The sequence below is a fragment of the Vreelandella rituensis genome, assembly GCF_003336665.1.
Classification (GTDB): domain Bacteria; phylum Pseudomonadota; class Gammaproteobacteria; order Pseudomonadales; family Halomonadaceae; genus Vreelandella; species Vreelandella rituensis.
In genome coordinates, this window is sequence record NZ_QPIJ01000010.1 from 49,145 (window position 1) to 91,883 (window position 42,739).

The following is a 42,739-nucleotide window of genomic DNA, read 5'->3' on the forward strand; positions in this document are numbered from 1 at the left end:
TGAGGGGTCTGCTGATGCCACAAGGCCTGGGTCTGCTCGAAGACGCGCTTGATGGGCTCCACCCCAAGCCTTTGACGTGCTTGCACCACGGCACTGGGCGCGACGAAGGGGCGCTTGCCGGGCAGCATGATGTCGAGGTGATTGACGATCTGCCCCATCGGGATATGTCGAAAAAAGGCCATCCCGACCACGGCCCAGACGACCATGTCCAACGGCAGGCGACGCTTGCGCAGCGTGGCCACACCGGCTTCTTCAAGACAGGTGTCGATCAGTTCGGGAGAGAGTACCTCGGAGAGACTGGAGAAATCGTCGGGTACCGCCTTGGCGATGGCATCAATGGCGTCGCTGAAATGCATGAGACCTTTCCGTATCAGTTGCCTGACACGGAAAGGTCTCATGATCAGCTTGTTGAAAATAGGCTTAACTGACTGGCATTACGGCATTTCGCCGGGGCTTTTTGTTGCGTAAAGCCAAGACTGTAAGGCGTAAAGCTGGGGAGCCGTAACGGGAAGAGTGCCATTGGCTTCCTGTCGAAGGGATGCGACATGTTAGGATGGTCGATCTATTTTCGAAAAAGGGGTGAGTAATGTCCCTCGAAGAACTGCATCTCAATCTGCGCAACCTGACCCCGGAAGACTACGAGCCGCTTAAGGCTCTGATGGACGCCGTCTATCATGACATCGGTGGCGCCTGGCCCAAACGCACCATCGACAAGCTGATTCAGGAGTTTCCCGACGGCCAGATCGCCATCGAAGACGAAGGCATGCTGATCGGCGTGGCCTTGACCGTGCAGGTGGATTACGACGATTTTTCCAATCCGCACAAGTACGATGACTTGATCGGCCACCGCGAAATCATCCTCAACGATGAGGATGGCGACGCCATGTATGGGCTGGATGTGCTGATTCACCCCGATTATCGCGGCTATCGTCTCGGGCGCCGTTTATACGAAGCGCGCAAGGAGCTATGCCGTTCGCTGAACCTGCGTGCAATTCTTGCCGGAGGACGGATTCCCGGCTATCACGAGCATTCCGATTCACTTTCCCCCGCCGAGTACATAGAGAAAGTCTCGCGCAAAGAAATCTACGACCCGATTCTCTCCTTCCAACTGGCCAACGGCTTTCAGGTCAAGCGCTTGTTGCACAAGTATCTGCCGGAAGATGAACAGTCACGGGGCTATGCAACCCTGCTCGAGTGGAACAACATTCTGTTTGAACCCGCCGAAAGCGTGCTGGACACCCGCCCCACTCAGGTGCGCGTGGGTGCGGTGCAGTGGCAGATGCGTGAGTTCGCTTCGGTCGAAGCGGCACTGCAACAGATTGAATACTTCGTCGATGCCCTGTCCGATTACCAGAGCGACTTCGCCGTTTTCCCGGAGCTGTTCAACGCCCCGCTGATGGGCCTCCAAGATCGTGCCGCCCAGCAGGATCAACTGGGGGCCATCCGTTTTCTGGCCGGTTTCACCGAACGCTTCAAGACCGAGCTTTCACGCATGGCGGTCTCCTACAACATCAACATTATCGGCGGCTCGATGATCGAGGTGGGCAAAGATGACCGCCTCTACAATATCGCTTACCTGTTCCATCGCGACGGTAACGTTGAACGCCAAGCCAAGTTGCATATCACCCCGCAAGAACGCCGCGACTGGGTGATCGAAGGCGGCGATGAGCTGAGAGTCTTCGATACCGACGCCGGGCGCGTGGGAATTACCATCTGTTACGACGTGGAATTCCCCGAGCTCGGCCGCCTGCTCGCCGACCAGGACATGGACATCCTGTTCGTGCCGTTCTGGACCGACACCAAGAACGGCTATCTGCGCGTGCGCCACTGCGCCCAGGCGCGTGCCATTGAAAATGAATGTTACGTGGTGCTGTGCGGCAGCGTGGGCAACTTGCCGTCAATCGAAAATCTGGACATCCAGTACGCACAATCGGCGGTATTTTCGCCGTCGGATTTCGCTTTTCCCCACGATGCGGTACTCGCGGAAACCACACCCAACACCGAGATGATCTTCTTCTCGGATCTGGACCTCACCCGCCTGACCGTGGTGCGGGCCGAAGGCTCGGTGACCAACCTGAAGGACCGCCGCAAGGACCTGTTCGATCTGCGCTGGCGTGACTGGTCGTGGAAGTCCGGGGCCAATCTCGACGACCAGTAAGACGACCAATAGATAGCCGTCACTCAAGGCTAAGGCCAGAATAGATGCGTGGGGATGCGGCGCTGGGCATCGACCACAACGCCCTCCTCGCGCAGTTTTTCCATCTGACATTGCGCGCCGCCATGATCCGCCACGCGGCGTGTCGCCGACACCACTCGATGCCATGGCAGCGTATGGCCCTCGGGTAGTTGACGCATCGCCGTTCCCACCATCCGCGGTGTGGCGCCCTCGGTCATTGCCGCAATGCGTCCGTAGGTCGTCACCCGTCCCGCTGGAATCTGATCGACAATCGTATAAATCTGCTCAAGCAGGTCAGGGCGCGACATCATTGCTCTCCTCGCATTTCGTTTATTGCATTCCTCATGACAAATCATGACACAGCCACTGCCATAGCTTCTGCGCCTCGTCGCTCACGTGACGGCGGCTAGGGCGCACCAGCCAAAAGCCCTCGTCGCTGGGCAACGGCAGATCGAACGGCGCGACCAGGTCAGCGCGCTGCTGCAAAAGCCGTCGGTGCGTTAACGCGACACCGCCGCCCTGCGCCGCGAGAGCCAGGGTCATCACCTGATTGTCGCAGGTCAGCGCAAAACAATGCTGTTCCACCTCAGCCACTTCCGCTTGCGCGAGCCACGCAGCCCAGCCGCTGCCAAACCCCACCGCATGAATCAGCGTATGCCCCGCCAAGGCTTCCGGCGTGGGCAGCTTATCGGCAAGCGCAGGTGAGCAGACAGGCAATAGCGACTCCGCCCCCAGCGAGCGCATCTCCACCCCCGACCAGTCGCCACGACCGTAGCGAATCTCGATGTCCGTGCCTTCCGGGCCAAAGTCATCCGGCCAGATCGCGCTGACGGTGCGAATCGCCACCTGTGGCACCTGGCGATGAAAGGCCACCAGACGCGGCGCCAGCCACGCCTGTTGAATCACCGGTGTTGCGCGTAGCGTCACCGGCTGGCCGCTGGTATGTCCGAACACTTCCGAGGTGCCTTCCTGCAGGCGCGCAAAGGCATCGTGAATACTCGGTAGCCACGCCTGCCCGGCAGGGGTTAGCGACAGGCTACGAGGATGACGAACGAACAGCTTTTGTCCCAGGCGATCCTCCAGCAATCGAATACGCTGACTGATGGCCGCTTGTGTCACGCCAAGTTCGTGTCCGGCGGCGGTAAAGCTCAACGTTCGCGCCGCCGCTTCAAATGCCTGGAGCCATATCAAGGGCGGAAGACTGTTCATGGAAAACCTACCTATAAGCTGAGCTTGGCCTTAGCTGCCAGATTGATTGTTTGTCACCACCTCTGCCAATCCGCATCCTAGTCATCACACTGCGGCGGCGTGCCAACATAACCGACCTTTTTGGGATCACCTCTCCTGGGTCGATCTCACTCGGAGAGAAGCAATGAACAGCGTGGCGACATCTGGCGCTCCTGACATGCAGGAGCTATTCCCCTATGCCGACGGCCCCCGCTTGGCCTCAGCGGCACCCGACACAGGCAGCATCCAGCTAAGCTGGCAAAACGGCGATACCACCCAGCTCCCCTGGCTATGGCTGCGCGATCATTGCGCCTGCGCCGAGTGCCGTCATCCGCAAACCCGTGAGCGGCTGTATATCCCGCTGGCACCGATTGCGGACGCCCCTGAAATGAACGTGATCGACGGCCATTTGCGGTTAACCTGGGCCGACGGCCACCGCAGCGTCTTTCATGGCGGCTGGCTTCACCAACGCCGTCCGGAAGTCGCGCTGCCGAACGTGCTGCCGGAAGCTAGCGCCTGGCGCGACCACTTTACGCCTGAACGCATCGAGCATGCGGCTTTTCTGACCGAGAAAGGCGAGCAAGCCTGGCTCACTGCGATACTGCGTGACGGCTTGGCGCTGCTCACCGACGGGCCGCTTGTAGAGGAAGAAGTGAGCCGTCTGGCGGAAAAAATCGGCCCCCAACGTGCCACCAATTTCGGTGCCCGTTTTGATGTACGCTCCAAACCCAATCCCAACAACGCCGCCTATACGGCGGTGGGCTTGGCGCTGCACATTGATTTGCCCAATTGGCATCACCCGCCGGATATTCAGCTGCTCTACTGCCTGCAAAACGGCGCAAGCGGCGGCGAATCGCTGTTTGCCGATGGCGTTCGCGTGGTCGAAGCCTTGCGCGCCCAGGATCCGAGCGCGCTGCGAACCCTGAGCGAAACGCCGATCGACTTTCGTTTTCAGGACGAGACCCACGATATCGCCGTGCGAGCCCCGCTGATTGACCTCAACGCCGACGGCAGCCTACGCGAGCTGCGCTTCAACAACTGGATTCGCGATACCCTGCACCTGCCCGTCGAGCAAATGAATGCCTGGTACCACGCTTATCGCACGCTCTGGGCGCTATTTCACAGCGATGAGCACCAGCTGGAGTTCACCCTGGAGCCCGGGCAAATGGTCGCCTTCGACAACCGCCGCGTGCTCCACGGCAGGCGCGCCTTCGACCCCAACAGCGGCCCGCGTCACCTCCAGGGTACCTACCTCGATCGCGACATGCTTGAGTCACGGTTACGGGTACTCGCTCGCCAACTTCATTGATCACGCCCCATTATAACGACGACGCAAGGAGAGACACATGCAACATTCCCTGACGAAAACCACTTTAGCCGTAGCGCTGAGCGCCGCTGGCTTGAGCATGGCCAGCGCTTACGGCGACGATACCACCCTTGATTTCGGCGTACCGGCCTGGCCCGGCATTACCGTCAAGACCGCCATTGCCGAACAGCTGTTGACTCCTTTGGGCTACGACACACGCCTGCACGAGATTGGCCTGCAGGTGATCTATCAAGGCATGGAAAGCGGTGATATCGACGTTTTCCTGGGCGCCTGGCTGCCCGCCCAGCGCGAAATGTTCTATCCACGCCAGGAGTCCGGGGTCATCCGCGATGCGGGGAGTAATGTAGAGGGCGCGCAGATGACCCTCGCGGTACCGGCATATATCTACGAAGCGGGCATGCAAAGCTTCGCTGACCTGGATGCCAACCGTGACCTTTTTGACGCTCAGATTCACGGCTTTGGTGCAGGCTCCGCCGCCAGCGAAATTTTACACGGCGCTATCGACAACGACGTCTGGGGCCTGGGCGACTGGAGTCTCGTCGATACCAGCGAAGTCGGTATGCTGTCCGCCGCGCAAGATGCGATTTCGCGCGAAGAACCGATCGTCTGGGTCGGCTGGACACCACACTGGATGAACCTTGAGCTACCCATGCGCTATCTGGACGACCCGAAAAACCTGTTCGGCGAGAACAACGGCGAGAGCGACGTTTTGACGGTAATGCGCAGCGAGTTTGCCGATGAGCACCCTAACCTGGAAGCATTTTTTGAAGGCTTCGCGTTTACTGCCGAAGAACAGAGCTGGATGATCAAGCAGTTCGGCCAGGAGGAGCGAGATTCAGACACTGTGGCCAACGAATGGATTCGCGACAATCTCGACCAGGTCGAAGCGATGCTCGATGGCGTCACCAGCCGTGACGGTCGGCCCGCCTGGCCGGTGGTTCAGGCGGCGCTCACTGACTGAGTAGACTAAATAACCCTGCTGTCAAACCTGATCCATAACGCCAAGCGTCCAGACTATTGAGGAAAGCGCCAGCTCAGGATACGTTAGCGTATCCTGATGGCTTCGGCTGCGCGTATAGGCGTCATTCTCATGCAAGGCAGATTGATTAAGGTGATCGTTGGAGGGCTGACGCTTTTGCTGTTGGGGGCCATGTGGCAATGGCTGAATGCCAATGACTTTCTCACTGCTCAACATCTGGCGGAGCTTGCAAGTCGACTTGCCCGGTGGCGCCAAGCGCCTTGGATGTTTATGTTGGTCATGTTCATCTATGCCGGCGCCTTGTTGGTAATGCTGCCACTAAGCTTGCTGGTGGTGGGAACCGGTCTACTTTTTGGTCCAACCTGGGGGTTTGGCTACGCCCTGCTGGGTACGCTGGCGTCCTCGGCGGTTTCCTACTGGGTGGGCCGTTGGCTGGGGCGCGACGCCTTGCTGCATTATGGCGGCCGCCATTTACGGGGTATGTCACGCTATTTATCGCGGCGCGGCATTCGCACCATGATCGTGATCAACCTGTTGCCGTTGGCGCCTTTTACCCTGACCAACATGATGGCCGGCGCCTTTCATCTGAAATTTCGCGCTTACATGATCGGTTCCACCCTGGGCATTGTGCCGGGCCTGGCGGCTCTCATGCTACTGAGCAGCCAGCTTGAAGCGCTTCTTACCGCTGAAAACCGTTTCGAACTGGGGCTGGCCGTGGGCGGTCTGGCGCTGGCCGTGGTGGCGATGTGGGGCCTGAACCGTTACGCCGCTCGTCGTCGTCAACGGCGATTGCGTCATTGAGATGGTTGGGGAGGCCAGCCGACTACTTGCGAAAGGTTTCCGGCGTCTTGGAAGGCGCCAGCAGGTCGCTTTCGGGCTTGTCCTGAAACACCAGGCGCAGTACTCGCCCACGGTGGCAAAGCAGTTGCCACTCCGCTTCCAACCGGCCCCGCACCCGCCCCCAGGCATCAGTATCGACATGCTGATGGGTGGTGTTCTCCGTAGCGATCACCTCTCGGTAGACGTCCAGGCAGCGCGCCGCACAGCAGGCTTCATCAAAACCTTGTGCGGTGTTCAGCGCGCCCTGGCGCAACATTTCACGCGAGGCTTTTTCGCTCATGCCGGCGAGCACTTCACACAGCGCACCTGCGTCGTCGCTGGGTAGAAGCCAACCGTTTCGGCCTTGCTCCACCACTTCACGTACCCCGGGTGCATCGATGGCGGCGACCGGCAACCCGGCAGCCATCGCCTCGACCAACACCATTCCCTGGGTCTCGCTATGCGAGGCAAAGGCGAAAACATTCATGCCATGGTAGGCATCGATCAGGGTCTGGCCGTGCAATTTACCGGTGAAATGAAAGCGTTCGACCACTGAAGCCTCGGTGGCCGCACGTTGCATGGCTGGGCGTGCATCGCCTTCCCCCACCACCAGAAAGTGGGTCTCCGGCTGTTTGCGCAGCAATTGCACAATGGCCTCGGTCAGAAAAGGCAGGTTTTTTTCGTTCGCCAGCCTGCCCACATGCCCGACCACATAAGCCTTTGCTGGAATCTTGTATCGTCGGCGAAACCCGGCGCCATCTCCCTGCGAGAAGCGCTGCGTATCGACGCCACTGGGCACCACATGCACCGCTGGGTTTGCCCCACGCCTGCGCAATAAATCCCTGATACTCTCGCTGGGTGCGATAACCGCATCGCATAGGTGGGTGTATTCCGTAGATAACGCCACAGCGAATCGCTGCATGCGCGGTGAATCCCCAGGCACGTAATGGGTGTAGTGTTCGTAAAGCGTATGATGAGTGAATACCAGCGGCAAGCCGTAGGTCTCGGCTGTTCGCGCCGCGGTATCACCCAACAGGAAGGGATGATGGGAATGCACGATATCGGGGTCGAATGTTTCTATCGCCTCGTAAAGCTGGCCGGGAATCGGCACCGGCAGTGAAAAATCACTGCCGTTGAAATGCTGAACCGCTGCCACTCGAATCACGTCGGACTCATGCCTCGGCTGCCCGGTCATCTTGGGCGCCACCACCAATACTTGATGCCCCAGCGCCTGAAGGCGAGATTTAAGCCGCTTGACCGACTCACTGACGCCACCCACGATTGGACAATATGTATTGGTAAACATGAGTATGTTCAAACGATTGGCTCCCTGGTTGTCGCTTTTTCCCATCCTTATCGCCCAACACTTGCGTGCCCGACGATGAAGGGTGACTATCCTGATTACCATATTCAAGATAGGCGATAAAAGAATCAAAGACATTGACACCCACCACCATTACCTGACATCCGCCACTCAAAACACACAAGGAGGAGTGGGAAAGGCGGTAGCCAAGGCGTACTGACGTACATTGCGCTATCCCTGCCCGGCCAAGAGCCGGGAGTATCCCGCGTAAATCGATGAACCTTTATTTTTTGAACTCTCTCATTGATACGTTTCAGCCCTATGTATGGTCGCTTGCGATTGCGCTGATTGTTCTGCTGGGGCTGCACTTGGCCGCCTATATTCATGGCTACCAATTTCTGGTTTATCGCTGTTATGGCGCGATTATCGCCTCACTGCTGGTCGGTGCCTCCGCCTTCTGGTGGCTTCCTTTACTGGTCGACTCGCAATTGGCCTACGTGGATTCGTTTTTCGGCTGGGTGGTGCTCGCTACCTGCGCATTCTGGGTGGCAGTAATCGCCTATCTCTACCTGCACCCCTTGAGCTTTCTGTTACGCGAGACCCGCGACTGACCCTGCACCGTCATTCATCACCTTCGTTAATTCCTTGAGTCAGGAGACCAGCTAATGCGCAAATTGTTATACGCAAGTATCGCCGGGGTGACGCTTTCCGGATGTACCGGCATCCCCAAGGGCACCGAGGCGGTCACTGGCTTTGAACTCGAGCGCTATCTTGGCCAATGGTACGAGATCGCCCGTCTGGATCATTCCTTCGAGCGGGGGCTGGATTGCGTCACTGCAGATTACAGCCTGCGCGATGACGAGGGGGTGCGCGTCATCAATCGTGGCTACAATCTGGAGGAGGGTACTTGGAACGAAGCGGAAGGACGGGCCTATTTCATAGAAGACAAGACCGTTGGAAGGTTGAAAGTCAGTTTCTTCGGTCCCTTCTATGGTGGGTACAATATTCTTGAACTGGACGAGGACTACGCCTGGGCATTGGTGGCCGGACCAAATCGCGACTACCTGTGGATACTTTCGCGGACGCCGCAACTCGATCCCCAAGTCGAGCAGCGATTGCGCCAGCGCGCCGCCGAGCTGAACTTTCCGGTAGACGACTTGATCGAGGTGGAACAAGGCAACGCATGCCCAAATCCTCCAGCCTCCGCCACTTGAAGTGTTCTTTCGCTGAACAAGCTTCCTATGGAACAAGCCAAGCGGTAGCCAGACAGCCAAGACCCGAAACGACTCGACTAGCCCGGATATCTCAAGGATTATTTTTTTATGACTATCGATGAGTTTTTCCAGCACCTCTGGCACGACTACACCGCCATGACACCCCAGGCCAAGCGTATCCATGACGCCTTGATCGAAGACGGTGAAACCATCGTCAACGATCACGTGGCCTTTCGCACCTTCGACCGCGGCCCGATCACCTTGGCAGCTCTCGAACCTCAGCTGTTGGCGCTGGGGTATACGCCACTTGAGCCTTATGATTTCGAGGCCAAGTACTTGCGTGCCTGGGGCTACCTTCCACCCCAGCAGGACCAGCCGAGGGTGTTTCTTTCCGAATTGAAGTGCGATGAACTTTCTCTGGAGTCTCAAGCAGTCATTGACCGCCTGGTGGCGCAAATCGATCCGGATTCAGTCAACACGCCCGAGATCCTGTGGAGCGGTCGCCTATGGGAAGCGCCCACTTTCGATGAATACCGCCTCTTGATGGGAGAAAGCGAATACGCGGCCTGGCTTTCGATCATCGGGCTAAGGGCCAATCATTTCACCATCAGCGTCAATCATCTGACGCATTACGACACCGTGGAAAAGCTGCTCGAAAAGGTCGAGTCGCTGGGGTTGAAAATCAACGAATCCGGGGGCCGGGTCAAGGGGTCACCCGAGGCGCTACTGGAACAAGGGTCGACACTTGCAGACCGCCAGCCGTTCACCTTTGCCGACGGCCAGGTAGAAGAAATCGCCACCTGCTACTACGAATTCGCCAAGCGTTATCCAAAGGCGGATGGCACGCTATTTCAAGGTTTCGTCGCCGCTAGCGCCGACAAGATATTCGATTCCACCAAAATGTCATGACCGCTCGGTTCATGGTCTTCAGCGAACTTAAAGTAACGGCTGGCCTCTGTGTCAGTCTGAGGAGTGTTCTTATATGAGTCACCGTATTGCTGTGATCGCCGGTGACGGCATCGGTATCGAAGTCATCCCCGAAGGGCTGCGCGCATTGAAAGCAGTCACCGAACGCTTCGATATTGCGCTTGAGTTTCAGACATTCGACTTCGGCAGCTGCGACTATTATCTCGAACACGGCAAGATGCTGCCGGACGACTGGTTCGAGCAGCTCAAGGACTTCGATGCGCTGTTCTACGGGGCGGTGGGCTGGCCGGAAAAAGTACCCGATCACATCTCGCTATGGGGCTCGCTTTTACAGTTCCGTCGGCGCTTTGACCAGTACATCAATTTGCGCCCCTGCAAGCTCATGCCCGGCATCAAGAGTCCGCTGGCCGGACGTGAGCCGGGCGATATCGATTTTTACGTGGTACGCGAAAACACCGAAGGTGAATACTCGAGTGTGGGCGGCAAGATGTTCGAGGGTACCGACCGTGAGGTGGTGATTCAGGATACGGTGATGACGCGCACCGGTGTCGACCGGGTGCTCAAGTACGCCTTTGAACTCGCCCAGTCACGCCCTCGAAAGAAGCTCACCTCGGCGACCAAATCCAATGGCATCTCGATCACCATGCCCTACTGGGACGAACGCGTGGAAGCAATGGCCACCGGCTACCCCGAAGTCGCTGTGGACAAGTTTCACATCGACATTCTTACCGCCAACTTCGTGCTTCACCCGGACTGGTTCGATGTGGTGGTGGGCAGCAACCTGTTCGGCGACATACTTTCGGACCTCGGCCCCGCCTGTACCGGCACCATCGGCATCGCTCCCTCGGCCAATATCAATCCGGAAGGCAATTTCCCCAGCCTGTTCGAGCCGGTTCACGGCAGCGCCCCGGACATCGCCGGCAAGGGCATCGCCAACCCCATCGGTCAGATCTGGTCGGGGGCGATGATGCTTGAGCACCTGGGCTATCAGAAAGCCGCCGATGCCCTGGTAAAGGCTATCGAGGCGGTGCTGGAAAGCGGCGACGCCCAAGTATTGACGCCTGACATAGGCGGCAATGGCACCACCCAGAGCCTGGGGCGCGCCATCGCCGAGCGAATTGCCGCTGATATCAGCCCTTGAGCTTCGCGGTAATTCCTGCCACATACTCGCCCTGAAAACGGGCGATCTTGAGCTCACGCTCATCGGGTTGGCGCGAACCGTCGGCGCCGGCCATGGTGGAGGCTCCATAGGGTGTTCCGCCACTGGCCTTGGAAATATCGAACTGTTCCTCGATACCATAGCCGATCGGCACGATCACCATGCCGTGGTGCGCCAGCGTCGTCCAGGTGGAGGTAATGGTCATTTCCTCGCCACCGCCGGTACCGGTGGAAGTGAAGACGCTGGCCACCTTGCCGCGCAGGGCGCCCTTGAACCACAGCCCGCCGGTCTGATCGAAAAAGGTGCGCACCTGTCCGGTCATGTTGCCAAAGCGCGTGGGCGTTCCCACGATGATGGCATCAAAGTCGGCAAGTTCCGCGGGGGTGGCTTCCTCTGTATCGAAGTCCTGCTTGCCGCCGGCCTTTTGGTAAGCCTCAGGGTCCATGGTTTCCGGTACACGCTTGAGCGTCACTTCCACTCCCTCGACGGCCTTGGCGCCTTCCGCTACGGCCTTCGCCATGGTATCGATATGTCCGTACATGGAATAGTAAAGTACCAGAACCTTTGTCATGAACTGACTCCTTGCTGTGATTGATAGCTGTGATGGATCGCTGCGGTGAATACCAAGGGAATGCTCATGGACGATTGGCCAGAACACCAGCTTTCAAGATAGACGAGTTGACGGCTGAAAAAAGCGAAGGTTTTCGATGCCTTGATGCGATTTTCTCGATAGAACTCGCCCAGCCAGCGATATACACCCGGCTTGCGCTCCTTCCTCCTTGTCGCTATTAATAGAGAACGTTGATTGAACCCTCCGACGATTCATTCAAAGAATAGAATCGCAGAATGCGGCAGAATTTTGTTCAATGGAGGCACGGCATGACGATTTTCGAAGCGCTACGCCAAGACCACGAGATTCAGCGCGACTTGCTCAACCGGCTGGTTGCCACTCATGGGGCCAGCGAGGAGCGCGATACGCTTTATAAAAGAGTACGCACTGAGTTGCACTCCCACGCCGCAGCCGAAGAGCGAGCGCTTTACGTACCCATGCTGGAAGTTGATCTGACCCAGGAAAAGGCCCGTCACAGCATCGCCGAGCATCACGAAATCGATGAATTGCTCGAACGCCTGGATGAGACTGACTACAGCGCCACCAGCTGGCTGACCCACGCCAAGCAGCTTCAGCATCTGGTGACTCATCATCTCGATGAAGAAGAACAGGAAGTATTCCAGCTAGCCGGACGCGGCCTTGCCGACGACCAAAAAACAGCGCTGGCCGACGAATACCAGCAAGAAATGCAGCGACAACGAGACGCCTGAATGTTGAACGATTGGCTGGATGCCGCCTTGGGTGGCGATGAAACCAGCGTCTTGAGCGGCAACCTGCCCTTCGGGCGTTATTGCTCCCCCGCACCGGGCATTCTGGAACTTATCCCTATCCAACCACGCCCTGACGCACACGCCTGTGTCATCTCCGCCGCCATTCACGGCAATGAAACCGCCCCGGTGGAGCTTGTCGGTGAACTGCTGGCGGGGATTGAAGCCGGCACACTTTATCTAGGTGCGCCGGTACTGATCATTCTGGGTAACCTTGAGGCGCTGGCGAACAACGAACGCTTTATCACCACCAATCTCAACCGACTTTTCAAACGCGGCCTGGAAGAAGCCGGTGGTGAACCCACCCGTGCTCGGGAACTCATGGCGGCCGTGGACAGGTTCTATCAATCCCATGCCGATTTTTCCGCCCTGCACTACGATCTGCATACCGCCATTCGTGAGAGCCGTTATCCGCGTTTCGTGGTGGAACCGTTTGCCGAGACGCCTACCCAGCCTGAACAATGGCAGTGGCTGGCCGCGGCCGACATCCAGGCAGTCTTGCGTCAACATCAGCCCAGCTGGACGTTTTCCCACTATTCGCGGCACTACCACGGCGCCCAGGCGTTTACCCTTGAACTCGGCCGGGTTGCGCCCTTTGGTGGCAATGACCTTGAGTCACTAGCACCTTTTCTTGGGCTGTTGGAAGCCTTGGTAAAAGGGGAGCCGCCCGCCACGGCAGACCCCCAGCACATGGCGTTCTTCCAGGTGACCCATGAGATAAAACGCCATTCGATGGACTTTCAGCTGTGCTTTGCCGAGGATATTCCCAACTTCACGGCGTTTCCACCGGGTACCTGTCTGGCTCGGGACAGTACGGCAGGTGAGTTTCGTGTGGAGGAAACACCCCTTTACGTCGTATTTCCCAATGCTCGGGTGGCGCTGGGCGAACGTGCGGCACTGCTGGCAACACCCACTACCAAAGTCGAATAACCAAAATACTACCGTTGACGCCTCTCTGACGCCATGGCTGTTAGAATCGCCTCCTTTTCGCGCCACCCCCGTATTGGAGCCTATGTCATGGCCGCTACGCCTATTCCCCTTGAAGTGCGCAACATCAAGAAGCGCTTCGGCGAGACAGAGGTGCTCAAAGGTCTCTCACTGAAAGCCCACAAAGGTGATGTCATCACCTTGATTGGAGCCTCGGGGTCAGGCAAGAGCACCTTTCTGCGTTGCATGAACTTGTTGGAACAACCCGATGAAGGCGACCTGCTGCTTCACGGAGAGGAAATACGCTTCAAGCAGACGCGTTACGGTCGCGAACCAGCGGACTGGAAGCAGGTAGTACGCATGCGTGCCAAGCTTTCCATGGTCTTTCAAAGCTTCAACCTCTGGGCTCACATGACGCTTCTGGAAAACATCATAGAAGCCCCGATTCATGTGTTGGGCCAGCCGAAAAAAGCGGCTATCGAACAGGCTCACGCCTTGCTCGAACGCGTTGGCTTGACGGCGCGTGCCGATGCCTACCCTGCCCAGATGTCAGGCGGGCAGCAGCAACGCGGCGCCATCGCCCGCGCCTTGGCGATGAATCCGGAAGTGATGCTGTTCGACGAACCCACCTCGGCACTTGACCCCGAACTGGTCGGGGATGTGCTCAAGGTCATGCGCGACCTTGCCGATGAAGGCCGCACCATGGTGGTGGTCACTCATGAGATGGGCTTCGCGCGCGATGTATCCAGCCAGGTGATTTACCTGCACCAGGGGCTCGTCGAGGAAGCCGGCCACCCCAAGGAAGTGCTCGATAACCCGCAATCCCCGCGCCTGAAACAATTTCTGGCCCCTAAATACTGACGCCTGCGAGGCTTAGCATGCTCGACCTGCAAGGTTACGGCCCCCGCCTGCTCGAAGGTGCCGGGGTCACCATCCAGCTGGCGCTGCTGTCGCTGGCGCTGGCATTGGTACTGGGGCTTATCACAGCCAGTGCCAAGATGTCCCGCAACCGCTTGATCCATGCAATCGCCACCGTTTACACCACGCTGATTCGGGGTGTACCGGACCTGGTGCTGATGATGTTGTTGTTTTTCGGCGGCCAGATGGGGGTCAACGTCATCAGCGACATGCTCTACGACAGTTTCGAGATAGATTATTACATCAGTTTCAACGCCTTTGCCGCCGGGGTGCTCACCATCGGTTTCATCTTCGGCGCCTACATGGGCGAAACCTTTCGCGGCGCCTTCATGGCGGTGGATAACGGCCAGATAGAAGCCGGACGTGCCTATGGCATGAACAACTGGCTGGTGTTTCGCCGAATCCGCTTTCCACAGATGATGCGCCACGCCCTTCCCGGGCTTTCCAATAATTGGATGGTGCTGCTCAAGACCACCGCCCTGGTCTCGGTCATCGGTTTGAGCGATATGGTGAGGGTAGCTGCAGAAGCATCACGCGCCACTCACGAACCGTTTGTTTTTCTGCTGCCGGTGGCCGCGGCCTATCTAATGATCGCCAGCGTCTCCGAATGGATCTTCGCGCGGTTGCAAAAGCGCTACAACATCGGCTTCGGAGGGCACTGACATGCTGGATATTTCCGCCTGGTTCAACGATCTTCTGGCCGGCAATCTGATCTTTACCGCCCAGACCCTGGGCTATTATTGGGAAGGCCTGGTTACCACCACCCAGCTGGTTTTTCTCTCCTTGGTAATAGGTCTGGTAATGGCGGTGCCGCTGGCGGTGCTCCGCGGCTCGAAGCATCCATGGATTCGCCTGCCGATCTATTTTTACACCTACGTGTTTCGCGGCACACCGCTGCTGATTCAGCTGTATATCATTTACTACGGGGTGGTGTTCGTCGACGGCATTCAGGATTCTTTCCTTTGGCCGGTGTTGCGTGAAGCCTTCTATCCCGCGCTGATTGCCTTCACCCTGAACACCGCCGCCTACACCACCGAAATCTTCCACGGCGCCATCAAAGCCACCGCCCGTGGCGAGATTGAAGCCGCCCGCGCCTATGGCATGTCACAGAACCTGATGATGCGGCGCATAATTCTTCCCAGCGCCTTTCGGCGAGCGCTGCCTGCCTACGGCAACGAAGTGATCTTCATGCTGCACGCCAGCGCTATCGCCAGTGTGGTCACCCTGATGGACCTGACCGGGGCGGCCCGTTTCGTCTATGCGCGTTATTACGCGCCTTTCGAAGCCTTCCTGTTCGTGGCGGCGATTTACCTCTGCCTGACCTTCGCGATCTTGTATTTCTTTCGCTTTCTGGAGAAAAAGTTGCTGGCACACCTCAGGCCACTCAGCTGAGCCGAGAACGCCTGGATCAAACAAACGTTGGTTCCTCGTTGGACAAATACTTTGCCTCTTCCGCATCCTGGGTTAGGTTAATGGTGATCACCATCAGGTGAACCTCTCTCGAAAGGAGTCAATTGATGAAGAAGTTGTTGAGCGTTTCTCTACTCGGCCTGGCGGTTGCCGCCACTACCGCTCAGGCTCGCGATTATGATCATGTCCGTATCGGCGTCGATGTTCCCTACGAGCCGATGGAATACCGCACCCCCGAAGGCGAGCTGACCGGGTTCGACATCGACCTGGGCAACGAGCTTTGCGAGCGGGTCGGTGTGACCTGTGAATGGATCGAACAGGAGTGGGATGGCATCGTCCCCGGCTTATTGGCGCGTAATTACGACGCTATCATGTCCTCGATGACCATCAACGATGAACGCCGCCAGACGGTGCTGTTTTCCGAGCCTTACTTCACACCGCCCTCCGCCTGGTTCGCCCCGGCCACCAGCGAACTGGAAGAAACCTCCCAGGAAAGTCTCGAAGGCAAGACCATCGGCGTGCAACGCGGCACCCTGCAGGACAATTACGTCACTGACATGTACGGCAGCGTCGCCGATATCAACCGCTACTCCACCGCCGATGACATGGTGCTGGACATGGAAGCCGAGCGTCTGGATATCGTCTTTCTTGACTACCCCGTTGGCAAATCCACCCTGATCGATAGCGAAAACCGTGCCTACCAGGTAATCGGCGAGAAAATCACCGAACCCAAGGAGTACTTCGGTGACGGCTTTGGTATCGCCTTCCGTCAACGTGATGAAGCCTTGGCCGAGCGTTTCAACGAGGCCTTGGAAGAAGTGCAGCAAGACGGCACCTACGATGAAATTCATCAGAAATACTTCGGTGAAGAAGAATAAGCGCTTAGCCCCTTCACATTAGTCTTGCCAAACAGTCGTCTTGCCAAACAACAGGCCGCTTCAGCCAAGCTCTGAAGCGGCCTGTTCGAGAGACCCCAAAAGCGCTTACTCCTGCAACCCTTACTCCTGCAGCACATACCGCCCCGGCGCATCTTCCAAGGGTGAATAACCGGATTTTGGCGCTCCCATGGAGGGTGGCGAGGTGGTTTCACCACTGGAACGTTCTATCAACCAGGCTTTCCATTCAGGCCACCAGGAGCCTTGGCGTTCCGGAACATATTCCCGCCAGGTACTGGGGTCCACGTAAGGCGCATCGCCAGGGGTGTCGGCAATTTGATAGACACGATGGGGTTTTCCCGGCTCGCTGACCACACCGGCATTATGTCCGCCGCTGGTCAGGGTAAAGGTGATATCCGTGTTCGCCAGTAAATGGATGCTGTAGACCGAGCGCCAGGGGGCAATATGATCGGTGCGCGTGGCGACCGAAAAAAGCGGTACCCGAATATCGCTTAACAGCACCGGATGGTTGTCTACCCAGTAGTTGCCTTCTGCCAGGGCGTTTTCGAGATACAGCCGTTCCAGATATTCCGAGTGCATGCGGTAGGTCATGCGAGTGGCATCAGTACTCCAGGCCATCAGATCGAACATCGGCAGCTGCTCTCCCATCAAGTAGGACTTCACCCAAGCAGACCAGACAAGATCGTTCGAGCGCAGGAACACGAAAGTGCCACGCATCTGCCATTTGTCCAGGTAGCCCTGCTGCCACATCAAATCCTGCAAGAAACTTACCTGGCTTTCGTCGATGAACAGCTCCAGCTCGCCGGGTTCCTCGAAATCCGTTTCCGACGCAAGCAGGCTCAGCGAAGCCAGACGGTCATCCTGATGGCGCGCCATGGCGGCGGCGGCAATCGACAGCAAGGTCCCTCCCAGACAATAACCCACGGCATGAATCTTCTGATTCGGAACCACTGCATTGACCGCGTCGAGCGCCTCCATCACGCCGAGGCGGCGATAATCCTCCATACCCATATCGCGATCTTCGGCGACAGGGTTCTTCCACGACACCATGAACACCGTGTAGCCCTGCTCCACCAACCAGCGCACCAGGGAATTATTCGGGGAAAGATCCAGGATGTAGTACTTCATGATCCAGGCGGGGATGATCAACAAGGGCTCGGCCTGAACCTTGTCCGTGGTGGGGCTGTACTGAATCAACTCCATCAAGCGGTTGCGGTAGATGACCTTGCCCGGCGTCACCGCCACCGTTTCACCGGGACGATATTTCTCGGCACCAACCGGCCGCTCACCCGCCGAAAGACGGCGTGCATCCTCCAGGAAGTGCAGATAGCCATTGACGAAATTGGTGCCCCCGGTTTCCAAGGCTCGCTTTGCCACTTCGGGGTTGGTCAGCGGCGAGTTACTCGGTGAAAGGCCGTCAAGGATTTGCCGGAACACGAATTCCACCACATCCTCATGGTGCGGTGTGACGCCATCCACACCCACGGCGGCGTTGTACCACCATTGTTGATTCAACAGAAAGGATTGGTAAATGACGTTGTAGGGCCATTTCTGCCATTCCTTGCCCGCAAATCGTTTATCCTCAGACAGGGGTTCAATACAAGGCTTGCACTGTTCTCCCAGAACGGAGTTGGGTAAAAATCCCCATAGCCGGGTCATTTTGCGTGCCATTTTCACCCCAAGCTGGGCCTGTTTTCCCGGGGAGAGACTCAGGTGCCAGGCCCAATCGCTAAAAGCCTGCATGAGAGCTACCGGCGACACCCCACCCGTCATTCGGCCGAGGACAGCATGCGCCGTTCGGTCGGTGACGGTAAAGATGTCTCCTTCACCCTCGGCTTCCCAGCGGCCACCGCTGGCCGCGTGGCGGTGCTTGCGGCGTGGCAACTCCGAGGTCAAGGGCCGCGGCGCGAGGGGACGTTTAGACGTCTCGGTTTCTTGGTGATGTTCCGGCTCTTTCTGGGTGCCTTTACCTTCATTGGTTTGTTGCATCCTTTCCTCCCTTGAACAGGGTCTCATTCACACAACGACTGCAATGCATACTCCAGCATAGTTGAGCGCCTCATATTGGAAAGTACATATCGCACCAGGGCTATCGCAGTTAGAAATAATTGCTTTCTAAGGTCTTGGCTTCATACCAGACATCAAGTGCTTGGCAATAGTCTGAACAATAGATTCGAGCACCCATCTGCCAACTGCGATAGCCCTGATATCGCACGACTCCAACGCCTACGGCTGGCTGACGCTTTATTTTGTAAGGCCAACGGTTTTGACTAGACTTGAATCACCTCAATACATAGCACTGCGTGACACAAGCAGAGCTTTAAAACCAGGTGAGAACGGAGCCTTTCGCTTCGTTGCTGAATCAAGGAGATGACCATGAGCAACGCAAGTTCGAATAAACGTGTGGAAAATAAAGTGGTTTTGATAACCGGCGGGGTATTCGGCATTGGCCGTGCCATTTCCCTGCTATTGGCACGCGAGGGCGCCAAGGTGGCGGTCACGGATATTCAGGATGAAGAGGGCAAGAAAGTCGTTGAGGAAATCAAGAACGCCGGCGGGACCGCCGAGTATTGGCACCTCGATACGTCCAGCGAAGAGCAAGTGAAAAAAGTATTTTCCGAGGTGGTCGATACCTTCGGCAACCTCAATGTCCTGGTCAACAATGCGGGCGTCTCGGGACCCAACAAGCCAACGCACGAGGTGACGGCCGAAGAGTGGAATGACCTCATGGCGATCAACGTCAATGGGGTGTTTTTCTGCACCAAGCACGCGATTCCTTCCATGCAGAAAGCCGGACAAGGCAGCATCATCAACCTGTCTTCGATCTACGGCATCGTAGGGGCCGCCGACCTTCCGCCCTACCATGCCTCCAAGGGGGCGGTGCGGGTGATGAGCAAGAACGATGCGCTCTTCTATGCCAAGAATAATATTCGGGTCAATTCGATTCATCCGGGGTTCATCTGGACGCCATTGGTGGAAAATCTGGGCAAGCAATCGCCGGAAGGGGTCGAGGCATTTCGTAAACAGCTGGACGAGCTACACCCCATCGGCCATGTTGGTGAACCGGACGATATCGCCTATGGGACGCTGTATCTGGCGTCGGACGAGTCCAAGTTCGTCACTGGCAGTGAATTGCTGATTGATGGTGGTTACCTGTCTAGATAATCGCACAACGATCGCGGGGAAAGACATTCCCGGTGGCGCCCGGAACTTACCACGGCCATGCCTGTCTTCCCGGTGTATATAAACTCCGAGAGGAAAGGATGATCTCGAACACTTCTCCGTACACGCCCCCCATCGCCGATGCCACCCCGCGCCCCTCGTCCATCTGGACCGGCTGGGGCCAGTGGCTGGCGTTGGCCACCATGTCTCTCGACCACCTGACTCGCTACGTGTTGCCAGAGGAGTGGGCTCTCGGCTGGGCCGGGTCGTCGCTAGGTCGCATCGCCTTTCCGCTGTTCGCCGCCATGGTCGCCTGGCACGGGCTGTTCAACACCCGCAATCCGCTGCGCTATGCGCGGCGCATTCTGGTGATCGGGCTCGTCGCCCAGCTGCCCTTCATGCTGATGCCCCGCGCCTCCGACGCCCTGTTGCTCAACGTCTGCTTCTCTCTGGCCGCGGGGCTCGCCTGGGGCGCCGGGCTGCGCGAGTTGCTCGCCCGCTACCGGACGGGCGAGCTGGAGAGCCGCTGGCTGGCACTGGGCGTGATGGCCTCGCTGCCCATCTGGCACCTGCTCGGCAATTGGGTCGAGTATGGCCACCAAGGGCTGCTGCTGGTGCCGCTGCTGATGCTCGCCATGCATCACCTGAACCAAGCCGGCGAGCCTCTCGCCCAGCGCCTGGCCGCCGCCGCCCTGGCCGTGCCGGTACTGGTGCTGGCCGGTCAGATGAACGCCAGCGACATGGCCAAGTCCTTCACCGTGGTCACCTGCGTGGCGGCGCTGTGGCTCGCCGCCGGCGCCCATCGTCTGGCGCCGACCGTACCCTGGGCGATGCCGCGCCGGCTGTGGCTGGCCTGGTACCCCGGCCACTTCGCATTGATCGCGCTTTGGCTGTGGCTTTCCGGGGGGCTCGGCTGAAGATCGCGATCAACGGCCGACCCTACTCATCCACCAGACGACCGACCAGGTACTTCTCGAGCATTCCCTCGGCCCGCGGGCTATGGGGTACGCCGGGACGCTTGTTGCTCCAGGCCTCGGTGGCCTCCTTCCCGCACCACTCGAGGATCACCGCTGCGTCGGTGGGGTGGTTCGGCACATAGTCGGTGATGTCGTAGACCCGCCCATGGATGGCCTTCCAGCAGCTCTCGGCGCCATCGTGCTTGGCCAGTTCGCTGCGCGTGATGGCATCAAGTGCTTCTTGATCACGCGCCTCGCCTCCCGACTGGGATAGCGCACTGACCGAGACCAGAGTCAGGATGCTCGCCAGAAAGGCGATAAAGGCGGTATAGGCGATCTTGTTCATGTTCATAAGAAATCGAAGACCTCGCTGTGAATACGTGAATCAGGAACGCCATGGTCGGCCAGCAATCGCTGTAGGTGCGCGTTCATCCCAAGGGGGCCACAGATATATATTTCTCGTTGTGCATAGTCGGGACAGTGCTGGCGCAAAAAAACTTCTGTGAGTGGTCCCTGGTCCCGATAATAGTGAGAAGTATAGGTGAATCCCTCCACCCGCCCGGCAATCTCCACCAGCTCTGCTTGGTAGTAGGCCCGATCCGGGCCGTTGGCAAGGTAGAACAGATGGATATTCCCCTTGACACTCGCCCTGATGGCAACATCCCGGGCACCGCTGACGAAGGGGGTGATACCGATGCCGCCGCCCAGCCAGAGCATGTCGCGCTCGGGCAAGCGGCGCCCGAAGAACTCCCCGTAGGGACCCTCGACCAGCACGCGGGTGTCCGGCGTCACCGTCTGCAGGGCATGGCTGGCGTCGCCCAGGTCCTTGATGCCGATGCGCAGGCATGTATCCGACGGTGCCGAGGCGAGAGTGTAGGGGTGCTCCTCGCCGCGCCCGGCGGAAAGCGACTCGTCCAGCGGCGAGAGATAGACGAACTGCCCCGCTTCAAAGCGGATGCCGCCTCCCTCGGGGCGGAGCACCAGTTCCACCACCCCGCAAGCCAAGGGCACCACCTCCTCGATCCGATAGACATGCCGCCGATTCGGCGCCACCCCCTTGCGCCAAGCGACCGCGCCTAGCCCGGCAATGCCCAGCAGCCACCAAGGCCAGGTCTCCCCGGCCAGCAGCAGAGCGTGCCAGAACCCCAGCAGCAGCGCCGCCGCCGAGACCAGATGCAAGCGTTTCCAGCGCTGGTAGCGAGGCTGGCCGAAGAAGCCGAAGGTAGGTGCCAGGAACACCACCAGCGCCAGCCAGGCGAGCCAGCCCAGCCACACCGCCCCATGGGAGATCGGCGGGAAGAGGGTCGTCACCGCCGCTTCCAGAGAAGCGGGCACCGCCGCCATCCCCAGCGCCAGGGCGTGGAGCATCACCAGCATGAAGGCCCCAAAACCCAGCCAATGGTGGAGCTGCCAGAGCCGCGTCAGCCCACCAAAGGGCCGGTCGAAGCCGGGCACCCGACAGCTCACCGCCCCGGCTGCCAGCATCATGGCCAACCCCAGAATCCCGAAGACCCGACCGACCCAGGTCAGCCACAGCGCGGGGGAATCGCCGAAGCCGCCCAGGCGCGGCAGCGCCACTGCGAGCGGCAACAGCACCAGTACCATCAGGGCGATATCACCCGACCTCAGCCATCGTCGCATCGTCTTTTCCCCTTGCCGAATGCTACTGACAGTGTCGCCGATAAGCATCAGCCTTCAAGCAAGGCGGCGTGTTGTCGCACTCATGTTGACCTGTATCAAGTAACTCCCCTCAGACAGGCCCATACTGGACTCGACAACCACATCAATTTTCCTGAAGCAGGGGTTCACATGGCAAGTCACAACAAGGGCGCTGGCCCCTGGCTGGTTCTCGGGCTGCCGATTGCCCTCGGGCTGGCCTGGGTCACCCAAGGTAGCGGGGTGATCGAGAACGATCCCGAGCGCAACATTTCGATTCCAGACGAGCTGACCATGCCGCTGCAGGTGCAGTCCGCCTACAACGATTCCCATATCTTTTTCCGCTACCGCTGGCCGGCCGAGCGTCCACATATCCTCCACGACGTACTGGTCTACGAGGATGGCGACTGGGTACGCAAGGGCAACGCGGCGCCTGGCTCCAACCCGGATGGCCTCCACGAGGATCGCGTCGCGATGATGCTCGATGATGGCAGCGTGCCCAACTTCGCCCGCTACGGTGGCTACATGACCATCGGGGCCGGGGCCGCAGGCCTCACCGACGAGGCGCCGGAAGAGGTCAGCAAATCGATGCCTGGCACTCGCATGGACCTGACTGACTGGGCAAGCCGCCAGACGCCGGAGACCCTTGAGGCCCAGCGCGAAGCCGGCTACTTCCTCGACCTCTGGCACTGGCGAGGCCACCGCTCCAACCCGCTGAACCTTTCCGACGACCAGTGGGTCGGTGCGGAACGCTCCGGCGATGCGGGCCGCAGCCCCTACACCACCAACTGGGACGGCGATGCCGGTCAGCCGCTGTGGATGCTCGACCCGCAAGAAGCGGGCCAGGCCGCCCTGCGCTGGGAGGACATCGAGGCCGGCCGTGTAGACTTCGACAGCCCCTACTTTCTGGCGGAGGACACCGCCATCGACTTCGATCCCGACCACGACTGGCAGAACGGCGACGTCATCCCCCGCCGGCTCGTCCGCCAGACGGAAGGCTCCCGGGGCGACATCACTGTGCAGGGTGAGGGGCGCTGGAACGATGGCTACTGGGACGTGACCCTCTCCCGACGCCTGGATACCGGCAATCCACTGGACGACAAGATCTTGCGCGACCAAGGGCTCTATGCGGCGGCCTTCTCGGTACACCGCAATGCCACTGGGGGGCGCTGGCACAGTGTCTCGCTGCCCGTCTCGCTGGGTCTGGGGCGTGATGCCGACCTCACCGCCACTCCCTTCCAGGGTAGGACGCCGGACTGGGCGGATAACTGGAAAGAGGTGACCCTTTTCTACCCAGGACAAGTGAACTGGCCGCTGCTGGTCAGCCGCTCTCACGCCGGTGCCGAGGATATCGCCGAGGGTACCCCGGTGCACGCGCGCCACAGCGAGAAGCAGCTGGCCCTCTACGGCGTGGAGATGGAGTTCAACGAGGCCATCACCTTACGGTGGTGGATGACCCTGCTGGCCGGCCTGATCGCCATGCTCGGCGTGACCATTGCCCTACTCCCCGGCTTCCGCTCGACTCGTGAAGGAGATCGCTCATGACCGGCATGCACCATATGCTCGTCCACTTCCCGCTGGGATTCTGGGCACTGGCCATCCTGATGATCCTGGTCGGTGCCCTGCTGCCCGGCCGGATGGCCGAACTCAGTCGCGCCGCCCTGCTGCCGGTGCTGGTGCTTAGCCTGCTGGCCGCCCTGGCCGCCATCATCACCGGCTTTACTGTCTGGCCGCTGGAGGCTAGCACCGCAAGTCCCCTGTCGCGCAATCACATCCTGATGGCGCTCTGGTCGCTGGGCATTTTCACCATGCTGACCGTGCTGGTCTGGCGGGCGGGAAGCACAGCCTTCGACGGCGCCCGGCGCTGGGTATTGGTCCTTCTGGCGTTGATCGGCGGGCTGTTCTTCGCCGCCGCAGGCACCCTGGGCGGCCATCTGGTCGGCGCGCCGACGCTGTTCTCCGATGTGCTCGGCATGATGGGCTGGGAGGTCTACACCACCTTCTACAGCCCGCTCTGGGTCGTTGCCATCATGGTGATCATCGGTATCGCACTGGGGGCACTCGGCATCATGGGCCAGCGCAGGACCGGCTGACGCCAGCGCCATCTCCACTCCCAGAACGCAAGCGGCCCCGCCAGATGGCGGGGCCGCTTGCGTTGCCGAGTTGCAACGTCAGACAGTCAGCCTACTCGAAGCTGAAACGCGGCGCGGGTGCCTCCGGCAATAAAGCTGCGCAGGCGCGCACCTTTTCCAGAAGCTCGCCATGGGTGGGCGCCACCAGGTTAATATGGGCCAACTTTCGACCGGTGCGCTCACTCTTGTCGTAACGATGCAGATGCGCATTGGGTAACGCCAAGATGTCCGCGCTGTCCCCTTCACGACCGATTACATTGACCATGCAGGTCGGTGCCAATGCGGCAGTCTGGCCCAAGGGCAGACCTTGAATGGCGCGCAAATGGTTCTCGAACTGGCTGGTGACGGCACCATCTTGTGTCCAGTGGCCGGAGTTATGCACCCGAGGTGCCATCTCGTTGGCCAGAAGATCGCCATCACGGGTCTGGAACAACTCCAGCGCCAGCACGCCGACATAATCCAGCTCGTCGAGCAACGCCAGAATATAGCTGTCAGCGGTTTGCTGAACGCTTTCGTCCAGATCGGGCAGCGGCGCCAGGGAGTAGCGCAGAATACCGTCCACATGGACATTTTCCGCCATGGGATAAAACACCACGTCGCCATCGCGGCCACGTACGGCAATCATCGAGACCTCGCGCACAAAATCGACGAAGGCTTCGACGATCAATTTGGGATGCTTGATCTCGGCCCACGCCTGCTCGGCCTGCTCGGGGGTCTTGAGTACCGCCTGCCCCTTGCCGTCATAGCCTTCGGTAACCGACTTGGCCACTACCGGACAGCCCAATTCAAGGGCTGCAGCTTCCAGCTGCTCGGCGCTATCCACCACCCGATAAGCCGGGGTGGGAATGCCCAGACGCTCGAACAACGTCTTTTCTTCCACCCGGTTCTGGCAAACCGCAATCGCGCGGCTGCTTGGATACACCGGCTTGCGTGTTTCGATCTCGCGCACCAGCTCGACGGGTAAATGTTCGAATTCGTAGGTCACCAGGTCCACCTGGTCGAGAAATGTCTCGAGCTGGGTGTTTTCCGGATCGACGATCACCTCCCCAATGCCCACGCTGGGGTTGCCGGTGGTGTCCAGAAACGTGAACCGGTTACCCAAAGGATAACCGGCCAGTGCCAACATCCGGCCCAGCTGGCCAGCTCCCAATACGCCGATATTCATGGTGCTATCCTCATTGCGGCACAGGCTCATTGTGACTCGGGGGTGGGACGCGGGTCCGGGTTATCGAGCACGTTCTGCGTCTGCTCGGTACGAAACGCCTCGACGGCCTCGCGCACGGCCTTATCGTGCAAGCCGACGATCTGCGCCGCCAGAAGTCCGGCATTGGTGGCACCCGCCTTGCCAATCGCCAATGTGCCCACGGCAATGCCACCCGGCATCTGTGCAATCGAGAGCAATGAATCCAGCCCCTTGAGCGCCTTTGACTCCACCGGCACACCCAGGACGGGAAGCGGCGTTTGCGATGCCACCATGCCCGGCAGGTGCGCTGCACCACCGGCACCGGCCACAATCACCTGAAGGCCACGCTGTGCGGCGGATTTGGCATAGTCGAACAGCAAGTCCGGGGTGCGGTGCGCCGATACCACACGGGTTTCATAGCTCACGCCCAGACGCTCCAGCATGGCGACAGCATGTTCCATTACCGGCCAATCCGACTTCGACCCCATGATCACACCCACCTTGGGCGAGCTGTTCGACGACATCCATAACTCCTCGGCCAAGCGGCCAATCGAGAAAACACGGTGCAATGACACCAGAAAAATAAGGCGCATAGTCTACCAGAGCCAGCCATTCGCGGGGCATTTGCCTCGGCAATGAAATTTTCATCATTTTGCCATTGAAAAAGCCCTGCCATTAGCGGCATTCTGTGCCTGTCGCAACTGCCTATTGGAGCACCATGAGTACGGCACATTCGTTCGCTGGCACGGATCTGGTTGATCCTCCGCGAAGCAGCCCTGACCTCGACGTCAGGGAACTGGAAAAACGCACGCGCTTGATGCGCATTCTTACTCGGCTGATTGCCGCATCGGAATTGGGAAGCCGTGAAATCGCCCGGCGAGCCGGCCTTCCCGTGCAGAAGATCAGCGATTTGCTCTCCGGGCGCCTGGAGCATTTGAGCCTTGATGAATTGCTCATCCTGCGCCGCACCATCGAACCGGAGTTCACGCCACCATAAGACCATCGTCAAGACCAGCGCGACGTTGCTGTACCCCACCTTTCTCGAACAACAAGCACGCCTCTAGCGCGCTTGTTGTTCTGTGCCTTGAATGATGGCCTAGACTGCGGGCCGATGACGCCTAGCGCTTTCAAATTTCGCGCTGTTCGAATTCCTTGGCCGCCTCGATCGCCTCCTGCTGGGTTTCATGCTCACTGACCACCACCTCGTTTTCGGGCTCCGTCTCGTCTATCACATGCCAACCGATCACGTTCTGATGAAGATCGTCGGCTTCATAGATAGGTTCGATACGCGCTTGTTTACTGCTCGCCTTAGTCATATAAGCCTCTACTTAAATACTGTCTCGATAAAAGCACCCTGTCTCTTTCCACCTTAGCCAAGTCCGTCGGTCTTGCAACGCCTCTTGCCACTCGGCCCCCTTGCTATTCGACCAAGAGACATCCAGTTGATAGCAGACTCGATTCTCATGCTATGGCACCATACTCCATGCCTGGCCAGCCCCTGAAACTGCCTGACCGGCCCCCGAAACTGTGTGATCAGTCCCGAAACTTCGCGAAGGAACCGCCATGCTCAGCACTGCCACCGCTCTTACACCCGGCTTCATGGTCATCCACGGCAATCGCATGGAAGACCTGCGCGGCCTGGCGGTGGAATGGATGCAGCGCCACCCTCTCGGCCCGCTGGAAAACGAGACCATCTTGGTGCAGAGCAACGGCATCGGCCAGTGGCTGAAACTGGCGCTGGCCGAAGACGCAGCCCAGGGCGGGGCGGGTATCGCCGCCGCACTGGATATCAGCTTGCCGGCACGTTTCCTGTGGCAGGCGTACCGCTCGGTGCTCAACGCGCATGAAAGCGCAAGCGAAGCAGAAGCCGTGCCCACTACCTCCCCCTTCGACAAGTCTCGCCTGGTGTGGCGTTTGCTGCGCCTGCTGCCTGAACTGGTCGAACGCGAAGAATTCGCGCCGCTGCGCCAGTTTCTGGAGGGCGATAACGACTTGCGCAAGCACCATCAGCTTGCCGAGCGCCTGGCCGACCTTTTCGACCAATACCAGGTCTATCGCGCCGACTGGCTGGAAGCCTGGGCCGAAGGACAGGACACCTTGCTCGGCGCCCATGGCGAACCCAAGTCCCTGGACGATGCCCAGCGTTGGCAACCGGCGCTGTGGCGGGCCGTCTGTGAAAGTGTCGCCGACGATATCGGCCAAGGTGGCATTTCTTCGAGCCGCGCCCAGGTGCATCGGCGTTTTCTCGACGCCACCCAGGCATTCAGCGCGACTCACTCCCCACCCGGCCTGCCTCGCCGGGTTATCGTGTTCGGGATTTCCTCACTGCCCCAGCAAACCCTGGAAGCCCTGGCCGCCATCGCCCGCTTCAGCCAGGTGCTGCTGTGCGTGCATAACCCCTGCCAGTATTACTGGGCCGATATCATCGAGCACAAGGAGCTTTTGAGAGCCACGAGTCGTCGCCAGCGGCGCAAGAGCGGCATGCCCGAACGCCTGGACGTGCTGGGCGCAGGCGACGGCGAAGCCGATCTGCACCTGCACGCCCAACCGCTGCTGGCGGCCTGGGGCAAGCAGGGGCGCGATTACCTGCGCCTGCTCGACGAACACGACGACGCTGGTGCCTATCAGGGCTTGTTCGAACATCAGGCGCTGCGTATCGATCTGTTCGAACCCTTCGTCGATGAGTCGGACAAGCCCCGCCTGCTGCATCAATTGCAGGACGACATCCGCGAACTGCGCCCCTTGGCGGAAACCCGCGAGCACTGGCCGAACGCCGATCCCCGTCAGGACGCGTCCATCGTGTTTCATATCACTCATGGCCCCCAGCGCGAAGTGGAAATACTCCACGACCAGCTGCTCGCCGCCTTCAGTGGCGACCCCGAGTTGCGCCCCCGCGACATCATCGTGATGGTGCCGGATATCGACCAGTATGCGCCGCATATACGGGCGGTCTTCGGGTGCCTCGAACGCGACGACCCGCGCTATATTCCCTTTACGCTTTCCGACCAGGGCAGCCGCCACCGTTTACCGCTGTTGATCGCTCTGGAAACCCTGCTGCGCCTGCCCGAACTGCGCCTGTCGGTGAGCGAGCTTCTCGACCTGCTGGAGGTACCTGCGCTGCGCGCGCGCTTCGGCATCCAGGAAAGCGACCTCCCAACTCTCGCGCGCTGGATTCAAGGCGCCGGTATTCGCTGGGGGCTGCACAGTGGCCAGCGTCACAACCTGGACCTGCCTGAGGGCATGGAACAGAACACCTGGGCGTTCGGCCTGCGCCGCTTGCTGCTGGGTTACACCGTGGGCAATGCCGGAAGTGGCGCCTGGCAAGGCATCGAGCCATTCGATGATATCGGCGGCCTGGAAGCGGCTCTGGCCGGGGCTCTGGCCGGTTTGCTCGAAACGCTGGAGGACTGGTGGAAAAAGCTTCAGAGCCCAAGCGATGCCCAGCAGTGGGCACAGCGCTTGCGCGGTCTGCTCGACGCCTGTTTTCGCGCCGAGGACGCGCGCGACAGCCTGATGCTGACGCAGCTCGAAGACGCCCTGCAACGTTTTCAGGAAAGCACCGAGGAAGCCGGGCTGGTGGATGAGTTACCGCTGGCCATCGTCCGCGAACATTGGCTGGAACAGATCGATGAACACAGCCTCTCCCAGCGGTTCATGGCCGGGGCGGTCAACTTCGCCACCCTGATGCCGATGCGCGCGATTCCCTTCAAGCGCGTCTGCCTGCTGGGCATGAACGACGGCGACTACCCCAGAAGCCATCCCCCACTGGATTTCGACCTGATGAACGTCGACTACCGCCCCGGCGACCGCTCGCGCCGCGAGGATGACCGCTACCTGTTTCTGGAGGCATTGCTTTCGGCACGCGACCAGTTCTATCTCAGTTGGGTGGGGCGCAGCATCGTCGATAACGCCGACAAGCCGCCTTCGGTGCTGGTCGGCCAGCTGCGCGACCATCTCAAGGCGGGCTGGCGAGACAGCCAGGCAGGCGAAAACGCCGGGGAAACGTTGCTCGCGGCCCTGACCACCGAACACCCCTTGCAGCCGTTCAGCCGCGTCTACTTTCCCAGCCCCGCACAACACGCCGCTTGCAATATCGCCGCCCAGCGATTGGTCACCTATGCCCATGAATGGCGCGAGGTGCACGACGATTCTGTGGCACCCAGCGCCCTTCCGGATGAGCCTTCGCAAGACGCGGAAGCCGAAGGCCCTCTGGCCGCTTTCGAGCAGGATAACCCCCTGACGCTGAGCCAGCTGGGCAATTTTCTGCGCGACCCGACCAAGGCGTTTTTCACCACCCGGCTCAAGGTCTACCTCGAACAGCAGGATATCCTGAGTCTCGACCAGGAACCCTTCACCCTGAACGGCCTGGAAAACTGGCAGCTGCAAGATACCTTGATCCAGGCGCAGCGCCACGCCATCGACAACGGCCAACCGCGTGAGCAGGCCTTGCACGACACTCTCGAACGCTTGCAAGGCCAGGGTGTATTGGCCATGGGCGCCTTCGCCGAGCGTATGCGCCAACAACTCGCCGACCCCATGGCGGCGCTGTTCGAGGACTACGCGAACGCCCTGGAAGAGTGGCCGAATGCCATGGAGGAACCGCAGCCGGTGTATTATTCGCACCCCGGCTCGCCAGCGCTGGAGGACTGGCTGGACGCCATGCGCACCGATAGTCACGGCAACCGCTGCCGGTTGCTGCTACTCAGCAGCAGCCTGATCAAGAAAAAAACCTACCACTGGCATCACTTGCTGCGTCCCTGGGTTTCGCACCTGGCGGGCAACCTGGAAAGCCCCATGACCACACAACTCCTTTCCAAGGCGGGAAACGTCACCCTGGCACCGCTGGAAACGGAAGCCGCCCGCCGGCACCTTGAGAGCCTGATCACCACCTGGCAAGCCGGTATGCGTATGCCATTGCCTCTGGCACCGGCCACCGCTTTTGCCTGGTTGGCCAAGGAAGGTACGCCGGACAGCGACGCCCAGAGCGATGCCTGGCGCGCCGCCGCCAAGGCTTACGAGGGAGACGATTTCGCCTCCGGCGAAGTCGCCCGCAACCCCTACCTGGCGCACCGCTGGCAGCGTTTTTCGGCGCTGACCGAAGCCAACCGTCACCCGGAAAGCCCTTCAGGTTACGATTTTCTCGAATGCGGTTTCGCCAACCTCACCCAGCGCCTGCTGGCGCCGGTTTATCAGGCGGTAAAGGGAGGGGGGAAATGAGCGAGATCAGCCAACTCGACCCCTTGAGGTTTCCGCTGCACGGTAGCCGCCTGATCGAAGCCAGCGCCGGTACCGGCAAGACCTTTACCATCGCCTTGCTCTACGTGCGCCTGGTGCTCGGCGCCCGCCATGCCGGCGATGAAGCTGCCTATGCCCGGCCGCTTACTCCGCCGGAAATTCTGGTGGTGACCTTCACCAATGCCGCCACTCAGGAACTGCGTGAGCGGATTCGGGCAAGACTCGTCGAGGCCGCCGAGGTCTTCCTGCAACCCGAACGCGAACCCGAAGGTGACGAGCTACTGCTGGCACTGCGCCAGGACTACGATGCGACTGGCTGGTCGGCCTGTGCCCGGCGCCTGCAACTCGCCGCCGAATGGATGGACGAAGCCGCCGTGTCCACCATTCACAGCTGGTGCTATCGCATGCTGCGCGAGCACGCCTTCGATAGCGGCAGCTTGTTCTCGCTCAACCTGGAAAACGATCAGAGCGAACTCGAACAGGAGGTGGTGCGCGACTACTGGCGCAGTTTCTACTACCCCCTGGCGAGCGACGAATTGAGCGTGATTTGCCGTTACTGGGAGTCACCGGAAGCCCTGCACGCCAGCTTGCGAAACCTGCTGCCCGAATGCGCGGCCCTGGGGGCCAAGGCGCCGCCTCCCGGCACGGCCATCGCCACTAGCCAAGCACAGATCAAGGCTCGCCTGAACGAACTCAAAGCGCCCTGGGCCGCCTGGGTCGAGCAGCTTGTCGAGCTATTCGAGCAAGCCGCCAAGCAGAAGGCGTTCAAGGGGCAGAGCTTCAATGTGAAAAGCCGCAGCAGCTGGCTGGGCGCGTTGCGCGACTGGAGCGCGAGCAATGCTATCTGGCCAGTTCTGACCCCCGCCGCCTGGAAACGCCTGACCCCCGAGGGCATGGCGGAAATCTGGCTCAAGGGCGAACCACCCGGCCATCCGGCGCTCGTCGCGCTCGCCACCTTGCCCGCCGAGCTCGATGCGCTGCCCGACCCCCATGCCGACTTGTTGACGCATGCGGTGCAATGGTGTCGCAAGCGCCTCGACCACGAGCAGCAACGCCGCGCCGAAATGGGCCCTAATGACTTGCTGACTCACCTCGGTCGCGCCCTGGAGGGCGTCAATTGCGACGCCCTGGGCGAGCAGATACGTCGTCAGTTCCCGGTGGCGCTGGTCGATGAATTTCAGGACACCGACCCTGTCCAGTACCGGATTTTCGATTGCGTGTACCGCATCAGTGAAAACCGGCCTGACAACGGCGTCTTTCTGATCGGTGACCCCAAGCAGGCGATTTACGCCTTTCGCGGCGCCGATATTCATACCTACCTGCAAGCGCGGCGCGATACCGCCGGGCGCCATGTCACCCTGGGCACCAACTACCGTTCCTGCGCGGCCATGGTGGACGCCGTGAATCACTGCTTCACCCATGCCGACCAACACCCCAGCGGGGCCTTTCTTTTCAAGGAGGCAGATGCCTCCAACCCGGTGCCCTTTCATGCGGTAACCGCCAAGGGACGCAAGGACTCACTTACCCTGGATGGCGAGCCTCTGGCGGCCATGACCCTGTGGCAGCTGGATGCCGAAGAACCTCTGGCCAAGGGTGCTTATCAGTCGTCCATGGCCGAACGCTGCGCCTCCTACATGGTCGAGCTGTTGGCTCAAGGCCGTCAGGGTCGGGCCGGTTTCACCGGCGAGAAACAATTCCAGCCGCTTGCCCCTTCGGACATGGCGGTGCTGGTCAACGGCTTGGGTGAAGCGCGGGCGATCCGCCAGGCACTGTCCCGTCGCGGAGTGAAAAGTGTCTATCTTTCCGACAAGGACAAGGTATTCGCCTCTTCCATCGCCGCTCAGCTTGAATCCTGGCTGTGCGCCTGCGCCGACCCCAGTGACGACCGCCTGTTGAGAACCGCCCTGGCGAGCCCGGCATTAGGACTCGACCTGGCCACCCTGGATGCCTTGAGCGGCTCCCAGGAGCAGGACGACCTGGCCTGGGAAGCGCGGGTCATGCAATTTCGCGGCTACCGTCAGCTGTGGCAGCGCCAGGGCGTGCTGCCGCTGGTACGCCGTTTGATGAACGACTTTGCGGTTCCCGCCCGACTGCTGGAAAACGGCGCCATGGGCGAAGGCGAGCGCGCGCTGACCGACCTTTTGCATCTGGGGGAGCTGCTGCAGCACGCCAGCCAGGAACTCGACGGCGAACATGCGCTGATCCGCTTTCTGGCCGAGGCCATCGCCGACCCGACAGGCCAAGGCGACGCCCACAAGCTGCGCCTGGAAAGCGATGCTGACCTGGTGCAGGTGATCACCATTCACAAGTCCAAGGGGCTGGAATACCCGCTGGTGTTCCTGCCGTTCATCTGCAATCACCGTCCCACCAAGGCGAGCGATTCACCGCTGCGCTGGCACGATGTCCAGGGCCGGTTACGAATCAGCCTGTCAGCCGACGAACAGACAGTGGCGATTGCCGACCGCGAACGCCTGGGCGAGGACCTGCGCAAGATTTACGTGGCCCTGACCCGCGCCCGTCACGCCACCTGGCTAGGCATGGCGCCGCTCAAGGGGCTGGAAGACAGCGCCATCGGCCAGATGCTCAACGACGGCAAGCCCATCGCGACAGACAAATTCGGCGCGGCCCTGGCCGCGCTCAAAGGAGAGGAAGACAGGGCCTGCAGCGCCATCACTCTCGCAGCAGCGCCTCCCGTCACGGCACAGCGGATCGATCCCAGCCAGGATGACACTCTGCTGGGCGACGCCCTGATTCCGCTGCGCCCCGCCCGCGAGCACTGGTGGATCGCCAGTTACTCGGCATTGCGGATTTCCGCCTCGCTGGAGCCCGCTACCGCCCAAGAAGCCAATGTTTTCGAAGTGCTCGAAGAGCCCCGGGACAGCAGCCGTTACCCCGGGCCGGTCGCGCCCTCGCTGCATCGTTTCCCCCGCGGCCCCGGCCCCGGCACTTTCCTGCATGGACTTTTGGAATGGGCGGGCCGCCAAGGCTTCGCTCAGGTGGCCGGTGACCCCGCCGCACGCCGCGACATGCTCGCCCGTCGCTGCCAGCTGCGCGGCTGGACCCCGTGGCTTGCCACCCTTGATGGCTGGTTCGAAGCCCTGCCGGCCACATCGTTGCCGCTGCCCGGTGTGGCGGATGACGCTTCGCTGCAGCTGCGCGAACTCAGCGCCTACCAGGTGGAAATGGAATTCTGGTTCGCCTCGCACCGGGTCAACACACGAAAACTCGATGACATCGTCAGCACTCACACCCTTTCGGGGACGCCACGCCCGTCGCTGGATGCCGATACGCTCAATGGCATGCTCAAAGGCTTCATCGATCTGGTATTCGAATACCAGGGCCGCTATTACGTGGCCGACTGGAAGTCCAACCACCTGGGCGTGGATGACGACGCCTACCGCCGGGCCGCGATGCTTGCCGCCATGGCCGAGAAACGCTACGACCTGCAGTTCGCGCTCTATTTGCTGGCCCTGCACCGTTTGCTCAAGTCGCGCTTGCCCGACTACGACTATGACCGCCACATCGGCGGCTCGTTGACGGTTTTTCTGCGCGGCACCAATCAGCCCGAAAGCCGTGGCGTCTATGCCGAACGTCCGCCTCGGGCGATGATCGAACAACTCGATGCACTGTTTCAAAGTCAGGCGTCGCTTCAGGGCCGGGAGTCGTTCCAGAGCCAAGAGCCGTTCCAAGGTCGGAAAGAATCGCCGGAGAAAAACCCATGAGAGATTTGTTCGAAGGCCTGGATGACCCCGTTGGCAGCGTGCCGCACCCGGCGCTGAACAGCGTCGATGAACTCCTCGCCCTGCTCGAACGCTGGGTGGAACGCGATTGGTTGCGAGCGCTGGACCGTGCCCTGGTGGTTTTTCTGCATCGTGAAGTGCAAGACGCCCCACCGCTGTTGTTACTTGCCGCAGCGCTTGCCAGCCATCAGCTGGGGCGCGGCCATGTGTGTCTGGATCTTGCGACCACGCTGGCCGCCCCGGACCTGGCGCTTTCACTGCCCCCGGAAGGCGACGATCTCAACGACCCACCGCCGCTGCCCAGCCAGGTGCTTGGCAGCCTGACCCAGCAAGCTTGGCAAGCGGCCTTGGCGCATCCCGTCCTGATCGAGCATGGCGTTACCGAAGGCAGCGGTACCACGCCCTTGGTGCGCCGGGATTTCGCCGGCACCACCCGGCTTTATTTGCGCCGCTATTGGCAATACGAGCAGGATATTCGTCGGCAGCTTAGTACCCGGCTTGAGCAACCCTCCCGGGCGCAGCCTCATGCCCATGCCAATGTCTCAAGCGCCTTGCCGGCGGCGCTGGAGGCGTTGTTTCCCTCGGCCCAGCCTGAAACACTCGACTGGCAGAAACTGGCGTGTGCTTTGGCCTGCCGTTCGCCTTTCGCCGTGATCACCGGCGGCCCGGGCACCGGCAAGACCACCACCGTGGTTAAGCTACTGGCGCTGCTTCAGGCGCTTCAGCTGGGTGAAAAAGAAAGTGAGCGCCCACTGCGTATCAAGCTTGCCGCACCCACCGGCAAGGCCGCGGCACGCCTGAACGAATCCATCGCCAAGCAGGTCGAGGAGCTCGATTTACACAGCCTGGCAAGCCTCGGCAGCAGCACCTCAGGGAAAGAGCCAAGCGTCGACCGGCTGCGCCAGGCCATCCCCACCCAGGTCAGCACCCTGCACCGGCTGCTCGGCTCACGCCCCGATACCCGTCACTTTCGCCACCATGCCGGTAACCTTCTCCCGCTGGATGTACTGGTAGTCGATGAGGCCTCGATGGTGGATATCGAGATGATGGCCGCCCTGCTCAATGCATTGCCGTCTCGCGCTCGGCTGGTGTTGCTGGGTGATAAGGACCAGCTCGCCTCGGTGGAAGCGGGTGCCGTGCTGGGCGATCTATGTCAATACGCAGTCAGCGCTCGCTACACGCCCGCTACCTGTGACTGGCTCAAGCAGATGACCGGCGCCGCGATACCCACCGCCTATCAGGCAAAAGACGGCCAGGCGCTGGATCAGGCCATTACCATGCTGCGGGTCAGCCACCGCTTCGATGCGAACAGCGGCATAGGCCGCCTTGCCCAGGCAGTCAATCGCCCCCTGGATGAAAGCCACGGCCCAGCGGATAAACGCCGGGCGGTGCGCAAGGTATTCAAGTCTGATGAGCAGCATAAAAGCTACGTGGATATCAGCCAACTGCGCCTCGAAAATGCAGACGATCCGGCGTTGGCGCGGCTGGTGGTCAACGGCAACCCCGGCGGCTTTCCCAACCATGGGCAAGGCCGCCATGATCGGCAGGGCCAACTGCTTGCCCCGCCTACCGGCTACCGCCACTACCTGGAAACCCTGGCCGCCAAGCGGCCGCCGCCATCGGCAACGCTCGAACGCGAGCGCCCATTGTTCGACGCCTGGGCACTGGATGTACTGAAAGCCCACGGCAGTTTTCAGTTACTCTGCGTGCTGCGTAAAGGCCCCTGGGGAGTGGAAGGACTCAACCCGCGCATCGCCCGCGCCCTGCGCCGCGCTACGTTACTCGAAGCCGGCAACCATGAGCTCGAGCATGGCTGGTATGAAGGCCGCCCGGTGCTGGTCACGCGCAACGATTACAGCCTGGGCCTGATGAATGGGGATATCGGCATTACCCTGGCGCTACCCAACCCCCAAGCACCCGCCCGCAAGCTATTGCGAGTGGCCTTTTCCGCCAACGACGGCAGTGGGCGCATCAAGTGGGTGCTGCCCTCGCGCCTCCAGGCGGTGGAAACCGTTTTCGCCATGACCGTGCATAAATCCCAAGGCTCGGAGTTCACGCATACCGCCTTGCTGCTCCCCGATGCCCCCAATCCGATTCTCACCCGTGAGCTGGTCTACACTGGCATTACCCGCGCGCGCCACTGGCTTTCGCTGGTAGAAAGCGGGCGCGGCATGCTGGATGACGCTGTCACCCGTGAAGTCACCCGAATCAGCGGCCTGGGGCAGCTGTCATCCACTCGCGGCTCATCCACTAGCGGTGGCTTCTGAGAGAGACAAATTGATGAATAAAATGAAACGTAGTGGTCGTATACCGGGTCTTGCGGCAGGGTTGGCATTGCTGGCGTTACTGCTTGGCGGATTATTGATCGCCGGGGCCGGACCAGCCTATCGGCTGGAACTCTTCTCGCTGGGAGAGGCTTTCACTACGCTGCGCTTCGGGGTTTACGCCGCTATCGGCGCTGCTGGAATAGGCCTGATCGCGCTACTTATCGCACTGTTCTGTCGCCGCACGGCACCGGCGTTACTCGGCGGGCTCGCCATTCTCGGGGCCATTGCCCTATTGAGCGTGCCCTGGCAACACTGGCAGCGCGCTCAGGCCGTGCCACCGATTCATGACATCACCACCGATACCCAAGACCCGCCCGCCTTCGAGGCACTGGCTCAGGCGCGGGAAGAGGCCCCCAATGCAGTGGACTATCCCGGCGAGGCCACAGCGCGTCAACAGCGCCAGGCCTACCCGGATGTCGAGCCGCTAGTGGTGCAAGCCTCGATGGAAGCGGTACTTGGTGCCGCACAGGCGGAAATTGAAGATGCCGGCTGGCAACTCGCCGCCGTCACCGATGACAAACTCGAAGCCACTGCCACCACTGCCTGGTTCGGTTTTCAAGACGATGTGGTCATACGCCTGACCCAAACCGACAGTGGCATACGTGTCGACATGCGATCCGCCTCTCGGCTCGGGCGTAGCGATGTGGGAACCAACGCCGCGCGTATCAAGGCATTTCTGGAAAAACTGGAAGAACGGCTGGCATAAAAAATCGAGCTAACCCCACCGTCATGAATGGCCCGGCGGGAATATTAAAAATTTCTGCTTTACCATCTTGCTTGCAGGGCCAAAGACTATTTGTTTTTCAGATATCTTTTTCCAAGCTGGAATCGGCACATTCCAGATGCAGATAAAGCGCATCGAAATCCGCATACTCTTTCATGCCATTCCAGTCATCAATGTGAAACTTCTTATTCTTGAAAGTAATTAGCCCTTCTTTAATAAGTCTCTGCATCACCCTGTTGGTATGTACTTGAGTGATACCTATGGCTTCGCCGAGCTGAGTCTGTGTCAACGGCAATTCAAAAACATGATCGTCCGTCAAACCAGCAGCGCGCGCACGTATAAGGAGCTCACAGAACAAATGCGCCAGACGTTGCTCGGAGGAGCGCAGTCCCACATTGACCAGCCATTCCTGAACAATGGATATATCGATCAACGACGTCCAACTCAGGGATTGAGCAAGACGAGGATGATTTTCATAGATATTATAAATTTCATGATGGGGTATGAAACCAATCTTTGAAGGAACGAGAGCGGAAATTGTATGGTCGATCTTCTTGACCAACGTCGTATGCAGATTGCAGAAATCCCCTGGAAGCTGGTAATTGAGTACCTGCTTTTTTCCTGCATGGTTATTTCTGAAGCGACTCACCCACCCTTCCATCACCAGATAAACAAACTTGGGGGATTCGCCCTGCCTGATAATGTCTTCATCTCTAGCAAAAAACTTTTCATGATCTATTGCGTCCTCAAGAATTTTAATTTCTTGAGGAGTATGCTCCTGAAAATTCTGTAGTTTATTGACGAGGCTCTTTATGTTTTTGATAAATTTCTCACTTTATAAACCACCACCAATTCTAATATTAGTTAGGATAGCAGGCAAGCAAGAACTACGCTAAGTTACTGATATCAAAAAATAATACATATGGATTAAAAAAATAGCCCAACCTCTACAAAGATCGGGCCATTACCTTGTCGCATTTCCAAGCTGTGCCATCCTGGCTCGTTCTTCTTTTTTGCAGGTGTCCGTCCTGGCTTATCTTTCTTGCCATGCCATCCTGGCCTGTCTTCCATGCGCTGCCGTCCTGGCTTGCCTTCCGTGCGGTACCGTCCAGACTCATCTTCTGAACTATGCCATCCTGGCCTGCCTTCCGTGCGATGCCGTCCTGGCCTGTCTTCCGTGGGGTGCCGTCCTGGCCTGTCTTCCGTGGGGTGCCGTCCTGGCCTGTCTTCCGTGAGGTGCCGTCCTGGCCTGTCTTCCGTGAGGTGCCGTCCTAGCCTGCCTTCCATGACAGCCGTCCTTGGCTTGTTCCGGCATTCACTTTATCCACTCCATGAAAATTAGTATCCCAAGCTCTCGAGCACCCTCACATTAACTTTAATCAATTTCTAAACGATAATTTTATTGTAATACTCAATAAAACTCAAGCTTCTAAAACCTTTGATAAATTTTCTTCTTAGCATTATCATTAATAAACTTAACAATTAAGTACTAGCCATTAAAAAAATAATTATTATACTATATGCTAGGACTATGCCCGCTAAAATAAGTACCAAAATGTTTTTTGGCATCATGCCGTCACGCTTCTTTAACACAAATTATCGAACACATAAAAGCTGCCGTCTGCCTGCTGCGAAAGCTCCCCAAGCATGGAATATTCAAGCGGCATGACGTTTCCCCTTCTTGTCCAGACACCCATGCGCCTATTAAAACATTAAGTATAATTTAATTACTTAATGTCACACAAGGATCCTTGGCTGTCAAAGCTTAGCTTCAATAAATATACCAAAGTATAATTTGAGCAATTCCCAGAACTTAAACAAGCCATGCTAAAGACATAACAAGACAGACAAGCCTGCCAAGGCAATGTGTTAGCCTTGAGTGAAGTCCATAGAGCCAAAGACCACGAGGTAAGCCATGCTCAGCATCTCCAATACGGTGGAACTGGCCGATTGGGAAATCGACATTAGCCAGATTCGCGCTCAGGGAGCAGGCGGGCAGAACGTCAATAAGGTCGCCTCTGCCGTGCACCTGCGTTTCGATATCACGCATTCCAGTCTTCCGCCTTTCTACAAGGAGCGCTTGATGGCATTTTCCGATCAGCGCATCAGCAAGGAAGGCATTATCGTGATCAAGGCACAAAGCTTTCGTACGCTGGAATTGAATAAAGAAGATGCGCTGGCACGGCTCAAGGCACTTATCCAGAGCGCCGTGAAGGAGCAGAAAGCCAGACGTCCCACAAAACCCACCAAGGGCTCACAACGCCGACGCGTGGACAAGAAAACCCAAAAGGGAAAAACCAAGGCATTACGCGGCAAGGTATCTTCCTGAACAGATTTGTGGGTCTTGAACAGCAAAACGCCCGATAGCGGTTAAGCATATCGGGCGTTTTGCATGTGGCCCACTGTCGACTCTTTCAGGCCTAGCCTGGCGTATCCTTGTGTCGGCTGCTGAGAATATGGTGAAGACTATTGCACTCCCGCACCATGGGATCTTCGAAGTTGACTCGAATTTCCGAGCGCGCCAGCACATAGCTTTTGCCGGTAATGGTATTTTCCACCACGGCATGGCCGTTTTCTTGGTGAACGGCCACGAACTCACCGATAAAACCGGTATCACGCAGGGACACGGTTTCAAGCTTGTCCCCCGGCTGAATCAGCCCTTGATAGTTCATCAAGGCCAGGCGCGCAGAAGTACCGGTTCCCGTGGTACTCCGGCAGATCACTCCAGGGTGAACGTAAGTGGCTGAACGTGAGCGGTAAAAGCCTTGCCCCACTTGTTCAAGCGGACCCATGAAGTGCAGAAACGGCAAGGGACCGACATCACCCAGAGTGTAGTGGGAAAACCCGCTTCTGGCCTGAATTGCTTCAACGATCGCATAGGCACACTCCGCCAGGCGACTCTCTTCTTCCCGGACCAGGGAAAAGCCCAGCTGGGTGGCATCCACCATGGCGTAGAATCCACCGCTGTAGGCGATGCTATAGGTCACCTCACCGATCGAAGGCACATCAATGGTGGCCTGATAGGTGTCAATGTAACTGGGCAAGCCGCCACAGGTGATGGTCTCGACCACGCCGTTTTCGATATGCGCCTCGATATGCACCAGGCCGGCCGGAGATTCCAGCATGAACTGCTGGTTGCCTTCCTGCTTCGCAATCATACCGCTTTCCAGCAAGGCCGTAGCGGTGCAGATGGTATTGGAGCCGGAGTAGATCGGGTATCCCATCACTTCCATGATGATATAGCCCGCCTGAGCATCCGGATGCGTGGAGGGAACGATCAGGTCCACCGACATCTCAGGAAGCCCGTAGGGCTCATTGAGTAATAATTTGCGCAGGCCATCGGCATCATCGCGCAGGTATTCCATCTGTTCGCGCACCGTGGCACCGGGTAGAGGGTCGATACCCCCGGTGACGATACGGCTGACGTCACCGCCGGCATGGGTTTCCATCACCTGGAGGATCAGTTCGTTGCGCATCAACTTGTCTTCTGCCTTCATTGTCTGGTCTCCAGCGCGAAAGGAGCACCCCGGGTTTGCCATTGAGCATCGGGAACAATCACGATCTTGCCAAGGTAATCATTGCCACGATTGACGAAGTAGGTTTCGGCTTCATGCAGTTCGGAAAGCTTGAACGCGGCATGCAGTACTGGCTTCAAATGGCCACTGCGGATCCAGGCGACTAATTGTTCAGCCTCTTCACGGGTACCGTGGGAAACCCCGAAAATTTGCACTTGATAGAGGTAAATTCGGGTCCACAATATCTCGCTGACATTACCTCCGCTCGCCCCGGCAATGCTCAGGCGCGGGTAAGTCGTGCGCTGCTTCATGTCGAATATCATGGCATCGATGAAACGGTCGGTCATTTCGCCGCCAACCAGGTCCATTACCGCATCGAGGGGTCGGCCATCGGTCAGTGCGCGAACCTTATCGGTGAAATTAGCCATGTCCGAACGATCGATGACAGCCTGCGCACCCAAGGCCAGCAGTGCGTCGGCCTTTTCCTGCTGGCTCAAGGCGTAAGGAATCGCACCCATCACCCGGCATAGCTGTATCAAGGCCGTGCCTACCCCACCGCTGGCCCCGGTCACCAAGACGCGCTCACCCGCTTTCACACCTGCCGCATTGAGCATATGCAGGGCGGTCTGGTATGAGCACATGCCCATGGCGGCGAGTTCGGCATCGGCCAGCTCCGGGTTATCCACGCGATGGAATTGATCCGAGGGCACGGCGATATATTCAGCAAAGCCGCCATCGGCACCATGGCCGTAGTAATCCGGAATCAGGTTGATGTCGCGACGCTCGTCAGGGTAGAGGTTGAAGTCGAGAAGCCCCCGCTCACCGATTCGTGCGGTATCGACATCTTCGCCGACCGCCACTACATGCCCGACCACATCGGCCCCTTGAATGCGCGGGAAGGTAAGCGTCGCGGAACCGCCCATCTGAAAGGACGTCACTTCGCCTTTATCCTTGGTGGGATAAAGGCCTTCACGCGCCTTGCGGTCGGTGTTGTTTTTCGCCGTAGCCGTGATGCGTACCAGCACCTCGCCTTTTGCAGGGGCGGGCGTCGGGACATCTTCACGGTACTTGAGCTTGTCGATGCCACCATGCCCAGTCAGCAGCATTGCCGCCATGCGGGTGGGTATTTCCAATGAATCGTTCTCCAGAGAGCTATCGGGCTTCATGGAATGTCTCCTCGCGTTCGGCGCTGATTGAACCCTCCGACGATTCATTCAAAGAATAGAATCGCGGATTCCCATCACTCTCACGCGCTCTGTTGCCAGAGCAATGGAGAGCGTGACCGGAGTTCGCGGTATGCGAGTCGGCGTTTGCGAGCTCACACGGGCAGTAGCCTTGCGGCCACGCCCTTGGTAAACAACATGCCCGCGGGCGGCGATGTTATAGGCGGCATTAAGGTCCGCGGGGTAGCGCTTGCCGGTGCTAAACGTACACTGGCTATAATTGTCCT

Annotated in this window: 38 protein-coding genes and 1 pseudogene; 24 read left to right on the forward strand and 15 right to left on the reverse strand. The window is 59.2% G+C overall.

What is annotated here, in order from left to right; genetic code table 11:
• Nucleotides 1–356, reverse strand: a 356-nt coding sequence (locus DU506_RS21615; protein ID WP_181870709.1) for a transposase domain-containing protein, incomplete at its 3' end; no start/stop codon positions are given.
• Nucleotides 357–586: 230 nt separating this feature from the next.
• On the opposite strand from DU506_RS21615, the gene DU506_RS06555 reads away from it, so the two are divergent.
• Complete coding sequence (locus DU506_RS06555) at nucleotides 587–2,158, forward strand: bifunctional GNAT family N-acetyltransferase/carbon-nitrogen hydrolase family protein (RefSeq protein ID WP_114486139.1); 1,572 nt, start codon at nucleotides 587–589, stop codon at nucleotides 2,156–2,158.
• A gap of 29 nt (nucleotides 2,159–2,187) precedes the next feature.
• Here DU506_RS06555 and DU506_RS06560 read toward each other — a convergent pair whose 3' ends face one another.
• Together DU506_RS06560 and DU506_RS06565 are read right to left on the reverse strand one after the other, a co-directional pair.
• Entirely contained in the window at nucleotides 2,188–2,484 is a 297-nt protein-coding gene (locus DU506_RS06560; RefSeq protein WP_114486140.1) for an MGMT family protein, read from the reverse strand.
• A gap of 34 nt (nucleotides 2,485–2,518) precedes the next feature.
• Nucleotides 2,519–3,385, reverse strand: a complete 867-nt coding sequence (locus DU506_RS06565; protein WP_114486141.1) for a LysR substrate-binding domain-containing protein — start codon at nucleotides 3,383–3,385, stop codon at nucleotides 2,519–2,521.
• 196 nt (nucleotides 3,386–3,581) lie between these two features.
• Here DU506_RS06565 and DU506_RS06570 point away from each other — a divergent pair, with 196 nt between their 5' ends.
• From DU506_RS06570 to DU506_RS06580, 3 genes are all read left to right on the forward strand, one after another.
• Nucleotides 3,582–4,712 (forward strand): TauD/TfdA family dioxygenase, encoded by a 1,131-nt coding sequence (locus DU506_RS06570; RefSeq protein ID WP_235825460.1) that lies wholly within the window; start codon nucleotides 3,582–3,584, stop codon nucleotides 4,710–4,712.
• Nucleotides 4,713–4,749: 37 nt separating this feature from the next.
• Nucleotides 4,750–5,691 (forward strand): ABC transporter substrate-binding protein, encoded by a 942-nt coding sequence (locus tag DU506_RS06575; protein ID WP_114486143.1) that lies wholly within the window; start codon nucleotides 4,750–4,752, stop codon nucleotides 5,689–5,691.
• A 129-nt stretch (nucleotides 5,692–5,820) separates the two neighbouring features.
• Nucleotides 5,821–6,510: a TVP38/TMEM64 family protein gene (locus DU506_RS06580; protein ID WP_114486177.1), complete on the forward strand. Its 690-nt coding sequence runs from the start codon at nucleotides 5,821–5,823 to the stop codon at nucleotides 6,508–6,510.
• Nucleotides 6,511–6,532: 22 nt separating this feature from the next.
• On the opposite strand, the gene DU506_RS06585 is transcribed toward DU506_RS06580, so the two are convergent.
• The gene (locus tag DU506_RS06585; RefSeq protein WP_114486178.1) at nucleotides 6,533–7,834 is read right to left on the reverse strand and encodes a glycosyltransferase; all 1,302 of its coding nucleotides are present in this window, start codon (nucleotides 7,832–7,834) and stop codon (nucleotides 6,533–6,535) included.
• Nucleotides 7,835–8,121: 287 nt separating this feature from the next.
• Here DU506_RS06585 and DU506_RS06590 point away from each other — a divergent pair, with 287 nt between their 5' ends.
• The 4 genes from DU506_RS06590 to DU506_RS06605 all read left to right on the forward strand — a co-directional run bounded on the left by DU506_RS06590 (nucleotide 8,122) and on the right by DU506_RS06605 (nucleotide 11,113).
• Nucleotides 8,122–8,442, forward strand: a complete 321-nt coding sequence (locus DU506_RS06590; protein WP_147273738.1) for a hypothetical protein — start codon at nucleotides 8,122–8,124, stop codon at nucleotides 8,440–8,442.
• A 54-nt stretch (nucleotides 8,443–8,496) separates the two neighbouring features.
• Nucleotides 8,497–9,045: a lipocalin family protein gene (locus DU506_RS06595; protein ID WP_114486145.1), complete on the forward strand. Its 549-nt coding sequence runs from the start codon at nucleotides 8,497–8,499 to the stop codon at nucleotides 9,043–9,045.
• A gap of 108 nt (nucleotides 9,046–9,153) precedes the next feature.
• Entirely contained in the window at nucleotides 9,154–9,954 is an 801-nt protein-coding gene (locus DU506_RS06600; RefSeq protein ID WP_114486146.1) for a DUF1338 domain-containing protein, read from the forward strand.
• 73 nt (nucleotides 9,955–10,027) lie between these two features.
• Nucleotides 10,028–11,113, forward strand: coding sequence for a tartrate dehydrogenase (locus DU506_RS06605; RefSeq protein WP_114486147.1), 1,086 nt, complete (start codon nucleotides 10,028–10,030; stop codon nucleotides 11,111–11,113).
• On the opposite strand, the gene wrbA is transcribed toward DU506_RS06605, so the two are convergent.
• The gene (wrbA, locus tag DU506_RS06610) at nucleotides 11,103–11,702 is read right to left on the reverse strand and encodes an NAD(P)H:quinone oxidoreductase (RefSeq protein WP_114486148.1); all 600 of its coding nucleotides are present in this window, start codon (nucleotides 11,700–11,702) and stop codon (nucleotides 11,103–11,105) included. The two genes, DU506_RS06605 and wrbA, sit on opposite strands and share 11 nt — an antisense overlap.
• Nucleotides 11,703–12,010: 308 nt before the next feature.
• Between wrbA and DU506_RS06615 the strand changes: the two genes are divergently transcribed.
• The 6 genes from DU506_RS06615 to DU506_RS06640 all read left to right on the forward strand — a co-directional run bounded on the left by DU506_RS06615 (nucleotide 12,011) and on the right by DU506_RS06640 (nucleotide 16,641).
• A complete protein-coding gene (locus DU506_RS06615) occupies nucleotides 12,011–12,451 on the forward strand; it encodes a hemerythrin domain-containing protein (protein WP_114486149.1) in 441 nt (146 codons plus the stop codon).
• A complete protein-coding gene (locus tag DU506_RS06620; RefSeq protein WP_114486150.1) occupies nucleotides 12,452–13,438 on the forward strand; it encodes a succinylglutamate desuccinylase in 987 nt (328 codons plus the stop codon).
• Nucleotides 13,439–13,525: 87 nt separating this feature from the next.
• On the forward strand, nucleotides 13,526–14,296 hold the full coding sequence (locus tag DU506_RS06625; protein ID WP_114486151.1) for an ABC transporter ATP-binding protein: 771 nt from the start codon (nucleotides 13,526–13,528) through the stop codon (nucleotides 14,294–14,296).
• Between the two features lie 17 nt (nucleotides 14,297–14,313).
• Nucleotides 14,314–15,015, forward strand: a complete 702-nt coding sequence (locus DU506_RS06630) for an ABC transporter permease (RefSeq protein WP_114486152.1) — start codon at nucleotides 14,314–14,316, stop codon at nucleotides 15,013–15,015.
• A 1-nt stretch (nucleotide 15,016) separates the two neighbouring features.
• The gene (locus DU506_RS06635; protein WP_114486153.1) at nucleotides 15,017–15,745 is read left to right on the forward strand and encodes an ABC transporter permease; all 729 of its coding nucleotides are present in this window, start codon (nucleotides 15,017–15,019) and stop codon (nucleotides 15,743–15,745) included.
• 125 nt (nucleotides 15,746–15,870) lie between these two features.
• A complete protein-coding gene (locus DU506_RS06640; protein ID WP_114486154.1) occupies nucleotides 15,871–16,641 on the forward strand; it encodes a transporter substrate-binding domain-containing protein in 771 nt (256 codons plus the stop codon).
• 120 nt (nucleotides 16,642–16,761) lie between these two features.
• On the opposite strand, the gene DU506_RS06645 is transcribed toward DU506_RS06640, so the two are convergent.
• Nucleotides 16,762–18,648: a PHA/PHB synthase family protein gene (locus tag DU506_RS06645; RefSeq protein ID WP_114486155.1), complete on the reverse strand. Its 1,887-nt coding sequence runs from the start codon at nucleotides 18,646–18,648 to the stop codon at nucleotides 16,762–16,764.
• A 387-nt stretch (nucleotides 18,649–19,035) separates the two neighbouring features.
• Here DU506_RS06645 and DU506_RS06650 point away from each other — a divergent pair, with 387 nt between their 5' ends.
• Together DU506_RS06650 and DU506_RS06655 are read left to right on the forward strand one after the other, a co-directional pair.
• Complete coding sequence (locus tag DU506_RS06650) at nucleotides 19,036–19,824, forward strand: SDR family NAD(P)-dependent oxidoreductase (RefSeq protein WP_114486156.1); 789 nt, start codon at nucleotides 19,036–19,038, stop codon at nucleotides 19,822–19,824.
• Between the two features lie 98 nt (nucleotides 19,825–19,922).
• Nucleotides 19,923–20,738 carry a TraX family protein gene (locus DU506_RS06655; protein ID WP_114486157.1) on the forward strand — a complete coding sequence of 272 codons (816 nt, stop codon included), beginning with the start codon at nucleotides 19,923–19,925 and terminating at the stop codon, nucleotides 20,736–20,738.
• Between the two features lie 22 nt (nucleotides 20,739–20,760).
• On the opposite strand, the gene DU506_RS06660 is transcribed toward DU506_RS06655, so the two are convergent.
• Both DU506_RS06660 and DU506_RS06665 read right to left on the reverse strand, forming a co-directional pair.
• Nucleotides 20,761–21,129, reverse strand: a complete 369-nt coding sequence (locus DU506_RS06660; RefSeq protein ID WP_114486158.1) for a cytochrome b5 domain-containing protein — start codon at nucleotides 21,127–21,129, stop codon at nucleotides 20,761–20,763.
• On the reverse strand, nucleotides 21,126–22,244 hold the full coding sequence (locus tag DU506_RS06665) for a ferredoxin reductase family protein (protein WP_235825462.1): 1,119 nt from the start codon (nucleotides 22,242–22,244) through the stop codon (nucleotides 21,126–21,128). Before DU506_RS06665 ends, DU506_RS06660 begins: the two co-directional genes overlap by 4 nt.
• Here DU506_RS06665 and DU506_RS06670 point away from each other — a divergent pair.
• Both DU506_RS06670 and DU506_RS06675 read left to right on the forward strand, forming a co-directional pair.
• The gene (locus DU506_RS06670; RefSeq protein ID WP_235825461.1) at nucleotides 22,137–23,978 is read left to right on the forward strand and encodes an ethylbenzene dehydrogenase-related protein; all 1,842 of its coding nucleotides are present in this window, start codon (nucleotides 22,137–22,139) and stop codon (nucleotides 23,976–23,978) included. The genes DU506_RS06665 and DU506_RS06670 overlap by 108 nt on opposite strands.
• Nucleotides 23,975–24,526, forward strand: coding sequence for a DUF2231 domain-containing protein (locus DU506_RS06675; protein WP_114486159.1), 552 nt, complete (start codon nucleotides 23,975–23,977; stop codon nucleotides 24,524–24,526). Before DU506_RS06670 ends, DU506_RS06675 begins: the two co-directional genes overlap by 4 nt.
• A 91-nt stretch (nucleotides 24,527–24,617) precedes the next feature.
• On the opposite strand, the gene DU506_RS06680 is transcribed toward DU506_RS06675, so the two are convergent.
• Nucleotides 24,618–25,730 carry a 5-(carboxyamino)imidazole ribonucleotide synthase gene (locus tag DU506_RS06680; RefSeq protein ID WP_114486160.1) on the reverse strand — a complete coding sequence of 371 codons (1,113 nt, stop codon included), beginning with the start codon at nucleotides 25,728–25,730 and terminating at the stop codon, nucleotides 24,618–24,620.
• 26 nt (nucleotides 25,731–25,756) lie between these two features.
• Nucleotides 25,757–26,272 (reverse strand): 5-(carboxyamino)imidazole ribonucleotide mutase, encoded by a 516-nt coding sequence (gene purE, locus DU506_RS06685; protein WP_114486161.1) that lies wholly within the window; start codon nucleotides 26,270–26,272, stop codon nucleotides 25,757–25,759.
• Nucleotides 26,273–26,466: 194 nt separating this feature from the next.
• On the opposite strand from purE, the gene DU506_RS06690 reads away from it, so the two are divergent.
• On the forward strand, nucleotides 26,467–26,745 hold the full coding sequence (locus DU506_RS06690; RefSeq protein ID WP_114486162.1) for an XRE family transcriptional regulator: 279 nt from the start codon (nucleotides 26,467–26,469) through the stop codon (nucleotides 26,743–26,745).
• A 130-nt stretch (nucleotides 26,746–26,875) separates the two neighbouring features.
• Here DU506_RS06690 and DU506_RS06695 read toward each other — a convergent pair whose 3' ends face one another.
• A complete protein-coding gene (locus tag DU506_RS06695) occupies nucleotides 26,876–27,064 on the reverse strand; it encodes a hypothetical protein (RefSeq protein WP_114486163.1) in 189 nt (62 codons plus the stop codon).
• 247 nt (nucleotides 27,065–27,311) lie between these two features.
• On the opposite strand from DU506_RS06695, the gene recC reads away from it, so the two are divergent.
• The 4 genes from recC to DU506_RS06715 are packed head-to-tail and all read left to right on the forward strand — an operon-like array spanning nucleotide 27,312 to nucleotide 37,756.
• Nucleotides 27,312–30,965 carry an exodeoxyribonuclease V subunit gamma gene (recC, locus tag DU506_RS06700; protein WP_114486164.1) on the forward strand — a complete coding sequence of 1,218 codons (3,654 nt, stop codon included), beginning with the start codon at nucleotides 27,312–27,314 and terminating at the stop codon, nucleotides 30,963–30,965.
• The gene (recB, locus tag DU506_RS06705; RefSeq protein ID WP_114486165.1) at nucleotides 30,962–34,705 is read left to right on the forward strand and encodes an exodeoxyribonuclease V subunit beta; all 3,744 of its coding nucleotides are present in this window, start codon (nucleotides 30,962–30,964) and stop codon (nucleotides 34,703–34,705) included. The genes recC and recB overlap by 4 nt, the downstream gene beginning before the upstream one ends.
• Nucleotides 34,702–36,990, forward strand: a complete 2,289-nt coding sequence (gene recD, locus DU506_RS06710) for an exodeoxyribonuclease V subunit alpha (RefSeq protein ID WP_114486166.1) — start codon at nucleotides 34,702–34,704, stop codon at nucleotides 36,988–36,990. Before recB ends, recD begins: the two co-directional genes overlap by 4 nt.
• A 13-nt stretch (nucleotides 36,991–37,003) precedes the next feature.
• Entirely contained in the window at nucleotides 37,004–37,756 is a 753-nt protein-coding gene (locus tag DU506_RS06715; RefSeq protein WP_114486167.1) for a DUF1499 domain-containing protein, read from the forward strand.
• A 97-nt stretch (nucleotides 37,757–37,853) separates the two neighbouring features.
• Here DU506_RS06715 and DU506_RS06720 read toward each other — a convergent pair whose 3' ends face one another.
• Nucleotides 37,854–38,597, reverse strand: a complete 744-nt coding sequence (locus DU506_RS06720; RefSeq protein WP_328587957.1) for a Crp/Fnr family transcriptional regulator — start codon at nucleotides 38,595–38,597, stop codon at nucleotides 37,854–37,856.
• 1,092 nt (nucleotides 38,598–39,689) lie between these two features.
• On the opposite strand from DU506_RS06720, the gene arfB reads away from it, so the two are divergent.
• The gene (gene arfB / locus DU506_RS06725) at nucleotides 39,690–40,103 is read left to right on the forward strand and encodes an alternative ribosome rescue aminoacyl-tRNA hydrolase ArfB (RefSeq protein WP_114486169.1); all 414 of its coding nucleotides are present in this window, start codon (nucleotides 39,690–39,692) and stop codon (nucleotides 40,101–40,103) included.
• 91 nt (nucleotides 40,104–40,194) lie between these two features.
• Here the strand turns inward: arfB and DU506_RS06730 are convergent, their stop codons facing one another.
• From DU506_RS06730 to DU506_RS21915, 3 genes and pseudogenes are all read right to left on the reverse strand, one after another.
• A complete protein-coding gene (locus DU506_RS06730; protein WP_114486181.1) occupies nucleotides 40,195–41,250 on the reverse strand; it encodes a proline racemase family protein in 1,056 nt (351 codons plus the stop codon).
• Between the two features lie 17 nt (nucleotides 41,251–41,267).
• On the reverse strand, nucleotides 41,268–42,455 hold the full coding sequence (locus DU506_RS06735) for a zinc-binding dehydrogenase (protein WP_114486170.1): 1,188 nt from the start codon (nucleotides 42,453–42,455) through the stop codon (nucleotides 41,268–41,270).
• Between the two features lie 48 nt (nucleotides 42,456–42,503).
• A pseudogene (locus tag DU506_RS21915) lies at nucleotides 42,504–42,739 on the reverse strand (hypothetical protein); the annotation flags it as partial.

Coding starts and splice junctions, on each gene's coding strand:
- DU506_RS06555 (WP_114486139.1), top strand. CDS start 587: ATGTCCCTCGAAGAACTGCATCTCAATCTGCGCAACCTGACCCCGGAA.
- DU506_RS06560 (WP_114486140.1), bottom strand. CDS start 2,484: ATGTCGCGCCCTGACCTGCTTGAGCAGATTTATACGATTGTCGATCAG.
- DU506_RS06565 (WP_114486141.1), bottom strand. CDS start 3,385: ATGAACAGTCTTCCGCCCTTGATATGGCTCCAGGCATTTGAAGCGGCG.
- DU506_RS06570 (WP_235825460.1), top strand. CDS start 3,582: ATGCAGGAGCTATTCCCCTATGCCGACGGCCCCCGCTTGGCCTCAGCG.
- DU506_RS06575 (WP_114486143.1), top strand. CDS start 4,750: ATGCAACATTCCCTGACGAAAACCACTTTAGCCGTAGCGCTGAGCGCC.
- DU506_RS06580 (WP_114486177.1), top strand. CDS start 5,821: ATGCAAGGCAGATTGATTAAGGTGATCGTTGGAGGGCTGACGCTTTTG.
- DU506_RS06585 (WP_114486178.1), bottom strand. CDS start 7,834: ATGTTTACCAATACATATTGTCCAATCGTGGGTGGCGTCAGTGAGTCG.
- DU506_RS06595 (WP_114486145.1), top strand. CDS start 8,497: ATGCGCAAATTGTTATACGCAAGTATCGCCGGGGTGACGCTTTCCGGA.
- DU506_RS06600 (WP_114486146.1), top strand. CDS start 9,154: ATGACTATCGATGAGTTTTTCCAGCACCTCTGGCACGACTACACCGCC.
- DU506_RS06605 (WP_114486147.1), top strand. CDS start 10,028: ATGAGTCACCGTATTGCTGTGATCGCCGGTGACGGCATCGGTATCGAA.
- wrbA (WP_114486148.1), bottom strand. CDS start 11,702: ATGACAAAGGTTCTGGTACTTTACTATTCCATGTACGGACATATCGAT.
- DU506_RS06615 (WP_114486149.1), top strand. CDS start 12,011: ATGACGATTTTCGAAGCGCTACGCCAAGACCACGAGATTCAGCGCGAC.
- DU506_RS06620 (WP_114486150.1), top strand. CDS start 12,452: ATGTTGAACGATTGGCTGGATGCCGCCTTGGGTGGCGATGAAACCAGC.
- DU506_RS06625 (WP_114486151.1), top strand. CDS start 13,526: ATGGCCGCTACGCCTATTCCCCTTGAAGTGCGCAACATCAAGAAGCGC.
- DU506_RS06630 (WP_114486152.1), top strand. CDS start 14,314: ATGCTCGACCTGCAAGGTTACGGCCCCCGCCTGCTCGAAGGTGCCGGG.
- DU506_RS06635 (WP_114486153.1), top strand. CDS start 15,017: ATGCTGGATATTTCCGCCTGGTTCAACGATCTTCTGGCCGGCAATCTG.
- DU506_RS06640 (WP_114486154.1), top strand. CDS start 15,871: ATGAAGAAGTTGTTGAGCGTTTCTCTACTCGGCCTGGCGGTTGCCGCC.
- DU506_RS06645 (WP_114486155.1), bottom strand. CDS start 18,648: ATGCAACAAACCAATGAAGGTAAAGGCACCCAGAAAGAGCCGGAACAT.
- DU506_RS06650 (WP_114486156.1), top strand. CDS start 19,036: ATGAGCAACGCAAGTTCGAATAAACGTGTGGAAAATAAAGTGGTTTTG.
- DU506_RS06655 (WP_114486157.1), top strand. CDS start 19,923: ATGATCTCGAACACTTCTCCGTACACGCCCCCCATCGCCGATGCCACC.
- DU506_RS06660 (WP_114486158.1), bottom strand. CDS start 21,129: ATGAACATGAACAAGATCGCCTATACCGCCTTTATCGCCTTTCTGGCG.
- DU506_RS06675 (WP_114486159.1), top strand. CDS start 23,975: ATGACCGGCATGCACCATATGCTCGTCCACTTCCCGCTGGGATTCTGG.
- DU506_RS06680 (WP_114486160.1), bottom strand. CDS start 25,730: ATGAATATCGGCGTATTGGGAGCTGGCCAGCTGGGCCGGATGTTGGCA.
- purE (WP_114486161.1), bottom strand. CDS start 26,272: ATGTCGTCGAACAGCTCGCCCAAGGTGGGTGTGATCATGGGGTCGAAG.
- DU506_RS06690 (WP_114486162.1), top strand. CDS start 26,467: ATGAGTACGGCACATTCGTTCGCTGGCACGGATCTGGTTGATCCTCCG.
- DU506_RS06695 (WP_114486163.1), bottom strand. CDS start 27,064: ATGACTAAGGCGAGCAGTAAACAAGCGCGTATCGAACCTATCTATGAA.
- recC (WP_114486164.1), top strand. CDS start 27,312: ATGCTCAGCACTGCCACCGCTCTTACACCCGGCTTCATGGTCATCCAC.
- recB (WP_114486165.1), top strand. CDS start 30,962: ATGAGCGAGATCAGCCAACTCGACCCCTTGAGGTTTCCGCTGCACGGT.
- recD (WP_114486166.1), top strand. CDS start 34,702: ATGAGAGATTTGTTCGAAGGCCTGGATGACCCCGTTGGCAGCGTGCCG.
- DU506_RS06715 (WP_114486167.1), top strand. CDS start 37,004: ATGAATAAAATGAAACGTAGTGGTCGTATACCGGGTCTTGCGGCAGGG.
- arfB (WP_114486169.1), top strand. CDS start 39,690: ATGCTCAGCATCTCCAATACGGTGGAACTGGCCGATTGGGAAATCGAC.
- DU506_RS06730 (WP_114486181.1), bottom strand. CDS start 41,250: ATGCGCAACGAACTGATCCTCCAGGTGATGGAAACCCATGCCGGCGGT.
- DU506_RS06735 (WP_114486170.1), bottom strand. CDS start 42,455: ATGAAGCCCGATAGCTCTCTGGAGAACGATTCATTGGAAATACCCACC.